Origin of the sequence: Paenibacillus glycanilyticus NBRC 16618, assembly GCF_004000805.1 — a bacterium.
GTDB classification, from domain to species: Bacteria; Bacillota; Bacilli; order Paenibacillales; family Paenibacillaceae; genus Pristimantibacillus; species Pristimantibacillus glycanilyticus.
On record NZ_BILY01000003.1, the window covers coordinates 1 to 57,671 of the forward strand.

A 57,671-nucleotide genomic window follows, 5' to 3' on the forward strand; every position below is an offset into this window, starting at 1 on the left:
GCAACAACGCTTCGTATCTTACCACGTTGCTATTTTTCGTGTCAAGCTTTTCTTTTATCATTTTGTATTTCTACTAAGTTGAAAATAGTTAGCTTTTCTTCCAAGCCGTTTGTCTCTCGCGGCCGGAGTTATAATATAGCATGAATAGATTTTAGATTTCAACAGGTAATAATTTACTTCTAAATGAAATGCTTTTGCGCAAGCATAGCAACCCGTATTCGTATTTTTGCTCAACTTTTGATATAAATGTGTACGACATTCAAAAAAAACAGCAGCCCGTCATTACAAGCTGCTTCAAGTTAGATCCTTTAAGTTTAAGTTTCTAAAGGGATCATTCACCCTTTTCGATTTTTGATTTCTCGTCGGCTATCTATAATAACCTGTACGTGAAGCTTCCCGCTTCATCAGTTCTCTATAACTCGCTGATCCCACGCTTCCCTCCCCTTCACTTCTTGAATAAACTCGATTTCTTCGCCATCGAACCCAATTACATAAGCGAAGTACATGTAGACCGGCTCTGGCTTCGCTTCCATAATATCCGCAAACGTAGGAGGCAGTTTAGGCTGCCCTCCTGCGGCAATCGCCCGATCGTAACTCTCGCGAATGTCATCCGTCCACAATGCAACGTGAAGCCAGCGGCCGCATGACGGCGTATCCTCAGCCTCTCCCTCGGACACCTCGATGCAAGAACCGTCGCCCATGTCCATCATATAGACGCGCTTATCTTTCCCCCATGTATGCTTTACAGTGAAGCCAAGACCCTCCTCGTAAAATTTGACGGTCTGCTCGAAGTGACAGGAGGTCATTCCAACATGATGAAGGCTGGGATGTTTACGTTTCATATAAAAGCCACCCTTTCGCAATTAAGTCGCTTCTCTTAACTGACCTATTAGGCTCTTCAAATCTTGCCCCGCAACGGCGAGCTTGCTCCCTCTCGTACGTGATTCATTCTCAATCGCCAGCCACTCGCAGCCTCCCGCTTTGCATCTCTGCAGAATTAACGGCCAGTCATTAAGATCGCCATCGGCTGCGATAGCAGCTTCGGTACCTTGTTTAGAATCAAGTGGCTTACAGTGCACAACCCGAAGCCTGCCGGCTGTTTCAGTAAGCGCGATAACGGGATCGCCAGCCCCTTCCAGACAATTGCCGGTGTCGAGCTCTAAGAACACCGAAGGCTTCGTATGCTCGATAAGAATATTCCATGGAGTTATGCCGTCAAAGCTGTCATGGAACTCATGCGCATGCGTATGATAGCCAAGCCGCATCCCTTCCATTTCTAATCGGTCCGCAAGCTCATTCATTTGCTCCGCGTAACGAAGCCAAGTCGCCGCATGGTTGTCTTCCGGCATATGCCCTACGTTCCATGGGCCTCCGAGACATGGGATAATGATGTTCGGATTGCCGAGCTCTGCATGATAGCGAATCGTATTCTCCAGTGTATCAAGCTGCAGCAGCCTCCACTCCACATGCCAACCGCATAACTCCAGTCCATGCTTTGCGAGGAGTTCCTTAACCACGGAAGCAGGCCATAAAGTCTCTCCATACATTTCGATACCTTCGTAGCCCATCTCACGAACTGCGCCAAGCGTAGCATCCAGATCCCGCTTCATCTCCTCGTAGACCGTATACATCGCCAGTGCAAACTTCATTTCCATCTCCTCCATCCTTTTCCGTCATCATCGGCTATCCCTATAAACGGTGGATAATGGCTGATGCGGCGTCCGCGTCGAGCAGTACTTCACAATTCGGATGAAGCTGAACAATGGATGCCGGCATATCCGAATTAACAGGCCCGAACAGCGCCTGCTCAATAATGTCAGCCTTATGCTTTCCTTTTGCGACAAGTACGAGATGACGGGTATGCATAATGTTTTTAATACCAAGCGTCAATCCGCCCAGCGGATGCTCTGGGCCGACGCCCGTTTCTTTGCGGACGCGCGCTTCGAAGATCGGGTCCATCGGCGATACCCAGGTCGTGCTCTCGAACGGGGTTCCCGGCTGATTAATGCCAACATGGCCATTGAAGCCGATGCCGAGCATTTGCAGGTCGACGCCCCCGCGAGAAGCAAGAGCGTCCTCGAACAAACGGCATTCCCGTTCAAAATCGTCAGACATCGTAGGCGGCATAATGAAGTTTTCCTCTGGAATGCCAAGATTTTTAACAAGCTGCTCATAGATCATCGAATAACAGCTGCCTGAATAACTCCGATCGAGGTTAGTCAACTCGTCGACGTTGAATATAGTGACGCGTGATACATCAAACGGATACTTCTCGTATAGCTCCGATACGACGGCATGCATGCCTCCTGTCGTCTGCCCTGTGGATAAACCAATTACCGCTTCAGGTTTCTTCAGCATCTGCGTTACAATTCGCCAAGCGGCGGCGATATCGAACGCTCTTTCGTCCTTCTCAACCGTAATTTTCATGCTTATCTCTCCAATTGTTTATTGTTATAAGATCTTCTACATCGATCTCCAATCAAAAATCGTACACGTCTTCGTATAAGTCTTGTTTACAAGTGACTGATAAGCATCGTCACAGCGCGCTGGATCGACCAGCTCATAAATGCCGTCCACCTTTAGAGCGCCGTTTTTGATCCACTCCATACCGACCGCAAAATTGCCATAGTTGCTGCCAGGCATAAATTCAGACGAATGCCGCGGAATGCTCCATTCCCAGCCGGAAGTCATTGTAATAAATCCGTAAAACACTTTCAGAAATATGTCATGCGCCCATGTATCGGTACCCCTGTACCAAGGAACGCCAATCAGCGACAGTTCCCCTCCCTTGCGAAGCACGTCCAGTGCGTCAAGCGCTGCTTGCTCCGCACCGGAGCATTCCATGGCCAGACCGAACCTGCCTGCTGCTTGGCAATCCTTAATTGAAGCGTACACATGGAGCAACCCGCACTCGCGTGCGATCTGCCTCCTTTTCTCGCCAGGATCGACAGCATATACGGTATAACCGCAATGCTTCATCATCTGTGCGCACATCAGCCCAACGATGCCAAGCCCCGTCACCAACACGGGTTCAACCGGTTTGATCTGTGTCTTCAGCATAGCCGTCATCGACACGGCCGGGATGCGACATAGTACGGCCTCCTCGGGCAGCATACCCTCCAGCACTGGAACAATGTCATCCTCGGAGACAAAATTGTATAAACGATGCGGAGCGCTCGCAAATACGATATCTCCGGGTTTCGCGTGCTTCACCTTGCTTCCCGTGTCAATCACTTGCATGACTACGGCATAACCAATCTCCATCGGGTAGCGACTGCCGCCGAAATAATCCATATACCCTCCGCGCTCGGAGCCCGATGAGATCAGCGACACTAACGTTTTACCGAAAATTTCTTTTTCGTCCAAAGACCGTTCCTGAAAAGTCTCCTGAACTAAAGCAGCCTTTCCTTGCTTCACGAACTGTACGCTGGCATTCTCGTAAACGTTCAAGCTGCAGTCTCCTCCATTTCAAGCGAAGTGTCAGTTCCCAGCTCCGTTGCTCATACTATATATAGGGCTGTCCCCTCGTCATCACGAGGGGCAGCCTTTTTACTAGTTCGTTGTTGCCCAGTTTGAAGCATTTTTGAGCAGTTGAATCATCTGCGGATTGCCAAGCGCTTCCTCGGTATGGCCTGGAGTAAGTCCAACAACCTTCCCTTTCCCAAAGGAATGCGCCCACCCTCCTGCCGCCGTAACCGCCTCCGATGTACTGAGCATCAGCATATCGGTGCGCCCAATATTAACCTGGCAGTAATAATGCTCATCCATTACCGTAAACGGTTCAACGCCATCCAATATAGGATGAGCCACATTACGGATCGGCACATTTTCCACCGGAACATGATTATGGGAATGGCCGATGAACCGCCCGGAGTTTAGAGTCTTATAGAATGGACTGTCTTCTTCAATTAGCACAAGACCAGCGTGCACGAACAAGATACCCATGCCATCTTTCACGCGCGAAATGACCCGCTCTTGCTCATCAAAGGTAATATCCCCTTCACCGTCCGGTCGACCTACCGTAAACATAACTAGTAGATCAACCGAATCGCTAGATTCGATTACATCGCGCAGACGATTACTCAACACGACATTCCAAACCTCGCGATCAAACACTTTTTCCATTTGAGGATCGATCAATTCCTTGGGATGGTACATGTCATCGCGTATGATGCATACCGTTTTATTCACTGCCGCTTCCCCTCTCACACTGATTGTTGAATATCCGTTACGCTTTGTTCAGCTTCTTCAGGTTTTCCTCATATTTCGTCTGCATGTAAGTTCGTACCTTGTCATACCCCAGATTGTCACGGTCTTTAAGAAACTTATTGTAGAGCTGGTCAAAGTCCTCATCGCTTTTCGACATAAGCAGCTTCGGCAGCGTTTTGCCCCATAGCTGCTGGATTTTGGTCCAGATCACGCCTTCCGGTGAAGTACCGCCCGGCGTCAGCTGCGTAAACTCAGAGAAGTTATACGTCTTTCCTTTCGTCCACTGGCCAGTAGACAAATAAGGCTCTTGCGTAGGCGGCGCCCATCCCAGCCACATGTTCGTGTCCATCATCATCCAATACGTATATTCCGCGCCGTATTTGGCCCCGTCCGTCGCCGTCAGATAACTTTCGAGAAACTGGTCCTTGCCGTCGATCGTATCGTAGGTAACGCCTTTTTCGCCCAGACAGAAATCCTTTTGTCCCTCTTCACTGATCATATAGCTCATAAACTCGATAGCGCGTTTTTTGTCTTTTACATTTTTTGAAATGAGCGTAATCGTCCAGCCGGAGATGCCTGGACCGGATAATGTCGGCTGATCGAGATTGGCGTTAGCCGGACCATCGATCGGGATGTAGATTTTGTCCGGATCCGTTTTGTAGACGGCGGCATTCTGTACGCCTACGTCCGCGATCTGGTACAGCATGGCGAAGTAACGGCCTTGCACTTCCTTCTCATCCATTTGCGGTCGTTTGTCGATAAAGATGTCCTTGGAGAGTAAGCCCATTTCATTAGCCTTGCGGAATACCTTCAGCCATTTGAGATACTCCGGATCGGTCGAACGGTCGTACAGCTTGCCGTCCTTCTGCTGCGGAATCGCCAGGAAGTTCTGCAGGAAATCTTCCAGCGAATAGTTGCCGTTGTCTCCAAATTCATGGAAAGCAAGCGGGATGAGCGGCTGGCCGTTTACTTCCGGGAATTTCTCCTTCGCCGCCTTCAAGGCGTTCAGGAACCCTTCCGGCGTTCTCATCTCGGGCTTGCCGAGCGCTTCGTACATATCTTTACGGACCAGGAATGTTTGGTTCGATGTATACTGCTCGCCGTATTTCTTGTAATCGTTAGGAGAAGACGATGAGTTCGGATAACCGTAAAAATTGCCGTCTTCTTGGGTAAACCATGAGATTTTGTCCGGATCGGCAACGGTGTACAAGTACGGATCATATTCATCCGCCAGCTTATTTAATGGAAGCACAAGTCCGCTGTCGATCAGCTTCTGTACGTTCGGATCGCCAACGTCAAGCGTAATGAAATCCGGAAGATTACCGGAAGCGATCATCGTATTCATTTTTTCATTCTCATTGCCGGCCGGGACAATCAGATTCAGATCGACACCTGTTTTCTTCGTAATGTACTTCGACGTATTATCTTCGCCCCACTTGCTTGTAAACCATGAGAAATTAACATACCAGTCGAACTTGATTGGCTTCGTGTCCGTTTTCCAGCCAGGTGCGTTTGGATCGAGCTTTGTTGTCTCCACCGCAGCCGGCGGCTCCGTCCCCTTATTCGCTGTCGCAGGCTTATTGTCGTTTGCGGACGAACAAGCTGCCGTTGTGCCGAGCAGGCCGACCAGCGTCACTACCGTTAATGCCTTACGCATTTTCCTCAAAATGATTACCCCTCTCGTATTTGTTCTTATATGGTCTTTGTTGTGAAAACCAAAGCTTGTGAATGCTCCAATCAACCTTTAATGGAACCAATCATAAAGCCTTTAACGAAATACTTTTGCAAAAACGGGTAAACGATGACGATCGGCAGCGTAGCAACGACCATCGTGGCGAGTTTTACGGACTGCGACGTCACTTTGCGGACAACATTGTCCGGCACCATCGAAGCGATTTGGTTCGAGCCGGATAAGGCGACGATACGGTAGAGGAAAGTTTGAATCGGCTGAAGGTCCGGATTATTCGTAAAGATGACAGCCGTGAAATAATCATTCCATTGGTACACGCCGTGGAACAGCGAGATCGTAGCAATGACGGGCATCGAGCATGGAATAATAATGCGGTAAAAGATTTTAAAGTCATTCGCCCCGTCGATTCTCGCCGCTTCCTCCAGCCCTTCGGGCAATTCCCGGAAAAACGCAAGGAAAATAATCAGATCGAAAAAGCTGAACATTGCCGGGAAGATATATACCCAAAAGCTGTCGAGCAGCCCCAGGTCGCGGATCAGCAAATAATAAGGAATCAGCCCGCCGCTGAAGAAGAGTGTCACGGTGCCGATATACATATAGAGCGTTCTGCCCACCAGCTCCTTGCGGGAGAAGGCATAAGCGACCATCGCCGTGAAAAACACATGGAGCGCGGTGCCGACTACCGTCTTTGCAACGGTAATGCCCATGGCCGTCATCAGGCCTTTGTTCTGGAAGACGGTATTGTAATTGTCGAGGCTGAATACCCTCGGAAGCCAGTAGATGCCGCCGCGCATCGCGTCCTGGCCCTCGTTGAACGAGTTTACGATAACGTACCAAATCGGATAAATCGTGAGAAAGCAAATGACCAGCATGAGCGCTATATTGCCCCAGTCAAATAGCTTTTCTGCGGTTGTTCGGTTTTTCAGCATCGGATCATCCCTTTACCGGTTATAAAAGTGAAGTATCGTTTAGCTTTTTCGTCACATAGTTCGCGGACAAGAGGAGAAGGAAGGCGATGATCGATTTGAACAAGCCAACCGCCGTGGAGTAGGAGTAACGCCCTTCCGATATCCCCACTTGATAGACGTAGGTGTCGATGACATTGCTTGCGCTTTCGTTTAGCTGGTTTTTTAGAATAAAGACCTGATCGAAGTTCGAGGACAGAATGCCGCTTACGGCTAGAATAAATAAAATGGCAATGGTGCCTTTAATCATCGGGAGAGTTATGAGAAACATCTTCTGGAAACGGCTCGCGCCATCCATCGTGGCCGCTTCGTACAAATCCGGCGATACGCTGGCGATAGCTGCCAAATAAATGATGGCGTTCCAGCCCAGCTCCTTCCAAATGTCAGAGCTGACGATGATCGTCCAGAAGTAACCGGGCTCGGCCAGGTAGCTGATCGGTTCTTTGATGATATGCAAGGCCATCAGTAAGTCGTTGATAATGCCGACATCCGACAGCCAAGTAGTCAAGATGCCGCCCAGGATGACCCAGGATAAGAAATGCGGCAGGTAGGAGATGGTTTGCACGATTTTTTTATAACGCAGCGAGCGTAATTCGTTAACAAATAAAGCGAATAGAATCGGAATCGGAAATCCGATTAGAAGCTTGAGCGCGCTCATCGCCAGCGTGTTCTTAAGCACGTAGGGCAAGCTGTCATCTGTCAGGAATTCCTTAAACTGGGCTAATCCGACCCATGGCGATTTGCTGATCGACCGGGTAATGTCGTATTCCTTGAAAGCTATGATCAGACCGTACAACGGAACATAGCTGAAAATAATCATCCAGGCAATTCCGACGAGTGCCATCGCCTGCAAATATCTTTGCGCCATGAATTTCCGCGCAAGCATGTATACTTTGCTTTTCTTATTGCGCTGCTTCTCTAGCTTGACTGACGTTGTTGCGTGAGCATCCATGCGCACCCCTCCAACAGTTGTCATCTATTAATGTTTAATGTTCGAAAGTCGTCTGCAACGTAACTGGCAGCTTGCCCCCCGCCTGAATCTCTCCGGTCAACACTTTGGCCAGCGATCTGATCGTCAGCGGTTTATTCTCGTAGCATGCGATATATCCTCGAACCTCCGGAAACACGTTCAGGTCATACGGCATACGTAGCGACACGACCGTTAACTGCACGCCTTCTCTAGCTGCCAGGGACGTCACTATACGCTGCTGTCCTTCCGAGAAAACAGCATTGTAGGTGCCGACGATGATCTGTCGATAGCCTTGGCTGTCCGACAGCACTTTAGAGATCTCCCCTTCATCCGGGTTAACGGCGATAATCTGCTCTATACTTGCTTCGAGCCATCCGCCGAGCAATCTGCCAAGCGTCGTTTCTTCTCCTGGCGGTTCTGCCGTTTCCGAGACGGGACGCATATTCGGCCATATAATGTAGGTTGCTTCTTCTTTGTTAAGCGGGATCTGATTATTGTTTCGTACAATCGTAATGCTTCTTTCGCTGATACTTTGTGCCGCAGCCCGGTGCTCCTGGGCTCCCACCAATTGACGAATCAATCCCGGAGAAGAAGGCTGTTGCGTGAATAAGCCGCGTTTTTCCTTCAGATTCAGCAGTCGGACAACCGATTCGTTGATGCGGGATTCACTAATCCTGCCTTCTCTTACCGCCTTAATGACCGCCTTGAGTCCTTCAACCTGCAAATGGATCTGATGGCTGATGAGCACGAGATCAGCTCCCGCTTCAATAGCCATGACCGCACCTTCTCCGACGCCAACCCCTTGCGAGACAGCGTTCATCTCCAGGCAATCCGTCGTAATAACGCCTTCAAAGCCCAGCTCCCCGCGAAGAAGTCCTGTCAGAATCGGATGCGATAAGGTCGCTGGGATAGGCCGGGACTCATAAGCCGGGAAGATCACATGCGCCGTCATGATGGCGTCAACGCCTGACGCGATCGCCCGTTTAAATGGCACAAGCTCCACCTCATGCAGCCGTTTCCGGTCGTGAGCAACCAATGGCAGCTCATGATGCGAATCGGTACTTGTATCGCCATGTCCAGGAAAATGCTTGACCGTAGCTGTGATGCCGGCGGTCTGATATCCCTTTACCGCTGCAGACCCCATCCTTCCGACCAGCTCCGGATTTTCGCCATAAGAACGTACGCCAATAACCGGGTTGAGCGGATTGTTATTCACGTCGATACAAGGAGCGAAATTCATATTCAGCCCCATCGCTCGAAGCTCCGTTCCAGAGAAAAGGGCTGCGTTGTACACTGCCGCTTCGTCTCCCGCTGCGCCAAGCGCCATATTGCCGGGCATAAGCGTGATTCCCTGCTCAATGCCTGACACCATCCCCCCTTCTTGATCGAGCGAGATGAGCAGCGGAATAGCAGATTCTCTTTGAAGACTAGCCGTTAATTCCGATGCCTGTTCGGGAGACAGAAGATTGCGCCGGAAGAAATTCACGCCGCCAATATGGTAATCGCGAAGGAGCTGGAGAATCGACTCGTTAGGCTCAGTGCCGTCAAAGCCGCACATAAACAATTGCCCGATCTTTTGCTCCAGACTCATACTCTTTAACCATTCATTAATCATTTCTGATTAGCCCTCCCATCGAAACGCTTTGTTTTTGAAATCCATTTCATAGAGGTCCGCAACAATCGACAGCCATTTGCCTGCATTACCCGTCCATACTTCCTTGTAAGTAGCATTGTTGAATTGCGGCCAATACGGCTCATCTTCATTGCCGAAGGTTTGAACGCCAACCGGAATCTCTCCCGTCATTTCTCCGCCCAGAACGGCATACTGCTGCGCATAACGGTAGCCCTCGCCGTACATAAGCGACTGGCCAAACGGATTTTTGCCGACGATCCAATGCAGCTGGCCTTCCGCGATATCCAAGAGCTTACGGTCATTAAGGTAAAGTCCCGCGATGGAAGCCGCTTTGCCGGCGGACATGATGATCGCATTGTTGCCTTTGAACGAGAACCATACGGGAAAGCGTTTTAAATAATAGCTGTCATTCAGCTTCACGCCATTCTTCAGCTGTTCGATGTAATCTTCTTTGGCACGATGGTCGGTCAACAGATGCTGGTAGCCAAAGCTTCGCTCATCAAGATGCTCTTCCGTGTGATATACCCCGCTTGCCAGCATCGGATAAGGCAAGGTGTACACCGCCAGCGACTTAACATATTCCCCGTACGATCGGATAGCTTCCAGCCATTTTTCCGCATCAGGATGCGAGAGTTGGGTCTTGTGAACGGCTGCGAGCGCCATTAGGTACAAATGCTCCCGTGCCTGATGATTGAAATGCTGCACAACCCGCTTATCCGGGTGACGATAGAAAAAACCCGCAAGTATTGTGCCGTCGTCAAGCCGGATCCCCTCTTGTTCCTGGCATTTGAGAACGTATGCAATAAATTCCGCTGCTTTGTCCGCATATCGTGTATTTCCCGTTGCTTCATATAACATAGATGCGGCCCACGAGGCTGTCGCCATATACAGGCTTTCCGAGGTCTGATACGTGTGCTCCCAGAAGATCGGCTTCTCGTCGAAGCCATGCTGTTCGAATTGCTCCAGCGCATATTGAAAATCTTCCTGGGCGATACGGAGCAAATGCGCCGATATGCTTGGCTGCTCCATGAGCTGGCTGTGCATATACGCTTCCATTCCTGCGCAGTAGAAGTTCTCGTAGGCTTGCTTGTGGACGCGAGCCTCAGCATCATCCATGTTGCCGATTCTTCCATCCGTCCAGCGGGTTATGCCGGCGCTGGTCGCTCTGTACCCGTCGCCGAAACGCGTCTTCAGCATAAAGTCTAATCCCCACTCGCCCTCCTCCAGCAGCCTGAGATACAGATCTTCGTTACGCAGCTTGACCTTCTCCGCCATTTCAAACAAAGCGAATGTCACCTCAGCCGTCTGGATCAGCTGCTGCGATACATCGCCTGCGTCATGCCAGCCGCCATTAAAGGAAATGACGGTATCCTCATGCTTAGCAATGACATCGGCATGGCAGCTGCCGTGAATGCCGGGAACAGGATAACCGCATCTTTCGCAAAAAATAAAGTTCAGCGATTTCCAGATCGAGTCGTGCCACACCTCTTCCGCTTCCCCAATCGTAAAAGCGCCCGAGACGCTGTCACCGGATTGAAGATAATAGCGGCCTTGAGTATTGAAGGCTGAAAAATCCATAACGTCGAAAGAACCCAAACTGCTGTTCAACTTCTCCGTCGCGCCGCTGTATACGACTCCTCCGGTATTGACATCCCTTAGCTGGTAAGCGTTCTCAGGGAGCTGAACGGCGAGCGCCGTCTTGCTGCCCGAGCGATGATAGCCGCTGTGAGAATAGATGAATTCACCCGGTTTCGGCAGCCAGCCTTTGGATACTTCGTGCCCCGTCACACTCTCCAGCTTCACCAGCCTTATTTGAAGAGACATCCGGTCGCCGGTCACCCGTTCCTTGCCGTTCAGGAAATAGCTGATCGACAGCTCCGTAATCGCATCTCTTGGCAGCGCCTCTATATTGAGATGAACCGTATTCCATTCGCCATTGTTCAGATTCACGCCGTGAACCCCTTCGCGGTGGTAAATATCCGGAATCGGAATAACTCCCTCGTTGCGGAATGAGATCATAACATAAGCATTCGGAACACCTGGAAAATCAGGCAACAACTCCACTGTGATTCGATTGTATTGGTCCCAGTTCTCGCCTTGGAAGCTTGCAGCCATCCATGCTGTGCCGAAATTGACATAATCCCCGTCAGCAGGTGCGCCTTCCGGCCAATGGGGCATACGCGTCGGCGAGCTGAGAACAGCTAAACCTCCTGGCGTACAGCCTAGCTCTCCGACTCCGCGGTGCTTCCATTCCAGCATACCGGTGAATAACTGGCCAGCTTCGTATAGCAAACGTTCCTCAAGCACCGATTGGCGACTCTGCTCTTCCTCTAGAGAGTGCTCCTTACGCAATGGCAGCGGACGATGAATATAGCCGGATTGTTTGACATCCTTCATAAACGACTCCATCATTGCACCTCATCTCTTTTACCGAATGTCTCCCAAGCCTCCAGCCCTACCAAGGCTGCTCCAATAAGCGAGGCATCCGGTGTATTTTGCTTAGTCGTAACAATCCCATTCGTTACAAACCGCATAGTTCGGGGATTCAAATGTTGTTTAACCCTGTTCCATAAATAAGCGCTGCCTGCCAGCCCTCCGCCAACGACGATTGTGTCCGGATCGCTGACGCGAACGAGATTCATGATAAGGGAAGAAAGTGCTTTCGCAGCTGCCTCACTGACGTCGAATCCCAGCTTATCGCCTGCTTCCGCAGCCTGTAGAATCTCCTGCGCAGTTACGCGCTCGCCTTCCTTGATCTTGATCGAGGTTCCCGGATACCGTTGGTGCAGCGCCATTACCCGCTCATGCATGCCAAGCCCGGAGGCTATCCGCTCTACGCAGCCCAATCTTCCGCATCCGCATAACACATCCGAATCCGAAGCCACAACCGTATGTCCGATCTCTCCTGCGTTGAAGTGGGAACCTTTGACATACCTCCCGTTTGCGACAAAGCCTGCGGCTATTCCGGTACCGACATTAAGGTAAATAAAATGATCGGACTCTGTCCCCCAACCAAACCTCTGTTCAGATCGCGTGGCGCAGGCGACATCATTGTCCACGCCGCAAGGCAGCCGGAACCGAGATTCCATGATTGCTTTGACATCCGTCAATTGCGATTTTCCCGGTTCAATTTCATGCCAGATGCCCCGCTTCTGATCCACTCGTCCAACAACAGCGATTCCGATGCCAAGCTGACGCTTCGCCACGAAAGGGACGGTGTGTATGTAGTCCTCAACAGCTTGAATGATTTGTTCCATAGCGGCCTCTTGAGATGTCGTGTCGCTTGGATAAAGCTTTGAACGGAGAATGTTTCCTTCGGGTGTTATCTCTCCCAATAACATTTTCGTTCCGCCAAGATCTACTGCAAGAATGGAAGATGGAATCTCTCTGTCCAAAGCTAACAACCCCTGACTTTGTATTTGGTAACGTTACCAAATTTGAACGTCACAATTTCTTTACACAGCCAATGTAACAGACTGGTAAATGACATGTCAACACGAATTTTTCCATAAATTTTCAAGATTTTTCGAGTTTTAGCTGTCAAAACGATTATTAATATATGTCAGCACAATAAATGAAAATTTTTATGGTAACGATACCAAATTTGTTCTTGCTAAATGAAAACGACTGGGTTAGAATCTATCCAAATGCCGGTTGCAAAAGGATGTGCCCCTTTGAAAAGTAAGATTACCATTACCGAAATTGCCGATAAATGCGGCGTTTCCGTATCCACCGTATCACGCGTGCTTAACAACAGCCCTTCCGTTTCGCCGAAGAAGCGCGCGCTGATTCAACAAATTATCGATGAATACAATTACACTCCCAGTGTTTTTGCAAGAGGCATGGTCAATCATAAGACGAAAAATATCGGCGTTATCCTCCCGGATATCACTAACCCTTACTTCGCCTCTTTGTTCTTGCAAATCGAAAGCTTCGCGTTAAAAAATATGTACGCAACGATTCTATTCAATACGATGTTTGCCCGCAACCCCGATAAATATGATACGCCTCTCAGTGAAGAAGACTATTTTAAGATTATTCTGGAGAAACAAGTAGACGGCGTCCTTATTCTAGGCGGTCAAATCGATAAGGATGACGTACCGGAGAACTTCATCCATGCCTTGAATCAGCTTCACAAGTCAGTGCCTGTCGTAATCGTCGGCTCCCGAATTGACGGATGCGAGTGTTTGTTCGTAGAACGCAATTCAAGGCAGGGCGTGACTTCAATCGTGAATCATTTTATCGCGCTCGGGCATGAGCGGATCGGATTTGTCGGAGGCGAGCCGGGAATACGCATTACGTCCTCCCGCATCGAAGCTTTCAAACAAACCATGAAAGCTTATCATCATGATGTGAACGACTCATACATCGTAACATCGGATTATTATGCGCCTGACGGTTATTCGGCGATGAACCAACTGCTGGATCAGAATAGCGGCAAGTTGCCGACCGCTATAATAGCGATTAATGATATGGTTGCGCTTGGCGCAATCCGCGCCATGAAGGACCGTGGCCTGGATTGTCCTTCCGATATCGCTATTGCCAGCTGCGACCAATTCCCTCACAGTGATTACAGCATCCCGCGCCTGACGTCCATGGACCTGCATAACGAGTATCTCGGCCGCATGGCGGTTATGCAGCTGATTAGCGCGATCAACGGCTCGGAAGAAGCAATCAGTATTCATCACATGCCAGAGCTAATTATTAGGGAGTCGTGCGGGGCTTCACGGCGGTAATGACCGCATGCTGAGGAAGCTCTGCCTCCCCCAACGGCACGGCAGCGAAAAATGGGTAAATCGTAACGCGTCTAACCGGCGACGCATCGCTGTCCTATTGCACGTTGAACAGAACAAAGGAGCATGGCGAGATCGCCATGCTCCTTCACCCTTATCGTTATCGATCAAGATTCTGCGAAGATATATTCCACTTCGTCGCGAGCCTGATACAATTGCCAATACCTCTCCGCGATATCGTCCGGATCGTAGAAGGTCCCCTTGGATACATAACCGCCGATAGTGACGGTTCCTACATATACGTTATGGGGCTTTAACTCCTGTGCTAATGAATAGGCAAGCGAACGGACACCTGCCTTGCCGATGGACAATGAGGAGTAATCTGCGTTCGGATAGAGAGCCAAACCTCCTCCCGTAATTAGAATCGCCCCATCCTTCCGCTTAACGAAATCCGGTATAACTTGTTTGACGCTCGTGAGGGCGCCCACGACATTCACTTTGAAATCCTCGATCAATTGTTCCTCCTCCAAAGCGGACACCGTCGCTCTTGAGATGACAGCCGCATTGTAGAGCAGGACATCCGGCGTGCCGTATTGCTCGCGAATGACCCCGAAAGCTTGGGCGACCGACTCCGATTTTGAAGCATCCGCCGAGACGGTAAATACTTCGATAGATTGGTCTCTGAGCTCTCTGGCCAGTGCATCGAGCGAAGTTTGATTACGTGCAACGAGAACGATCTTGAACGAATTAGCACCGAATTTACGTGCGACGGCTGCGCTAACACCCGGACCAGCACCTATAATCACTAGAAGGGATTTGCTCAAATAAAACACTCCTCTGCGTTTAAGTTTTACGATTCTAACTCTTAACTGGCAAAACGGGATAGGCGAAACGGAGAGATATCCCAAGAGGTTCTCCCGTTCAGAGCCAAGTCTGCCAAGACCTCGCCGATCGCGCTGGCGAACTTGAACCCGTGACCCGAGAAACCTCCGGCAATGACAACGTTCTTGTAGAGCGGATGGTGGTCGATGATAAAGTCTTCGTCCGGCGTCAATTCGTACTTGCATACCGCGCCTCGAAGCAGCTTGCCTGTCGCGCCCGGCAAATAAGACTCCAAAGCTTGCCGAAGATCCTCTTCGTCTTCCCGATAGGCTCCGAACGGAGCGAGCGTTTTGCCCGGCTCCCACGGAACGCCGCCATCGTGGCGCCCGATCTTAACGCCTGCGCCGTCTATGCTCGGGAACCCGTAGAAGCCGCCGTTCTTGGTGCCGATCGTAAATCCAGGAAAGACGCTGCTGTCGAATGTCGAGTCGACCGTTTCGAACCATCCGACGACTTTGCGAACGGAACGAATCGGAAGGAACAGGAACGGCTGAAGCATCTTGAACCAGGCGCCCGCGCTTAGGATCACTCGTTCGGCCTGATAGCTCCCTCCTTTCGTATGTACTGTCACGCTTCCGTCCTTTTCCGTCCGAAGTCCCGTGACGAAGGTGTTTGCGATGAATTGAGCGCCGGCACGTAACGCCTCTTGTTTGTAGGCCGCAACGGCTTTTTCGCTGTATAAGTATCCTGCGTACGGTTCATACATTCCGCGGAAGTTATCCGATACCTTCACGTTAGGCCATCGCTTTCGGATTTGCTCCCCGGTCAGCCATTCCACCGTCACTCCTTGGGTTTCGGCATCGTTCTGACGCTCCCGAAAATCATAGACATCCGTATCCGCTATGTTCAACACGCCCGCTCTCTCAAGCAGCTTCAGCCCGGTAGCTTCCTCCAGCTGCAGCCATTTCTCGTCGGCTCGGATAGCAAGGCTGATGTAAGCGGAGCCTCCGCTGTACGCATGCCGAATGAGCCTCGGCTCTCCATGATGGCTCCCTTCCCCATGCGGCGGGTCGAAAGCATCGATCAGCAGCGTTTCAGCTCCTCGACGGGCCAGCTCGTATCCCGCGCTTATTCCCATCGAACCGGCGCCTACCACGATAACGTCATATTTTTTAAAATTTGGACTCATACAGTTGCCCCTCCTTCACTTCATCCCGCTTAAAGCGATGCCTTGAATGATTCGTTTCTGAAAAATCAAGAAAATCGTAATCAATGGAAGCACAGAGACGGTAGCGGCGGTCATGATCAGAATCCAGCCACTGTTGTCTTTAAGCTCACTAGAGAAATAGACCATTCCTACCGGGAGCGTGTATTTGTTCTCCGTCTGCAGCACGATGAACGGCCAGATAAATTGGTTCCAGCCCGAGATGAAGCTTAGGATCGCCAGCGTCGCTAGTGCTGGCTTCATCAACGGAAGCGCTATGGAGGAGAACACCCTCCACTCGTTCAATCCGTCGATGCGCGCCGCGTCGAGAAGTTCCGAAGGCAGCGACTCCATAAACTGGCGCATCAGGAAGATCCCAAACGCGGAGATGAGGCCAGGCAGCAGCAATCCGGCGTAAGTATCCGACAAGCCTAGCTTCGACGCGAGCAAGTACCAGGGTATGATGAGCATCTCGGTAGGGACCATCAGCGTGCTGATAATAAAAACGAAAATGACGCTCCTCCCGGGAAAAACGAATTTAGCAAGCACATATCCCACCATCGTATCGAAGACCAGCACCGACACCGTCGATACGACAGCGACGCCCGCCGTGTTCGCGAACCACAGGCCAAAAGGCGCTTTGACGAACAAATCTCCGAAGTTGCTCCAAGTGGCTGGCGACGGGATCAGGCTTAGATCAAATAAGTCTTTGGGCTCCTTGAACGAGGAGGCTGCCATCCACAGGAACGGGAACAGCGTTACGGCAACTCCCGCAAACAGAAGCAGATAACGAAGTAGCAACCAAGCTCCGTTCGCGTAAGAGCGGTTAAACTGCCTTTCAACGGGTGATCGAACTTGTTTCGTGTTCGGATTCATATAGAGTTAGAGTCCTCCTCTCAGTAGTCAAGCTTGCGATCTAATATCTTGAGCTGCAAAAGCGTGAACGCAAGAATGATGACGAACAGAACGACTGTCGCTGCCGAAGCGCTCCCCATGTCGAAACTCTTGAACGCTAGTTTGTAGATATGATAAACGAGCGTTCGAGTCGAGTTAAGCGGGCCTCCATCCTGGGTCATGCTGACGATATGCGCGAACGACTGCAGATAGGAGATGCCGGCGATGACGGCCGAGAACAGAATAATGGGATTAAGCAGCGGCACCGTGATATATCGGAACCTGTGCCAGGCGTTAGCACCGTCTATGTGAGCGGCTTCGTGATACATCTTCGGAATGCCTTCCAAGCCGGTCAAGAAGATTAACATCTGGAAGCCGACGCTCTGCCAGATCATAGACAAGGCGATGACATATGGCGCTTGGTCTGGGGATTGGAGGAACGGCTGCGCGGGAAGGCCCAGGCTTAGCAGCTGGCCGTTAATCCATCCGTTCGGCATGAGAAGCCAGCGGAATATCCAGCTAACCGCAACAATGCTCGTGATATACGGGATGAAGTAAACCGTCCGGAAGAAGCCGCGCAGCCGCTTCACGTTCTGCAGCAGCAGCGCTACGAACAGCCCGGCAGCCAGCTGTCCGGGAATGCCCACAACAACATATAAGAACGTATTCTTGAGCGATTTGCGAAACGCCTCGTCTTCTAACAGGCTCGTATAATTGGCCCATCCGATGTAGGGCTTCTCAGGAGAGAGAACATCCCACTCGCGGAAGCTGATGTTGAAAGAATACAAGATAGGATACAACCGGGTCAGCAGAAAATAAAGCACCGGTATGCCCAGCATCAGATAGATGAATAGGTAGCGCTGAGCACGATAGTTCAATCGCAGCGACAAGGGCTTACTCCCTTCGGCCGCACGTCGTTGTGTCGTGTTCGTGATCACTCGGTCATCCCTCCTCCTTCATAGGCAAGCAGGCGCCGGATTACCCCCGGCGCCCCTCTCTTCTTACTTCTTGTCAACCTTGGCCCAATAGTCGTCATAGAGCTTCTGCGTCTTGGCGACGAGATCTTTGAACGCCTTCTCGGCGGGTACGTTGTTGAGAAGAACTTCGTTCGCCGCGTCGACGAACAACGTCCTTTCTCCCGTCTCGTCGATGAAAAAGTGTGCCTTGCTGTTGTCGAGCTGTCGGATGAACGGACCAAGCTTCTCATCATTCAGGTATTTGTCCTGCGTGGCGACCTCCTTCTGAGCCGGAAGCTCGCCAACCTTATCCACCCATTGTTCTTGGACTTCTTTGCTCGTCAGAAACTTCAGAAACTTGATCGAGGCGTCAAGCTTCGCGCCGGTAACCCCGGCCGAAATCGCGTTTGCCCAATACGAGGAAGGCGCAGACTTGTTCTTATAGGACGGCAACGGTGCAATTCCGTAATTTAGGTCCGGAGCGTCCGTTGCCAAGGAGCCGAGACGGAATGATCCGTCGATGTTGATAGCGGCGTGCCCCGTCTTGAAGGCCGTAACATCGTCGGTGAAGACGCCGGTCGTTCCGACCTTGTGCTTGACCGCGAAATCGATTAGGTACTGGAACGCCTCCAGACCTGCCGGCGTGTCCGCCCACAGAATCTTGCGACGGTCTTCGCTGAGGTCCTGGCCTCCGGCTTGAGGAAGCAGCCCGTCGCGGTACCAGTGGTGAAGCTGCGCTCCCGGCTCCCAAGCCAATCCTTCGACGACGAATTGCCCGTTGGAATCCTTCTCCGTCAGCTTTAAGCTGTCCTCGACCAGTTCCTCCCACGTAGCCGGGGGCTCTGCGATATTCGCCTTCGCGAACAGATCCTTGTTGTAGAACACGGCAAGCGTGCGAACGGCGGTCGGGATCGCCCAGTAAGAACCGTCGATCTTCGCGGCATCCACGAACGGGTAATACTTGCTCTCAATTTCCGCCGCCGGGAAGTCGGATTCGGGCAGCGGCTGCAGGAAGCCGGAGGAGACATACTTCGGCAGCCAGCCATAGTACAGATTGATGACGTCAGGTCCTTTGCCCGCCGGAACAAGCGTCGCGACCTTCTCGTTATATTGATCGTACGGGAAGTTCGTTTGCTTGACGGTAATGCCCGGGTTCTGCTCTTCGAATTGTTTGATCAACTCGTCGATGAGCGCGACTTTGGACGGGTATTCATACTGCCAATATTCGATTGTCACCTTCTCCTGCGAATCGCCGGAGGCAGTAGTCGTTTCGGTTGGAGAAGCCGAGGCCACAGACGGAGAGGATGAAGATGAGGATGATCCGGCATTATCGGAGTTATTCCCTCCGCAGGCGGTCAGAAGCAAGGAAACGACTGCGAGCAGGGATAACGGCTTGGCGATGTTATGGATACGGTTCATAAACGGGTCAACTCCTTGGTTTCGTTTAGGGGGACGGACGGCTCCAATCGAAGCAGCTTTCTCGCATTGTTGCCGAAGATTGCTTCGATCTCCGGATCGGAGAAGCGAAGGTCTCGCGCAACGCGGGTTTGATCCTGCAGATAGCGGTAATTGTAACCTCTTGGGAAACCCATCGAATCGGAGCCGTAGATAATACGCTCCGGTCCGATTAACTCGTAGGTCTTTCGGAACAACGTCTCGAGCGTCAACTCGTATGGCATCCAACGGACCCATTGATTCGAACCGGAAGTGTCGACGTAGACGTTCGGACAGCTCCAGCACAGATGGAGCAGCTCCTGAAAGTAGCCGCAGCCGAAGTGTGGAATGATAAACGGAATGTCGGGATACCGGCGGGCGACATTGAAAATGGCGAGCGGACTGATGTTCGGATGAGAAACGATCCCACCCGCGTGTCCGAGAAGGCCGAAGTGAATAAGGATAGGCAAACCGCGATCGGCGAGCAGCTTCCACACCGGTATTAGCGAATCGTCATCGAACGAGATCGGCGTGAGCGGACCGAATAGCTTGTAGCCTCGAAGACCAAGCTTATCTACGGCGCGTTTCAGTTCTGCAGCGGCATCGGGACGCTCAATCGGGTGCGAAGCGAATCCAGTGAAGAGATCCGGATAAGCGGTGATCTGTTGCGCCAGTTCATCGTTCGTCCAAGCAGTCAGAAAGTTAAGTCCCCCGATTCCGTAGCGGTCGAGTTCATCCTTCCATCGCTCGACGAGCGGGCGGCTCGCGCTTTCGGGATCGGCTTCCTCTGTCCTTAGGTCCCAGGTCAGTCGCATCCGTTCGGAACGCTCGCTGCCATACCGGGTAATTCGGTCATGCTTCTCGAATATTTTCGGGTAGTTGTAAGGCAAGTGCCCGTGAATATCGAATACTTGAAATCCGGTTCTAAACACCGTTCCTTCCTCCTTTAGCCGATAGATCAGCGACATTCCCCAGGGGATGATACGGGCGGCGGTGCCGCTCGGTCAGCATCTGATCCAGTATCTTGAGCTTAGAGTCGATGAAGTCTCTTGTCCGTTCAGCCCACTCTTCCGCTTGTTTGCGTGCGGCGGTTTGTACCGCAAGCGCTCTCCTCAGTTCTCCGGGACTCGGTCCACCGGGAACCGAACGAATCCGGACGAAATGCTCCGGATCGAGAGCCTGCCGCAGATCTTCAGAAGTCAATGACATCGGCCTTCCGGTGATGCTCCTGGCGGCTTCGTCAAGTCCAGCTACCGTAAGCTCCTTCACGGATAGGCCGGCGGAAACCGCCGTATGTACGAATTCAGCTACGATGGCATGCGCCGTGCGGAACCCCAGTCCTTCCTTGCGCACCAGCGTATCAGCGAGCTCAGTAACTGTCGCATAACTCATCTCCGCCCTTTGACGCAAAACTTCCCTATCGACTTCAAGCGTCTCGATGATACGAGCCAGAAGCCGGTAAGCCGAGTCTAACGTACGCAAACTCCGCCAGGCGTAAGGCTGGAGATCGTCCTCGGTATCTACGATGTCTCCGAACGGCGTGTTATGAACCATGCTCAGCACAGTGTTCGCATCTCCGACGCAGCTCGACAGTAGCGACCGAAGATGCTCAACCGACACCGGATTTCGTTTCTGCGGCATGATGGAGCTAATCTGGACATAAGGCGCGGCCACCCTGACGGCTGCAAATTCTTGAGTTCCCCAGAGCAGAAGCTCCTGAACAAAGCGTCCAAGGTTCACGGCGGCTATTGACACGGATGAAGCGATCTCGAGGACGTAATCCGTCCCGCTAACCGCATCGTACGCATTCGCGATCGTCTCGTCGAAGCCAAGAAGCTCTGCGGTCCGCTCCCGGCTGATCGCAAAGCCTGTCGTCGTGAGCGCTGCAGCGCCCAAGCTGCTTCGGTTGCAGTTGGCATAGGCGGCCCGCAGACGACGGACATCCCGGGATAACGAATCCGATACCGCTGCGATATAATGCCCGACGGTTGTCGGCTGCGCTTGCTGCGTATGCGTATAGCCGATCATTAACGTCTCTGCATGTTCTTCCGCGAAATCAATGAGCCGCTCCTGCAGCTCAAGCCCGGAGGCGATGAGGGTCAGCAGCTTAGCCCTTAGGACAATGCGATAGATCGCGATTCCCATGTCATTGCGGCTGCGGGCGAGATGCAAATGACCTGTCGTCTCTCCGCCTAAATGCTCGAGTTCATGTTCCACTTCGAAGAATAAATCTTCAAACTCGCCGGTATAATGGCCGTTCTCCAGTTTCTTCAGATCGAGATTCTGTAGTGCCTGGGCAATGACCGCAGCGTCCTCTTCGGCGACTAGCCCCTGCTCTTCGAGCATAATGAGGTGCGCCTTGCTGACCGCGATCATCGGTCCTAACAATTCCTTCTTGGCCTGTTCGTACGCTGGTTCGAGAACCACCTCCGCGTAAGTTCTGCCAGGGAAGGTGTCTCCCTCCTCCCGTTGTCTTTGTCGCGCATCCGGCATTAGCTTCACTCCAATCTGCATGATCCTGTCTTCCAAACAAAAAAGAGACCTTCTTCCCGCAAGGGATGAGGTCTCCAGTTATCTGGTAGAGTATAAATCCGACAATTCCAATTGTCATTATTTAATTTATCACATCGTAGCACTGAGTCTCTCAAGGTGTCAATCGCTAGCCTTATCAAAAATTCCTATTATAGAATTTGGAATATTTATATAACCTTCTATTCCCGGAGGCGGACATTACCACTGCAAACCCCAATGTTCTCTTCGTAAGTAAAAATAAATCAACTGATCTCTTAATTCTCTTTCTCTTTTGAAATTTAGCTTTTGTAGTAAGTTTATTGATCTATCGTTTTCTTGCTCAACAGTAGCATCAATGATGTCTAAGTTCATCTGTATGAAACCAAAGTCGATTACAGGCATTAAAGCTTCATTCATAATCCCCTTTCCCCAATGTTCCCTTGCTAAATCAAATCCGATCTCCGCTTTAGATTCTTCTCCTTGGAACCAGCAATGAAAACCACAGGTCCCTAAAAATTCAGCTCCACTCTTGCTATAAATCCCCCAGCGGCAACCCGTATCATCTATGTGAAATCTTATGATTTCTGTAGCTTCTTCTCTATTTTTACATGGTGTTATATCCATAAATTTTGTAACGTCTTCATCTGAAAAATGCTTAAAGACGGAATCAGTGTCTTCTAAAGTCAGAATTTTGAGTTTCAATTTTTCTGTCTCAAGATCAGGAAATATAAAGTTTGGATTAGTCAATTCTTATGTCCTCCTTTATTAATCTGCCGCGTATTCCTTCTGCCTCCATGGCGGTTTCCATCTGCAGTTCCGTAATGCTCATCAGTTTTTTGCTCTCTGGCGAGTCAGGATTCTGTGCATGCTTCTTAAGCATCTTTGACACCTCCCACACCGAGCGTAACGAAAACGCAGCAAGATAGCCAAAACGGACTCGCTCTTCATCCCCCTGCCATCCTGCTTTTCTTAGCCCGCTTATATAAGAAGAAATAAATAAATCTCGATACTCCTTAAACCGATCAACCGGTACCTGGCCCCGACTCAGGCCTAAACCCAAGAACCGTCCTAGATCTTCACCAGCCCCTGAAATACTTGCGAATTGCCAATCTATCAAAGTTAGTTTTCCTTCCCGCTGGCGTGCATCATGAAGCAGGATGTTCTGTTCATAAAAATCCTGATGGGAAAATGTTTTCGGAAGCTGCTCGAGTGCAGCCAGCCAATCCCTGATCCATGGTTCAAATTGATGATATTGGTCCAATATGGAAGCCACTCTTTTATCCGAGAGCAATATCTCTCTGGTATCTGGATCAGGCTCATAGCGGTATTTTTCGCATTCATGCAACCACGAACGCATCCAATGCCGATTTAACCATTCGAATTCCGGAAGCGGCTTTCCAAGCAGATACTCGGCTTGAATCTCGCCAAGCTTTTCCGTTACATAGCCATAATCCTCCCGCTTCCATGGTCGCACTTCCTGTCCTACATCTTCCATCCACAGCCAAATGTATCCGTTATCTTTATTATCAATGGCATAACACTTGGGGGTTAATAGATTCGATGGGACATGCTCAAGTAAATTTGAACCATATACTAAGCTTTCTCGCCGCCAATAGTTATAATGTGCAGGGTCATTCCGTTTTGGATCAGGAATAACGATTTTTAAAATAAAGGACCATGAGCGGCGTTCACCACCATTGTTTTTGCTTGTTCCCGTTATGCGATATACTCCGTCCGTTACGAAGTTTTTGTTTTCCTGACCAATCGATTTGCAGGTCCATTCTGTAATAACGCCAAACTCAAATCCGATACAGGCCTTAGACAGTTGAAGAAGCCGTTCCTTATCCAATTCTCCAGCTATATTTTGCACACTCATTCGAATTCTCCTATCCTATACAATCGTTTTCTTAAAGTAATAATGATTGCTTCCGATAGGCGCTTCTTCAAACACGGCAACCTGAACATAACCATGCCGGAGATAAAATAAAGGAGCTTGAAAACTGAACGTGTTTAGCTTAATAAACGTGCAGCTCTTCTCTCTAGCAATCTGTTCGATCTGATTCAACAGTTGCGCCCCGTATCCCTTGCCTCTCTGATTATCGTCAATCCACAGGATTTCGACTTCAATCCAATTCCAGCAAAGGGTGGACAACATCCCTCCAACAATGCTGCCGTTCTCGTCCTTCAACGTTAAGTTGATCTCTTCATAGCGCGAACTTAAATATTCCGGAACGTGTTTTGCGTTAAACTCGATTAGTTTGTTTCTAATGTAGGTGCTTTCTTCTTCATTTCCAAAAGAAATTGTAGTATCGAACATGGTCGTTTCCCCTCATCCCATAAGTCATCCAATCAGAATGTACGTTCGTCAAAGGTTAGGCAATATCCTTTTTATGTTAAAGAAAAAAATAACCCCACTCAACTTTTGAATGGGGTTACACACTAATTAAAGCAATGATTTCTTAATTTCCGTCTCATACTCTTCCTGCTTGAAAATAAACGGCGGAATCTTCTCTAAATATAGCCCAGCAGCCATCCTCCCGCCAGCCCCGCAAGGACAACCAGCCAAGGCGGCAGCTTCCAGTAGACAAGCATTCCGAACAGCAATAAGGCAAGCACAAAATCCTGCGGCTCCTGCACGGCCGTAATCCATAACGGATTGTAGAGCGCTGCAAGCAAGATGCCTACTACGGCCGCATTAATGCCTACCAGTGCGCCTTGCACCTTCGCATTGTGCCGAAGGATACTCCAGAACGGCAGTGCTCCTGCCATAAGCAGAAAAGCAGGCAGAAAAATCGCTACCGTTGCCACTAACGCTCCCTTTACGCCGCTTATCATCGCACCGAGGTATGCCGCTATTGTGAACAGCGGTCCGGGAACCGCTTGCGTTGCACCGTATCCGGCCAGGAAATCTGCTTTGCTCATCCACCCCGTCGGTACCACTTCCCTCTCCAGCAACGGCAGTACCACATGACCGCCGCCAAAGACGAGCGAACCCGAGCGATAGAAGCTCTCGAACAAGGAGAGCAATCCCTCTCCTCCAACGAGCTGCCTTATAATCGGCAAACCTATGAGCATACCTAGAAAAAGCCCCAGGCAGAGCATTCCTGCCCTTCTGCCGATGGGCACCGATACTGTAGCGCTAGCTTCCGTTCCTTGGGCTTGTCTATACAATAGATAACCGATTCCACCGGCCGCCAGGAGGATAAGAATCTGGCTTATGGCAGACTGCCATAATAAAGTGATAGTCGCAGCCAAAATAGCCAGAGTTGCCCGGTTACGATCCGGAGCAAGCTTTTGCCCCATGCTTAATACCGCTTGGGCAACGATTGCAACCGCTACAATTTTGAGCCCGTGAATCCAGCCGGAATTTCCGATATCGAAACCTTGCATAAGCAAAGCAAACAAGATAAGAAGGATAACCGAAGGCATCGTAAACCCGATCCACGCAGCTACTCCTCCAAGCCATCCTGCCCGCAAGATGCCTATCCCAATCCCAACCTGGCTGCTCGCAGGACCGGGAAGGAACTGCGCTAAGGCAACAAGATCGGCATAACTGCGCTCATCCATCCAGCGCCGGCGCTTTACGTATTCATTGTGAAAATATCCAAGATGCGCGGTAGGACCGCCAAATGAAGTGCATCCAAGCTTAAAAGAAACGACCAGTACTTCTAATAAAGGCTTCAAGTCGATTGTTCCTCTCCGGGTTTTTCATTTATTATATAAGTATAATGGCAAGCCGTTAATCTCATTTACAATTTTTTAACGTAAAAACTATAAATAGAAAGCGGGGATTCCCGGAATGGAACCAAAATGGTTAGAGTGGGCTAAACAAATGCAAGCTATAGCGCAAACCGGATTAACATACGCAAAAGACGTTTATGATATTGAGCGTTATGAAGCATTGCGTCAGATGAGCATTGAAATATTGGCTGAATACACATCCATCAGCTATGAGCAGATCGCCCTTGCTTTCGCAAGCGACAAGGGGTATACCACGCCAAAAACCGATATCCGTGCGGTCGTGTTCCGGGATAACAAGATTCTATTAGTCCAGGAAAAAATAGACGGCGGTTGGTCTATGCCCGGTGGCTGGAGCGACATTGGTTATTCCCCTAAGGAAATCGCCGTAAAAGAAACGCAAGAAGAAGCCGGTTTCGATACCGCTGCCATTCGACTGCTCGCCGTACTCGACAAGAAATTTCATAACCATCCGCCAAGTCCCTATCATGTCTATAAAATGTTTATTTTGTGCGAGATCATTGGGGGCGAAGCTGCGGCAGGCGTGGAAACCAGCGATGTCGGTTTCTTCGGCATTGACGAGCTGCCTGAGCTCTCTATCGAACGGAATACGCTTGAACAGGTCCAACTAATGTTCGAGTATCTCCACAACCCGAATAAAGAAGTTATCGTCGATTAACCGTTACTCTACCCATGAAATGAAAAACACGCCGATCCCTGGGATCGGCGTGTTTCCTATTATGGATTACTGTTGAGTCGTTTTTTTCCAGTCTGCCGCAAATTTGTCCATGCCTTGATCCGTCAACGGATGCTTCGAGATTTGCTCGATTACCGAGAACGGAACCGTTGCAATATGTGCGCCAGCCATTGCTACGCGGGTAACATGGTCAGGGTGACGGACAGATGCCGCGATAATTTGCGCATCCAGGTTATGAACGCGGAACAGTTCAGCCACTTTTGCAACCAGTTGAACGCCATCTTCGGAGATATCGTCCAGGCGGCCAAGGAAAGGCGATACGTAAGTCGCGCCTGCGCGTGCGGCAAGAAGCGCTTGGTTAACCGTGAAGATCAAGGTTACGTTTGTTTTAACCCCTTTTTTCGTCAGGTAACGGCAAGCTTCAAGACCAGCCAAAGTCATAGGCAGCTTGATTGTAATATTTTTATCGTAGTTGTTAATTTTGATGAGTTCGTCAGCTTGCGCAATCATCTCTTCCGCTGTCAGGGCATCCGGCGTTACTTCGGCAGATACCGATTCAACCTCAGGCACTTCGCGCAAAATTTCAGCAATACGGTCTTCGAACTTAACACCTTCTTTGGCAACTAGCGACGGGTTTGTCGTTACGCCGGACAATACGCCAATTTTGTAGGCTTTCTTAATATCTTCCAAGTTTGCTGTATCGATGAATAATTTCATTATTAACAACCTCCGAATAATATTATTAGTTAAATTCCTTAGCTAATTTTACTACGTTTTTCGTGCTGAATCCAAAGTATTCCATAACAGCAGTTCCAGCGCCGGAAGCGCCAAACGTATCGATGGACATTATTTTGCCCTCTTTGCCGGCATAACGGTCCCACCCAAGCGAGATGCCTGCTTCAATCGTAATCCGTTTCGTTACCGCATCGGGAAGTACGCTTTGCTTATACGCCTCGGACTGGCGGTCGAACAGCTCACGGCTAGGCATAGCCACAACGCGAACCGAAATATTCTCTTGCTCGAGCTCTTTCTTCGCGTCAACGGCAAGGGATACCTCGGAGCCTGTACCAATCAGGATGACATCAGGCTGACTGTTTGTCTCCGTCAGGACGTAGGCGCCTTTTGCCACGTCTTCCACATTAGCTTTTGTTTCTTCGTAGATCGGCAGGTTCTGTCTGCTCAGGATCAGGGCTACCGGACCATCCTGCTGCTGCAACGCGTAAGCCCATGCGCTAGCCGTCTCGTTCGCATCGGAAGGACGGATAACCGTCAGACCAGGGATTGTGCGGAGTGCCGCTAGCTGCTCGACAGGCTCATGAGTTGGACCATCTTCCCCAACCGCGATGGAGTCATGCGTGAACACGTAAGTGACAGGCAGCTTCTGCAGCGCGGCAAGGCGAATGGACGGACGCAGATAATCGCTGAAGACAAAGAACGTACTAACGAAAGGCTTTACTCCGCCATGAAGCGCCATACCGTTGCCTGCCGCACCCATTGCATGCTCGCGTACGCCGAAGTAAACGTTGCGTCCAGCGTAGGAGTCAACCGCAAACTTGCCTTCACCACGGATATCCGTCATCGTCGAATGGGACAGGTCGGCGCTGCCGCCAAAGATCGAAGGGACGATTTTCACAAAATGATTAATCGCTTCGCCGCTCGCCACGCGAGTCGAGATGGATTTCGAGGTGTCGAAAGTCAGAATGTCAGCCGCATCGAGTTTAAAGGTGCCATTCAGTACTTGACCAAACTCGCTGCCTTGCTCCGGATATTGAGCCGTGTACGAAGCAACCAGCTCGTTCCAAGCCGCTTCTTTCGCAGCACCTTGCCCTTTCAATTCGGCAAAATGAGCTTTTACTTCCTCCGGTACCGTAAACTCCTCTTCATACTTCCAGCCGTAAACCGCTTTTGTAGCCACCGCTTCTTCTTTGCCAAGCGGATTGCCGTGTACTTTATTAGTACCCGCAGCTTTACTGCCGTAACCAATGATCGTACGAACCTCGATGATTGTTGGTTGGGAATCGTTTTGCTTCGCTTTTTCAAGCGCTTCGGAAATAGCAGCAAGATCATTGCCATCCTCTATGCGCAAGTATTCCCAACCAGCAGATTCCGCTCTCTTGCGAACATTTTCCCCAAATGACAGATTAAGCTCGCCGTCGAGGGAAATATCATTCGAATCGTACAGTACGACTAGTTTGCCCAGCTTCATGTGTCCTGCCATCGACATCGCCTCGTAGGAAATACCTTCCATCAAGCAGCCGTCTCCAACAAGAGCATACGTATAATGATCAACAACCGGGAAGCCTTCCTGATTGTATTTCGCAGCCAGATGCGCTTCGGCCATCGCCATGCCAACCGCGTTCGCGATCCCTTGACCAAGAGGCCCCGTTGTCGCGTCAACGCCGTCCGTATGACCAAATTCAGGATGTCCAGGCGTCTTGCTGTTCAGCTTGCGGAATTGCTTCAAATCCTCGATGGAGACTTGGTATCCCGTCAAATGCAAAAGACTGTACAGCAAGGCGGAGCCATGACCAGCCGATAAAACAAAGCGGTCGCGGTTGAACCATTTGGCATTCGCAGGGTTATGGGACAAATGCTTGCCCCACAGCGCGTATGCCATCGGAGCCGCCCCCATCGGCAGCCCCGGATGACCGGAATTCGCGGCGTTGATTGCATCGATCGACAAAGTACGGATCGTATCGATGGATAATTGATCAATGTCCAGTTTGGTAAGCATACTCTTCATCCTTCCGTTTCGTTTCTGTATTTTCCTTCGAATCAAACCACCAATGGAAGCCGTCTTCGGCTAGCAAAGCGTCAGCTTCCGCCGGTCCATTGGAGCCCGCTTCATAAGATGCGAGCGGAACCAGATTCTCCTGGAATGCATCCAGAATCGGCTGCACCCAAGCCCAGGCAAGCTCCACCTCATCCCAATGCGCGAAGAAGGTCGGATTTCCGACAAGCGCATCGAAGATCAGGTTCTCGTAAGCCTCGGGAATATCCTTGCTGCTCTCATGCAGCTGGATCTGAACCGGCTTCAGTTCGCCGTTCTCCTTCGTATTGAGCTGAAGCATAATGCCTTCGTTAGGGTTGATCTCAATCAGAAGAAGATTAGGCGCTCCGCCAAGCGCAACCGTTGATGCTTGATGCAACGCTTCCTTGAACTCCACCACAATGCGGGTTGATTTCTCGCTTAGCCTTTTACCGGTCCGGATATAGAACGGTACTCCGCGCCAGAAATAATCATCCACTTGCAGCTTCGCCGCAATGTAAGTGTCGTTCATGGAGCCGGCGCCAATGCCGGGCTCGGAGCGGTAGCCTTTTACCGGATTGCCTCCGATCGAACCGGAAGTATATTGTCCGCGAATGACATTCGCGCTTACCTCCGATTTCGACAAAGGAATCAGGGCTTCCATAACCTGTTTCTTGTGCTTCCTTACATCCCCCGGCGAGCTGTTATGCGGCAGATGAATCGCGAGCATCATCAGCATTTGAAGCATATGGTTCTGGAACATGTCTCTAACAGCGCCTACATGATCGTAATACCCCGCGCGTTCTTCGACACCAACCGTTTCGCTTGCCGTGATTTGTACATTTGCTATATATCGGTTGCTCCACAGAGCTTGGATGATCGGGTTAGCGGATTCCAGAACTTCAAGGTTCTGAACCATTGGTTTGCCCAGATAGTGATCAATCCGGAAAATTTCTTCTTCGGCAAAAGATTTGCCGAGCTGCTCGTTCAGATCGCGGGCCGACTGCAGATCATGGCCGAACGGCTTTTCGATGACCAGGCGTTTCCAGCCTGCAGCCGAGCCAAGACCGCTCTCCGCAATATTCGAAGCGATGGTCGTGAAGTACTCCGGACCTACCGATAAATAGAACATCCGGTTGGGCGGAAGCTGAAGCGCACGTTCACGCTCCTCGATAATGCCAAGCAATTTCTTATAATCATCCGTACGGCCGATATCGAGCACCGTATAGCGGAATTTGCGAATGAAGGATTGCATTAAAGCCTGATCTTGAATCTCGCGTCTTGAGAACTGGCGGAGAGACTGTTCGATATTCGATTGGAAGAACTCGTCGGTCCAATCCCGTCTCCCTAAACCAATAAGGGAAAAGGCCTCCGGAAGCTTTCCGTCAACGAATAAATTGTATAGGGCAGGATATATTTTTCTTTTGGCTAAATCGCCGGTAGCACCAAATAAAACAAACGTTACTGGTTCCATGGTTGCTCTCCCTCCAACAGAACTTTTGAAAAGCTTCTGTTTTATTTTTCTGTAATTCCACTATAATACGATTAGGAGCCATACAAGTAATTAATATATTTTACAGGAGCTATCGACCACGTCTATGACTAATAACTATGAACTATACAAAGTGTTTTATTGGGCTGCCAAAACGGGCAGTTTGACCCAGGCTGCAAAAGTACTCTACCTTACTCAGCCAAGCGTTAGCCATGCGATCAAGCAACTCGAGGAAAGCTTTGGTCTGACGCTGTTTTTCCGCAATTCTAAGGGAGTTGCCCTAACCCAGGAAGGCACGATTTTGTACTCCTATATCGAGCAGTCCCAGATCTTGATCAACATGGCCGAAGAGAAAATGATTGCGCTTAAAAATTTGGACAACGGCGAGCTGCGAATTGGCGGCAGCGATTCCTTGTTTAAACATTATCTGCTCCCTTACCTGGAGGATTTCATCAAGAAATATCCCGGCATCAAGCTGCATTTGAACCACGGCACGACGCCGGAAGTGATTACTTTTCTGAAAGAGGGCAAAATAGATCTTGGAGTTGTCCGCATGCCCATCGTGGATCCCCAGCTTGAAGTCAAGGAAAGCTTTCAGCTTCAGGACTGCTTTGTGGCCGGGGCGGTTTATAACGATCTGAAAAACAGGGTCTTATCCCTAAACACCCTGCTTCAGTATCCCATCATTCTATTCTCCCGCAACAGCCGGGCTCGTATGACGATCACGGAGATTTTCCAGAGCTACGGTTACACGATCAAGCCGGAAATTGAGGTCGGCAGCGTCGATCTGCTGATCGAGTTCGCGCGCAGAGGTCTCGGGATCTCTTATGTTACCCGCGAGTTTGTCGCGAAGGAGCTTGCGGAAGGCTCCTTGTTCGAGATCCAGCTCGACATTCCGCTTCCTCCATCCCACATCGGAATGATGAACATGCGGAATATGCCGCTGTCCAGCGCAGCCAAGCGGTTTATCGAACAGATAAAATAATAAGAAAGAGCCAAGAACGATGGTTCTTGGCTCTTTGTATCCGCCTTGTATTAACTCAGCTTTTTCCCCATACATACGCTTTCTTCGCTGCCGACATAAGGCCCATAGTTGGCAACCTGGACATAGCCTAATTTCTTGTACAACGAAATCGCTTCCGGCTGTCCCGTCCCCGTCTCGAGGAGCGCATCCCGCTTCCCTTCCTCGGATGCCCATAGCTCCAGCTCTTTCACGATTCGCTGAGCGATTCCTCTGCCCCTTGCTTCCTCCTTGACAAACATGCGCTTGATCTCAACGGTATGCTCGTCTCCGGCCTCCCTGTAACAGCCGCAGCCAACCGGTACGTCATTCAGGTAAGCCACGACGGCATTTGCATCCAGCTTGACTTGATTATGCTCATCAAAAAACTGCTGCGTGTCCGGGTATCGACTCCAAAGATCCTTATCGAGCAACTTAATCAACTCGCGGAAATCAGCATGGTCAGCAGCGACTCTTATGAATTGAATCATTGTCATTTTCCTCTCCTGGCTAAAACTTATAAATTCTATTGTAATATACAAAAACCAAGAAAAGCACCAGGCTCTTCTTGGCTTCAACCATTTCATTTTAAGCTAAATGCTCAACCTTAACACCGTCAGGCAATACATGCATCACCTGTTTGCGGACAGACTCGTCGTTCAGCTCCCGGCCGAAAATAACAATCGTCCCCCGGTCATCGCGGGCGCGGATTAGGCGGCCAATGCCCTGCCTTAGCCGCAGGAGCATGTACGGCATGTCTACATCAGCAAACGGATTCGCGGAATCGCTGCGCCTCGCTTCAAAGACTGGATCATTAGGAGGGAACGGCAGCGACCACAGGATCACCTGCGACAAGGATGGGCCCGGTATGTCCAGTCCTTCCCACAAAGTGACCGCGCAGAGCACGCTTGTCTCGTCATTCTGGAATTCGGCAATGAGATGGCTGATTTCAGCCGAACCCTCGAATAAGAACCGGTAGCTGTCCGTAAGGCCAATGTTATCCGCTTCCTTCCGGAAAAGTTCCAGCTCCTCCGTGGAAGGGAACAGGAATAACGTACGTCCGCCTTTTTGCTCCAAGAGCTTCACGGCAGCTTTCATCTTATCCGTCCAGCTCAGCTCGGTCTCCGATCCGCCAGGCATATGCACCTGCATCTGTTCCTCATATTCGTATGGGGAAGGTACCGAGAAGGATAACGCCTGCTCAATCCCCAAGCTTTCTTTGATATAATCAAATGCTCCTCCGACGGACAAGGTTGCCGAAGAGAAGACGATAGGCATTTTCTTCGAGAACACCTGCTCCTTAAGCACTTCCTTGACCCATCTTGGCATGATTACTAGAGTAAGACCGTCCTTATCCTCCGAAGCCCAACTGATCGGCTTCTCTTCGCGCTTGAACAGAGACAAGGCAAATTGAATCATTTCGATATGCTCTTCCACAATTTTGAGCTGGTAATCATCGATCGTAAACAAGCCGCTTTCGAACACAAGCTCTTCCTCAATGGAAGCTAGCATGTCCTGCAGACGGTTCACCTCGCGGACCAGCTCCGGGCTCCAGAGCACTTCCTTCCGGCTGGAAGCCGGTACAGCCTTGCTGTTGCGAGCGATAAGCGCGAATAAATGATCGCTTTGAACAATCGCATCCTCTACCGCGAGCGCGAGCGTTTCCCGAATCTCATCCTGAAGAAGACGCGTAATAATGCTCTCGAATACCGCATGGTTCAGCTTGTACGTTAACGCCTTCTGAGCCGCGGTCTCGAGAAGATGTCCTTCGTCAAAGACGACCGAGCTATGCTCGGGCAGGAGCGGAAGCTGACCTTCGCGCTTGCGTGCCTCGTAAGTCCATACATGTTCCATGTAGAAGTCATGCGAGCATATGATCAGATCGGCAGCTTTCCGGTAGTGATCGCGGGATAAGGTCTGACCGCAGCGATGTCTCCGGTCGCAAACCAGACAATCCTGGAACACATCCCAGCCCAGCTTGGACCATTGTCCGTCGTTTAATGACGGGTAGTCTTTGCGGTTACCGTAGGGATGAAAGCTTTGCATCGTCTCCGGCTTATGGACAAATGAAGGCAACTCTCGGAAAATCTCATCGAAAACCTCCGCGTCCTCATCAAAAGCCGCTCTCGCATCGTCGAGTTTATTCAAACAAATATATTGATCGGGCGATTTCCCGAGTCTGGCATCAATCGTAAACTCCAGGTATTGGGCTAGCTTGGCGATATCCCCTTCCGGCTTTACTAACTGCTCGATCAGGGATTCGTCGGCGCATGCGATGATAGCCGGCTTTCTGGTGTAACGGGCGTAGCTAATGGCATAGAGCAGATAAGCAAGGGTTTTCCCCGTACCGACTCCCGCTTCCGCAAATATCGTCTGCTTCTCGGCATAAGCCCTTTCAAGCTGAAAGGCCATATAGATCTGCTCATCGCGAACCTCAAAGCCCGCTTCCGGCAGCTGTTCATAAAAGACATCCGCAATCCAGTCGCTTGCCTGCTGAATGAATGGCAGCTTGGGATCAAACTCAAATGGATAATGATTGCTCACTTATATTCCTTCCTCCACAAAGCACAAACGGCTGCGTTCCCTAACGCAGCCGTTTGGCTATTCCCCCGTAAATTAAGTACTAAAAGTCAATTTCCGACTTTGGCTTGCGCGGCTTCGGCTTTGCTTTCTTCTGAAGAGCCGGCAAGTGCTTCATGCTTCGTCCCATCGGTCCCTTGCACATTGGACACAATTGTTCTTCGGCAGCCATTTCATCCCGAATCCATGCTTTGCAATCTGGATTTTTGCATTTCAAAATTTTGGTCGGTATTAGTTTTGGTTTCGTGATGTCTTCGCTTGTAGCCACTTTTTTTTGCATCCTTTCCTTAACGCGTAAAAACAAACTTCGATTAATATATCACTTCCATAGCTCCTAAGTCAAAGGGGCTAGGCCGTTTTTTCAAAAGAAAAAATTCACCCCTGGATGGGGTGAATTTTTCATCAATATTCAGGCAAATTTACGCTTGTTTTCCTACTTCAATTTCAATGGAAATCTTCACTTCGTCGCCAATCAATACGCCGCCTGTTTCCAGTGCCGCATTATAGGTCAATCCGTAATCGCTGCGCTTAATGGAGCCTTTGCCGCTGAAGCCGGCCTTCTCATTGCCCCACGGGTCTTTACCCGCTCCTTCAAAGGTAACGGAGAAGGTTTCCGAACGAGTGACGCCATGAAGGCTAACATCACCTGTCACTTCATATTCATCATCATCGGTCTTCACGATGTTGGTAGATTTAAACGTCAATTCAGGGAACTGGGCAATATCGAAAAAGTCGCCGGTACGCAAATGATTGTCACGATCCGCGTTGCGTGTATCAATGCTGCTCAGGTCAACCGCGAAGCTGATAGCCGCCGTCGTCAGATCTGCAGGATCGGCATCGATCTCTGCCTCGAATTTGTGGAAGGTGCCTTTAACCTTTGCGATCATCATGTGCTTAATGGTGAAATCTACGCTGCTGTGCGTGAAGTCTACTGCCCATTTCGAATTTGCCATGAATGTTCCCTCCGAGTCATCATTATTAACTTACTAATTTTTATTAAATTAATAAAATATACCTAATAACGATGTTATCGGAAAAATAACCCATTGTCAATGCTTTCCTATCCTTCCAAGCGAATTGCCGACACCAAGGACCATACTCCGAATACAAGCAATACAATGCCGGATAGAACGTTAATCCATCGCATAGCCTTCGCGCTCAGAGCCGTCCTGATTATTCCTACCAGACCGGCGAGCAGAAGCCACCACAAGACGGAGCCAAGGAAGATTCCTAGCACTAGCAGGAGCGAGTCCCCTGTTGTTGCTTGCGCGGAATGCTGGATGCCGGCAAAGATAGCCGCAAACGATAAGATCGTCATCGGGTTGGTTAAAGTCAGAAGGAATGTTGTCAAATAAGCTCTCGCCAGTCCGTTATTTAATTGAAGCTCTTTCCCGCTGTTCGGCAAAGCCCGGACCGATTGATAACCTAAGTAACATAGAAACAATCCCCCAATTAATTGGATCCACATGCGCTGGTCAACCAGTAAATTCGTTAATGCCGTAAATCCAACGGCCGCAATGAGCCCGTATACGGCATCCGCGGAAGCCGCTCCCAGCCCGGATAAAACGCCATACCAACGGCCCTGGTTGATCGTTCTTTTCATGCATAACACGCCAATCGGCCCCACCGGTGCTGCAATTGACAATCCTACAAGGACCCCGCTCCACATACTCATGATGACTGTTCCTCTCTTGTTTTACAGGGTTATCTTCATTAGAATTCCTGCAATCTCAATGTCTTCCTCATTCTTTAACGCTTTTAAGTCGTATGGTTTAAACCCGAATTGATTGTACATAAGCAGAGCTTTTGTGTTCGTGCTATGGCAGATCAAATTCAATTCCCGTAGTCCAAGTTCCTCTTTAGCCCGATTCAGCATCGTTTGGATTAAGAACCTGGCCGCCCCAATACGGCGGAATTGCGAGCTGATGATCACATTGCCGAGCCATCCGCTGTTGCCTTCGTCTATATCGTATAAATTGGAGTACCCGGCCGGCTCGCCGTTATATTCAATTACCGTTGGCACTCTTCTGGTTAACGACACCTCGTATAGCTGTTCCGGATCGATCGGAAACGTTCCTTTCGGAAACATATAAAAGGCTTCCGAGGCATTGGCAGGAAAAGCGGCAATTCTCTTAAAATCTTCTTGCGTGCTGTCGCGAAACGTAAGCAAGACAATACCCCCTTTAATAATCCCAAAGCATTCCTATTATAGCATTGTTTTTTCTGGCCGGATAAATAAAGAAGCAAGGGCATACGTATGCCCTTGCTTCTTTATTTCGGTACCCCTTTTTAAAACGGAGTTGCAATTCTTTCAATACTGTCTTGCAAATAAGTAATCTTTGACGCAGTTATTTAATCTGCTCATTTATTGCTTTCAGCGACAGGTTGCTTGTAATTAAATGCACGCATAGCCACAACAACAGCCATTTCACGGGTTACGTTAGCATGAGGGTCAAACTTGCCGTTTGCCCCTTGCATTAAGCTGCTTTGAACAACTGTACTTATATCTCCTTGCGCCCAAACAGATGCATTCTGGAGATCTTTAATATCAGTAGCCGATTGTGAATTTTTAATCCCCAGCGCACGTACGATTGTTACCGCCATCTCTTCCCGAGTAATACTTTCGTTTGGATAAAAATGCTGCTGATAACCATTCATATAACCAGCCGTCGCAATCGCATTAACATATGGCGCATACCAACTTTTTGCGTTCACGTCAGTAAATCCAGTCGCGGGAGTTGTTATTGGCAGCCCAATAACGGATACGAGCATTTTGGCAAACTCAGCTCTTGTAACGGAGTCCTTCGGATGGAACTTGCTGCCGCTGCCCTGAACAAAACCATGCTTTATCGCATCGGTAATAGATTGGAGTGCCCAAGTAGAGATAGAGTCCGCATCACTAAACAGCTTCTTCAAATCAACGGTTTGATCTGTCCCACTGCCGGAGTTTCCTTCTTCTTCGCCACCGTTACCGATTGGATTGGAACCATTGTCTCCATTCCCTAGGTTTTCTCCTTCAAGATCAAGACCGAGATTGGTTGTATAGCGCCATTGGATGACATCCCCATCCTTTAGTACGTACTGACTGGCACCATAACCCGGGTATATACCATTTACGTTATACTTCCACCCACTTCCATCGCCGTGATCAAACTCACCGTCACCGGCAATTGACTTCACATAAACACTGTTATAGTCAGCGTAGAATTCATAATCATAAGCGATATGTTGGCTATCTAGTGTTCTTTTAAACAGTGACCAAACAGTATCACCATCACGCAGTTCAAGACTAGTAACCGGTACGACATACCCTTTATTAATCGTAAGCTTATCTACGGAAAAGGTTACATGCTTCGTCGGCTGCGGATTTGTTCCTCCACCGGGCGTACTGCCGCTGTTACTTTGAAGCGTATAAACGACATAGTCCGTAAAATGCTTGGTTTTTACAATCAGATCATTCCCGCTATAAAACGCATACTCACTCTTTCCGCTGGCCGTACCTGCTGCATCGCTGGCAAATATGTCAATGGCATGAGAGACTCCATTTTCAATATAAGCAGCATCCTTGCCTTTCAAGCCTGCAAATGTCAGAGTAATGAATTGGTCAAAGGTTACTCTTCCAATTCCACCGCCAAATGTAACGGCTTGATTGATCCCTTCCAATGTTTTACCAGCTGCAATAACTTCCTTAATCTTGTTGCTTAACGAAGAGTCCGAGGTATCTTGCGTTGTTATTAATTCGATTAAAGGAGAATCTGCGCTTACAATCTGAGCCCCTTTAGGAATAACAATAGATACATTCCCTTTAACGGCCTCGATTTTAGGTAAGTTTTGACCAGTTGCAAGATTTGTATAGATCTTGGATTGACTGGATTCAGGGATTTCAATTTTAATTTCTTTATCCGCATTGACATTTGTCAAAGGAATCAGATAATCCTTATTGTCAATCGGAACCACGATTCTAGGCTGGTCTCCAGCAGGTACGGACAGTTCATTGGATGTGAATCCGGACTGAACCTCAAATGATTTTGTCGTATGAACAACTGTAGGCGCACTGTTGGCTGTATAACCGGATACCGAAACGGTATAGCTACCTGCCTGCAAGTGGCCAAATGCTGCCTTTCCGGCCGAATCTGTCTTCTTGGTGGCAATTAGTTGTCCCTTTGCACTATATATGGAAACATCAACACCACCAGCAGCGACAGGTACAAGGCCAAACGTGCTATAATCCATCTCCGTTTTGTTAACAAGAACCGTAAACGGAACATCTTCGTATAGCGTATTCCCTTTTTGAGGTGTAACGGTTACCGAATCAATCGGCATCGTCATCCAGTTATTGTAATAGAAGATGACTTCATCCGACGGTGAAAGAACAAGTTGATCCATCGATCCATTTGAGGAAGTAAACCATTTGTTGCCCCGATGAATCGCGAAATCCCAAAATCCATTATCGTCTGTTCCGAAATAACCGGATTGGATGCTTTGAATCGTTAGACCAAGTACGCCCCAAGACATCGTTTTCTCTACATCAAGATCATTTGCAGCAGCAAATACTTCAAGTGCACCAAGCGGTGTCGAAGCTTTCGCACTTCCTGCAGCGATACGATTTTCTGGACCTTCAATTGTTATTGAAACGTCTGAGGAAGGTACAGCCTCATAACCAGGCAAAGGATTCGTAAAATCGTATAAACGTTCATGGTTACCTTCTTTAAATAGCTTGTAGGCATCCAGTGCCTGAAGAGCTTGTTCTGTCGCCATACCATTAGACGTCAGCTCAACCGTATGGGAGAAGGTTCCGTCCGGCAGTCGGAATTGTAGCAGTTTGTCGAGCAGATTAACGCCGTTTTTAGTAAAATCTGCACCTGTCGGGTCTATATGGTTAGAAGTTAAAGCAATGATTGTCTGCGCAACACTTTCGCTGTTATCAACGCCCCAAGACAAATACCCGCCATTCTCCTGCTGGTTCTCGGACAGCCAGGTAATAGCTTTATCAAAAGCACTTGCGTCAATGACAGCTTGATTATTGTGATAAGGCGCAAGTGCCGTCAGCACCATTGCGGTCATATCAGGATCGCTGGAACCGCCGCTTAATGAGAATCCTCCGTCTTCGTTTTGCTTGGATAGAACCTGCTGAATTAACTTCTCTCTCGTCCATTCACTGTCAGCAGAAATGGAATAATTTCCGGAATCAAGAGCAATAAGGGCAAATATTGGACCATTCAGTCCTTGTGCCGTCATCCCCGTATGATTCGTAAGTTTATCAAGCAGATTAATTCCCGCTGCATCCGATACATCTTGACCTGCAACTGTTAGTCCCAGAATTGTCCGTTCCAGATCCGTTACAAGATCGAAATTCCCTTGGCTATACTTGACGTTATTAATTAAATGCTGAACGTAAGTTTCAGGAAGTTTTTGATTCGCTCGGGCAAGTCCGATAGCGCTCCAGTCCGTACCTACCCTGGTGGCGCTGTTCTTGAAATACTCAGAAGCTGAATTAATATATTTATCAAGATCGTCTAGAGATGGCCCGTTACCTTCAGGCTGTTCAGGAGTTTTCGGATCCGCAAGCTTGATGCGTTTCCAAACGCTATCCCCAGTAATGAGATCTCCAAGAGCTATGATAGCTTGATACGAAGCTAAATTATTAACTGTACCTTGTTTAAGTTGATATACGAAACCGCCGTTTTTTATTTGATAACGGGACAATGCATCAATCGGTGTTTTGCCATCGACTGTCCATTTGGAGCTTGTAATATCTTCTCCAGCAGCGACTAGTCCAGATATGACTGTAGCATCGGTATTACTATTGTCATTCCCCCACCCGGCAACAAAGTTTCCTGTCTGAAACTGCTTCGAGTGGATAAAATTAATAGCCTTTGTCATGGCCGCTTCTACGCCGTCAATTTCTTTGGAGCCGCTAAATGCGATAAGAGCCATACCCGTTGTGTCCAAATCATTGAAAAATGCGCCGCTTGCCGCCTGCATGCTGATTAACTTTTTAACAGCTGCTTCTTTTTTATAAGGAACGGTAGGATTTGTTCCGTTGTAAATCTTGTCTGCATTAGCTGCATTTAAGGCAATAATAGCCCACATTTGCTGATTGCTTAGAGAAGAATACGTCCCATCTTCACCTTGCTTAGTGGTGACTAATTCTTCAATTAGGTTTTGGCCGCTTGGCGTTTGATACGGATTCATTCCGGCACTGATCATGCCAAGAATAAACCCGGCGTAATCGGTTGGCTGCGAAGCCTTTATCTTCCCGGAATAATCAGGGATATTGTAACCATTTACAGAACCCCAACCGCCGAATACAGCTCCAATGTCCCACCATGAAGCCAGGGATTTCTCTTTATAAACATCGTAATAGTACTGTGCCTGATGAAGCATATAAGCTGCACTTACCTTATCCGTAGAAGCAATAACCCTTACATTGAAATTCTTCTCCAGGCTTACTTCGCCTTTTGAGATTGTAGCTGTCAGAGTTACCTGTTTGTTCAGCTCAGGAAACAGCGGACGAGTTACACCCCCGCTAGAGTCGATTGCAGCATCATCGGATGACCACGAAATGCTTGATCCGTTTTGACCTATGGTTGGCAAATTAAGATTCGAAGTGATGTAACTTGTATCACCAAGCGACAACGTTTTGTAATCGTTGTTAACAATCGTTTGATCGTCATTCGAGTCCTCTGCGGCAAATGCTTGATTCAATTGGCCCCAGCCCATGCCTTGCGACGATAACAAAATCGTTAATACCATAAATAGTGCGATTAATGATTTGAATCTTTTTGGATAATTCATACTATTAAACCTTCTTTCTTTTCTTCAAAGTGTAAATATTAATCTATCAAGCCATATTTCACTTTTATCCGGTCCAGCTTTTCCAGCATCGGGTTAGCAAACAACAGCAAAAATATGATGGTTGCAGCGCCATGGATCATGTCAAATGGTACCCCTCTGGCACATGCAACTATGATCATTTCAAGAGTTATTTTGTTCTGCGTCATAAGAACCGACGAGATATTCATAATTGTCCCGTAAATGGCAAACGTCGTAAGACCTCCAAACAGGCAAAGCGCGATTCTGTTTCTGCGGAGCAAGCCTTTTTTGAACAATACACCAGCCAGGAAACCTATTATCCCAAACGAAAACATTTGCCACGGCGTCCATGGTCCTTGTCCAAAATAGTAATTTGATACGAATCCAGTGACCGCCCCAACCAGAAAGCCCGCTTCAGCTCCAAACGCCACGCCGGACAAGATAACGATGGCTACAACCGGCTTGAATTGAGGGATCATAAAGAACGCCACACGTCCCGCTACTCCTATACCGCATAATACCGCTAGAGTTACGAGTTCCTTGGCCTGCGGTTTTCTCCCCTCGTAAATTAACGCAAACGGCAGAAGCGTTTCTAGTATGACTAGCAGCGAAATAAAATAATATTTTCTGTCGTCTAAATAATAGATTCCAAACCAGATCGTTAGCGGAATGAGAAGCAAAATCATCAGCATTGCCGACAAAGTCCGCATTGTGAGCATTCGATGCTCAACCGGCATTTGCTCAGGCGTGACAGATAACTGAGAAACAGCAGGTTTCGTTATTGGCAGCGGATGAATGAATTTTAGTCCTTCTTCATGGCTCATTCTGTCTTCCCTCTCTCCGCCAAAGGCTTGCACAATATCCTCGGCCGTGACTGCCAAAGGGATAAGATCACGAGCCATTCGATTCGCAGAAGTCGTATAGAATCGGTTTCCCGAGAAAAATTCGCGCGGTTTGCCTTCCGATACCATGACCCCATCGAAAAACATGGAACATCGGTCAGCATAGCTTGCGCAAAAATCTATATCGTGACTGACCATAACAATGGTTGTGCCTTGCATCTTTAGTCTCTGCAATATTTCTGCAAGCTTTATCTTATACCCGGCATCTAGTCCTTTTGTAGGTTCGTCCAGAAGCAGAATGGTTGGTTCTAGCAACAGTACTTTGGCTAATGCTGCCCGCTGCTGCTCTCCTCCCGATAAATCATATGGATGTCGACTAAGTAGTCCCTGCAGCTCACATAATTCAGCAGTGGATTGAATTCGCTCCCGAATTATCTCTTTATCCAGTTTACGGCCTGACAATAGATCAAGGAGATCCTTCTCGACGGTTTTGCCAACGAATATAGCTTGCGGGTTTTGAGGGAGTACTCCAAGCAGACCGTTGTACTTTTCAGCATCTGAATACTTGTCGATTGGCTTGCCATGAAGCTTGATTTTCCCGCGGTACGGTTTGCGAATCCCTGCAATTAAGGAGATTGCCGTTGTCTTTCCTGTCCCGTTACCGCCAACAATCGCATGAATCTCACCGGGATAGGATTTTAAGCACAAACCTTTTAAGATGTCATCAGCATCCTTCTCATACTTGAACCATACTTCTTCAAGCTCAATCGAGGGCTTGCCAAGAGAAGTTTCCTTCTCCGATAACAGCTCCTTTGTAAAAGAAAGCCCCTCTGACAGCCTGTGCAGGAAATCTCGTCCCTCCCTTACGGTAACCGGACATTCAAGTGCATTATGAATTCCTGCATAAACTCGCATCGGCGTAGGCATCGCATAAAACATGTCATGTCGCTGCTCGCGTAGCTGCTGACCTACTTCTTTAGGTAGACCCATGGCAGCGATCTCGCCTTTATCCATAACGAACACCCTGTCGGACATCGGCAAAGCCTCTTCCAACCGGTGTTCGGTAAGGATAATGGTGACGCCTAGTTCACGATTGATTTTTCCCAGCGTACTGAGGAATTCCGTTGCCGCGATTGGATCGAGTTGGCTTGTTGGCTCATCAAGCAAGAGCACCTGCGGCTGCATAACCATGACCGACGCAAGATTTAATAGCTGCTTTTGCCCACCGGACAACTCGGTTACCTCCTTATGAAACCATTCCTGGATACCGAAAAAACTGGCTGTTTCAGCTACTCGCCTGCGAATTTCCGAGGAATTGAAGCCTAAACTCTCCAGTCCGAAGGCCAGCTCGTGCCAAACTTTGTCCGTCACAATCTGATTGTCCGGAGACTGAAGGACATACCCGATTTCCGCAATTTGTACGCGACGCTCGACTTCTTCAATTGGCGTACCTCTATATCTAATCTGCCCGCTCCTCTTGCCGTGTGGTGACAACTCCATCTTTAGGTGCCTGAGTAGCGTCGATTTTCCACAGCCGGATTTGCCGCATAATGTAATGAATTCACCTTCACGAATGGAAAAAGTAACTTCTCTGATGGCTAATTGATCTGAACCTGGGTAAGAAAAGGTCAAACGTTCGATTGAGAATACTTCCACCGAATCCCCTCCCGAACATTGATGACTAATGGAATCGAACATAACAATGCGTATGCTAGAAATACGCTTGCGTTATAAACGGATATCTCTGTTCCTCGCATAGAAGGAAAGTAACGAAAATACATGGCATTTGAATAGGAGCCAAATAGGGTATATCCTCCCACAGTAGCGATGGCAAGCAGAGCAGAACGATCACGGCGTTCGAACCTGAACAATGAGAAAGCCGTTCTCCTTTTTAAGCCGTAACCGCGGCTCCTCATGGACGCTGCCGTTTCCACCGCATTTTCCAGCATCCAAGTTGTCATAATGGATAAAATGCGTGTACCGTTACGGATTCTCGCCAGTATACTGCCATTAAAGACATCTCGCCCGATACAACGCTGAGCTGACGATACGACAGCAAGCTGTGTCTTAAATTTGGGGACTAATCTTAAAACCATTGATAGCACTAGCGACAGAGCTGGAATAATCCTGCCGAATAAATAGATGAATTTATCCGAAGTCATAATGGCGTTATAACAGGAAAACCAGCAAATCACCGAAATAAACATCGTGGCCGAAGCAATACCGTAAGTAATGGACTCTAATGTTAAAGGATTACCGCTGGGCAAATAGTCAAGAATCGTGATGCCTTCATGATTAAACGCCGGATTAATCAACGCCGTTACGATCAGTATTGGAATCATATAAAGAAGATTAAATTTGATGGCTCTCTTCCCGTTTAAATAGATCGAGTAAAGAAAGGAAAAAAGGATTGAAATCACAAGGCATACCGGGTGCATAAATACCATCGAACAACCTATGATGAGTGCAAAATAAGCAAAATTAACGATAGGATGAAATTCGGAAAAGGAGTCCTTCATGAAGCATCATTTCCCGCGGCGTTATACGTATCTCCTACATCTCGGCCTAAATCGCAAGTATACACCCACTCTATGACGTCACCTTGTTTCAACTTATAACGGCTGCTTCCGTAGTTCGGAAACCATCCGTCTACTTTGTACATCCATCCTGACAATTCACCGCAATCGAATTCATAAAGATTGTTAATGCCCTCGATGTAAGCGGAATTGTACATAGGTGTATTCTCAAACTCCAGATGAATCTTGTGTTTCTTCATTTCTCTCTGCAATACATTGAATACGGACTCGCCCTCGTAAAAAGTCACTTCCTGCTTCGCGAAAATAATGCCGTCTTTGGGTACCAGTTCAAGCTTCTCCGGGTCAAGCTTATCCAAATTGTCCAGAATCGTCTCAACGCTTACGGAAAGATAGGCGGTCATTTTCTTGTCTGTTACGACAGCATCCTGCGGTTCTTCCGGTAGAGGCTTCCCGGAAGGCACAGGATCGGTCAAATATAGATCCTTGCCAGTCTCGGGATTAACCGACATCGACGGTTCAGGCGATTTAGTAGAAACAGGTTGCAGCGGTTTTTTAGTCGGATTAACGTCTTTTTCCGGTTTAACAGTTTGTTGATCCGAATCTTTAGACTCCGGCGTAGGCGTAAGCGATGGCTCCGGAGTTATTAAAGCGTCCGGCGAGTTCGACGGTTCAGCTTCGGCAGAAGGCTGAACCGTTGCTTCTTGTTGCATGCTACTTTCAGGATTGGCCGTTTCCTCTGCTTTATTATCCGGCGTCGGATCTGCTGAGACGTTAACGGCATCTTCCATAGCAGTACCCGATAGTTTTTCATGATTACCGGGAGATCCGATTCCAAAGTAAGCAATAATCAGAACGGCAACGATAAAGACTGACGCAATAATTTTGTTTTTTGTAAGCTTCATCTTATCGTTCCTTTATAACAGTTTGGAGGCATCAAGCAAGCGATATAGCATCTCTGCAATTTCCGCACGCTTCACAGCGACCGTAGGCTCAATATTAAGGGCCTCCTGCGACAAAATATTTTCGCGGTAATTAAACGCTAACGCATCGCGAGCCCAAGCTGAAGTCTTAGTGTAATCCCCGAATTGCGCCAACTTATCTCTTGTTTCAGCTGCTGTCATCACCGTATCCATTCCAGCTAATTTGGCCGCATTCGCGATCATCACGGCAGCTTCCTGTCTTGTAATTGTGCTGTTAGGGGAAAACCTCGTTGCCGATGTGCCATTCACTATTCCGTAAGTATTGGCCGTCCCGATATAGCCCGAGTACCAGGTACCGCTGAGTACATCCGTGAATTTTGTTGTTGCTTTTGGAGTAAGCCCAAGTCCTTTCGTTACGATTGTCGCAAACTCTGCGCGGGTCATCGTTTGGTTTGGAGCAAATTTATCCGACGTCAATCCATTAATGATTCCCCGTGATGCAAGCGCCTCGATAGCCTTCTTGTTAGGGCTTGCCGAGATATCACTAAACGTTCTTGTGGAAAGCAAAGGCATTTTTATAACGTCTTTATGTTTATTAGGTAGGCCAATCGTATTACTCGAATTCGAAGGCGTCTTCCTAGTTATGTCAGACATTCTGTATAGACTTGTTTTTCCTTCGGAAACCCTCTGCGCATCTACTATTCCATAAAAAGCCTGTTCCGTAGACATGCCGGTCACCCCACCGCCATCCGTTGTGTGCTGAAACCCGTTTCCTTTGCCATAATACGTCAGCAGGTCGTCCACAATCGTATGTCCATTTTTCACAAACCGACTGTCGTTAACGGATATCCCCAGCTCGCAAAGCGCTACCAGCACTTGAACGGAGCTTTCGGAATTTTTGACACCCCAGCTGGAATACCCCCCCGAGCCATCTTGCATTTTGGATAAACGTTCGAGTGCTTTATCGGTAGCAGCTTTTACATTATTTCGATCCTGATACTTGGCTAGTGCTTGCAGTGCCATTCCCGTAAGATCAGCATCTGCACTATCGCCTGTTAAAGCAAAACCGCCATCCTTGAACTGTCTTGCCAGTATGTAGTCAATGTACATCTCTCTTGTCGCTTGCACCTTTGCTGAAATGTTTCTCGGAATCTCGTAGTTTCCGCTGTCCAATGCAATAAGCGCAAAGATCGGTCCATTAATTCCTTGCCAGATCGTCTTTTCAAAATCTCCAAGCGGCGTTAGCAGATTATAGCCGGCTACATTGGTCGGATCCGCGCCGATTGCCGTCAGCGCTAAAATTACTCTGGAATATTCGGTATACTTTTTGTCATGAAGATTGCCTTTCAACTGGGTGACATACTTCTCGACCGTCTCATAATAATCGTCAAAATAGCTTTGCGGCACGTTATACTCCGATCGTGCCAGACCAATAACAGCCCATTCTCCCCCAATAGATCCAACCTCCGGGCGATCCACGGTCTGTTGTAAATAGGCCGCCGTATCCTTAACGACGTTATCTATCTCTAGCGGAGTTGCTGCCGAGACTGGACCGATGCTTAATAAATTGAATACCAGACTAAGAATGAGGACCGCGGCAAGAGAAAACGATTTAAGAGATTTATTGCTCATGTAATCACCACCTGCGATAATATTAATTCCCGTTTCTTTCGACTAAAAAAGACACAGCAAAAAACCCTCCAACTCGTGAAAGTTGAAGGGCTTGGTCAAGTAAACATGTCAAAATAAGCATGCATAATGAACACCCTCCTATCGCTCGTAGAATTGCGGTGTAAAAAAGAATCAGGCAGGTATTCTGGCTCGAGCGTCAATGCCTATGCACCCTTCCCGGTTGCCCAGTGGATATGCGCATAAACTCGTCTCTTACAGCGGCGGGACCGCGTGGGATTCTCACCCAACTTCCCTTTTAACCAATCCAATACCATCGCCTTAACCGGCGGAAGGTATCATTGGCACCTGATACTTATCTCGTATTCAATTTGCTTGCTCATCATAACGAATATTCTTCGTTTTGTCATGCTAAATTTTTCAATTCTATAGGCCTATTCTCTCAGCTGATCTCCGTGAAAGACCCGCAAAATAAACTCCCGGTCGGGTACATCCAGCTTTTCGTAGGAAGCAAGGAATGCCGAATTATCATATTCTGCCTCCTGCAGTTGCACCTCAAAACCCTGTTCGCTCACCGTAACGATCGCGTACCTCGCGGTAGACTTATTGTTACAGCCAAGGGAACCTGGATTCACAAACGTTTGTCTTTTGCTGACGAAATAATGTACCGGATGATGATGTCCGAATCCGATCAATGCGTCTTCGCAACCATTGAACAGCTTTTCCAGATTGGATAGGCTTGGCTCAACGATTGGGCTAAACGGATCTTTGCTAATCGGATCGTTAAACTTGTCAGGCGCAATATGATAATGGGTAAAAAGCATCCTTCTGCCGTACGCTTCGGTCCGGATCATGCGAGGCATTCGTTCCAGCAGCGGGACAAACGACTTGTCCATTCTTTCCGCAATCCACCTATGATGCCGTTCCGAATGGTAATGGCTTTCCGGATAAGCTTCACCCTTGATAATCGCGAGCACGGCTTCATCGTGATTGCCGGACACAAAAGATACATCCTTCCTGGAGAAAAGCGCATGAAGCACTTCATTCGTATCCGGTCCGATACCGATCATGTCCCCCAAGCAATAGATGGAGTCGATCTGTTGCAAAGTGTCGATCTCATGAAGGGCCGCTTTTAACGCAGGCATATTGCCATGGATATCCGTTATTAACGCAAACCTCTTGTTCATGCTCTCCACCCTTCCTGCTCGTTAGGCCGGCTTATTCCTTCGTGATGCTCCGGATCGAACCGTCTGCGGAGCCTACGATAACAAGGCTTGCCATATGGATAAACAATCCGTTGTCCACAACGCCGGGAATCCGGTTCAGGTCATCATGAAGCGCTTCCGGATCCGCAATAGCCCCAAACTCGCAATCCGCAATATAGTTGCCGTTATCAGTCACATACAGCTCATCGCCATTCTTGCGAAGCTTCGGTTCGCAGCCCAGCTTGCGAAGCTTCTTCACCGTCAGCTCGAACGCAAACGGAACAATTTCGACCGGCAGCGGGAATATGCCGAGCTGCTTCACGTCCTTGCTCTCGTCCACGATAATAATCAGCTGCTTGCTTGCAGCCGCTACAATCTTCTCGCGGAGCAGAGCGCCGCCTCCGCCTTTGATTAAGTGCAGGGCAGGATCTACTTCATCCGCCCCGTCAATCGTCAAATCAAGCACGTCGACATCGGCAAACGGCATCATCGGAATGCCAAGTTCTTTCGCCAGCTGCTCGGATTGAACCGAAGTCGCGACCGCTTGGATGGATAACCCTTCTTCTTTCACCCGGCGGCCAATTGCTTGAATCGCCCAATAGGCGGTAGAGCCCGTTCCAAGTCCTACTTTCATCCCGTCTTTAACGAGTTCAACTGCTTTTTCTGCTGCAATACGTTTCGATTCCATGAGATCACCTTATTTATTTAGAATTTGTGCAAAGGATTTAATATTTAGTATAACAAAGCTATGAATGTTAGGAAATATAGGGCAGGTTTATATTCTTTATTAAATAAAAGGCACATTCCTGCTCGATCCGAGCGGGAATGTGCCTTTACGCATTATTTCTTTTCTTTAAATAAACCATGCCGATATCGGGCAAGCTTTGTACACAGCCCTTCTTAACAATCTTATACCGCGAAGATATGATTGCCGATGTGAACGATTTGCTTGCGGGACCAGATCCACTTCGACGTAGCCGTCTTCGGATTAAAATAATACAACGCGCCTTGCGAAGGATCGTTGCCGCCAAGCGCATCAAGCGCGGCTTTGTAAGCAGTAGAGTCCGGCTTCAACTTGTATTGGCCGTCATCCACCGCCGTAAATGCGCCGGATTGTTCGATGACGCCTTTAATGGTTTTCGGGAAGCCGTCAGCATCAAGACGATTTAATACAACCGCCGCAACGGCAACCTGGCCCTTGTAGGACTCTCCGCGCGCTTCCGCATAAACGATACGTGCCAGAAGATCGAGCTCTTCCTGATTTGCAGAGACCTTTTTCAGCTCGGTCCAGGTTTTTTCCTCCGCTACACCATCCGGTTTAAGTCCGTAATCCGCTTGGAATTTACGAACGGCCTCTTCTGTCATTTTGCCGTAAAACGTCGTAATCGCCGTATTATCGAAATAGCCCATCGTCTTCAGACGGAACTGTAAATCCGGCACATCCGGACCGTAGCTGCCATAGCTGAGCGTAGCGGGCGCCGCTGCTTTCGCAGCCTGAAGCGGCATGGCGACCGTCATCATAAATGCTAGAATAATGGAAATACTATATTTATAAATTTGATTATTAATCAACATTAATACTCCTCTCATTTTATTAATATTTGTATAAATCATTAATTGGAATAATTTTGTTATGCAACGGCAGGTTTTTAACGAGTTTAACATACAAAAAAAATTATAGTAACCCAAATACATTAATTACATTTATTTGCTAAGCTAACTTTTTCCTTACGCTTGGATCGTTCCGATTGTCCCCTATCGCTTGAATTGGTACAATATAGGAAGATTCGAAGCGAGGTGAACAGCATTGAATGTGATCAAAATCAAGGATCGGCAGGAGCTCGACCGGCGTGTTCCGATGATGCCCTGGTATGTGGAGAAATTTATCAACTATAAGCTTCCCGACCTCTCTCCCTCTTCATTGCTGGAGTATGTCAGAGATTACGAGACATTTATGGGATGGCTGATTGCGGAAGGATTATCGAGCGCGGAAAAGGTGAAGGATGTCCAGCTTATCGAGCTTGAACGACTGCATATGGACAGCATTGATTCCTTTCGGATGTTCCTTGCCACCAATCCGAACCATAGCAATACCAGAACGACCATTACGCGCAAGCTGTCGTCTCTAAGGTCGCTCTTTCATTACTTAAGCCAGATCGCCGAGGATGAGGAGTTCTATCCGCTGCTGAAGCGGAACGTGATGGCCAAGGTCTCGATCAAGCGGACGCATAAGCCGAAAGACACGGCGGCCAAGCTGGAAGGCAAGCTGCTGCAGGAAGAAGAAATTCACGAATTTCTGGCCTATATTCATGCCGATTACGAGAAGGATGTTGCGGAGAACAAGCAGGCGTTATATTCCTATCAATTGAATCGAACCAGAGACAGCTGTATTATCAGTCTCATTCTTCATTCCGGCCTTCGCGTCTCCGAAATCGTCAATCTCAATACCGATGACATTGACGTGAAAAAGAAGCTCGCCTATGTTTACCGAAAAGGCAAGAATGACGACACGTTCAAGACTCCCGTCTATTTCCGCCAGGAGGCGGTTGATGATTTAACGGCCTATTTGCAAATGAGGGACTCTCATTACAAAGCGCCTAAACGCGAAAAAGCCCTCTTCCTTGCCATTGCTAACGGCAAAAAAGAAGGCTCTCGAATGACCAAACGCGCCATTCAGGAAATGGTAATCAAATATGCGAAGCGATTCGGCAAGCCTTACTTAAGCGTACATAAGCTTCGCCATTCGTTCGCAACCGATTATTACCTGCGTAACGATATTTATATGACCCAGGAGCAGCTTGGGCACGCCTCTCCCGAGACGACCCAAATCTACGCCCATCTTACGGATAAAACGATGGCAGAAGCGATCGACCGGATTAAACAAGCAAGCGAAGCCGCGAATTAAAATTAAGCTTCGACTTGCGTTAACACGGCCTCCTGCATGTTAAGCTGCGTATTCACCAGCTTCGCGTACAGACCGCCATGCTTCATCAATTCATTATGCGAGCCTTGCTCCGCGATTCGTCCGTCCTGGACAACAAGAATAAGATCCGCGTCGCGTACCGTCGAGAGACGGTGCGCGATAATAAAGGCGGTGCGCCCGTTCAGCAAAGTCTCCAGCGCTTCCTGGATATGCTGCTCCGTTTCGGTATCTACGCTTGAGGTGGCCTCATCCAGAATAAGGATCCGCGGATCGGATAGCAGCACCCTTCCGAACGCAAGCAATTGCCGCTGGCCAACCGACAGCTTTGACCCCCGCTCCTCTACTTCGGTATCATAGCCCTCATTCATTGACGCAACGACACGGTCCAGACGTACGCTTTCCGAGGCTTGAATCATTTGCTCCCTCGTTGCCCCGTCATTGCCATACCGCAGGTTCTGTTCGATTGTTCCCGAGAAAATAAACGAATCCTGGAGTACGATTCCCATTTGTCTACGCAGAGATTCCAGCGTAACGTCTTTGACATCCATTCCGTCAATCGTAACCTTGCCGCCGGTTGCATCATAGAACCGCATAAGCAGATTAACGATTGTACTTTTCCCAGCTCCCGTTGGTCCAACCAGCGCAACGCGCTGCCCTGGACGAACCCGGAAACTTACGCCATGAAGAACATCCGGCTTGGATTCTTCATAGCGGAACGATACGTTCTCGAACGCCACTTCGCCTTGGATCGCCGGCATGCGGCGCGCGTCGGCAGCATCGGTTACCTCGGCATCGGTATCCAGAATTTCAAAGATCCGTTCCGCGGAAGCCATCGCCGACAGCACTTGGCTGTACACCTTGGACAATGCGCTGAGCGGTCCCCAGAAGCGCCATAAATAATTGATGAAGGCCATGACGAAACCGATCGTAAGCGCACCGTCCATGACTTGTTTGGCTCCGAACCATACGACGATGCAAGTACCGATCATTCCCACCAGTTCGACCAGCGGATATACGGTTGACTCCAGCATAATGGCGCGCATGAAGGCCTGCTTGTTCCGGAAGTTGATCCCTTCGAACCTTGCGCTGTTCTTATGCTGGCGCGAGAACGCCTGAACAACGCGGATGCCTTGAATCGTTTCGTTCAAATGTCCGTTAATGGCCGACATCGTCTTGCGCGAACGGGTCCATGCGCCTTCGATTCTCGGACGCAGCCGATTTACGATAAGATACAGAAGCGGCATCATAATGAAGGACAGAAGAGCCAGCTTCCAGTCCATCCAGAGCAGAATCGCCACGATTCCGACCAGATGCGTTACTTCCATAACGGTTGTTATCAAACCGCCGTTAATCAATTCGCCAATGGCGTTTGTATCATTCGTAATGCGGGACATAATTTTTCCTGCCGGGCGTCCGTCGAAGAAGCGGAAGGACAGCTTCTGCAGATGATTAAACAGCTGCTGGCGAAGATCGTACAAGATGCGCTGGCCGGTAAAGTTAATGTATTTGGTATGTACCCAGCCGCAGCCCCAGCCGATCAGCTTGATGCCTAGCAAGGTAATACCGAACAGATGAATAGCGGTAAAATCCCCTTTTGTAATGCCATCGTCGATCAAATATCCAAGCAGCAGAGGCTCTGCCAGGCTTAAAATCATATTGACAAGGACAACGCCTATAATGAGGGTAAGCGTCTTGCGATATGGCTTTAAATAGCCAAGAAGCCTCTTCATATAGGCGGGATTAAAGGGTTTCTCTTCAATCTCGCTGTCGTCATCCCATTCCACTTGACTCATGTATTCCCCTCCCGTCCGTTAGCGTCCTGCCGCGAGCTTCTGCCGTTCAAACAGCTGACGGAAGAATCCGTTCCGCTCGCTTAATTGTTTATGGGTCCCCTGCTCGATCAGTCGACCTTGTTCCAATACGAGAATGCGGTCGGCATGCTGAATCGAGGACAAACGCTGCGCAATAATGAATGTTGTTCTGCCTTTCATGACTTCAAGCAGCGCTTCGTGGATGGCCGACTCCGTTGCCGTATCCACGCTGGCTGTTGCTTCGTCGAGGACCAGAATCGGCGGATTCATCAGAATCGCTCTCGCAAGAGCTACCCTTTGTCTCTGGCCGCCGGATAGTCCAACGCCCCGCTCGCCAATCAAGGTATCATACCCGTGAGGCATCGTTGTGATAAAATCATGGATTTGCGCTTTTTGAGCCGCGTTCTCGATTTGCTCCATTGTTGCATCCGGATAGCCGTATGCTATGTTGTCCCGAATAGAAGCCGAGAACAGAAACGTCTCCTGCGGTACGATACCCACGCTGCGGCGCAGACCGTCCAAGTCGTAATCGCGAACATCAATCCCGTCGATCTGTACCGTGCCGGAAGAAACGTCGTAGAACCTGGACAGCAGCGCAATCAGGCTGCTTTTCCCCGAGCCGGTTGCGCCTAATACGGCAATGACTTCACCCTGCTCGACCTCGAAGGAAATGCCGCTCAGAATCGGTTGATCCTTCGATTGATCCTGGTCATTAAAGTAGAAGCTTACATTGCGGAAAGAGACCTGCCCTCGCATGCGATCGGTTTGGACTCCGTTCTCCGGCGTTACAATATCGCTAGGCGTATCGAGAACTTCGAATACGCGCGGAGCCGCCTTGATTGCCTGCTGCATAATATTGATCTGCCAGCCCAGCATGTTGAGCGGCCAGATGATTCCCCACGTATACCATTGGAAAGCCATAAAAGTCCCCAGCGTCATCTCTCCGCGAGCCACGTATACCGCTCCCAGCCAGATCATCAGAACAAAGGTTAATCCGCCAAACAATCCCATCAGCGGGAATGCTTTCGCTTCCAATTTTGCGCGGTCCATATTGGTATCAAAGTTTTGTTTGTTCCGCTCGGCGAACTTTTGCTGCTCGACCGCTTCCGTCGCAAACGATTTCACAACTCGGATGCCCGCTATGTTTTCCTGAAGAGTTGTCGTCAGCCGGCCGGTCTGCTCACGGATACTGGACCAGGCAGGACCAACCTTATTGCTGAACCACCATAAAATAAGCAAGATAATCGGAATCGTAACCGTGCTAATCAAGGTCACCTTCCAATTCATCCATAGCATAAAAATCATCGTTCCCACAAAGGTCAATAAACCGGTCAGCAAGCCCATTGCGCCAAAACCAACAAAGTTTTTGACGGCTTCGATATCGCCGGTCATTCGCGACATCAGCTGTCCGGTCTGTGCCTTGTCGTAGTACGAGAAGGATAACCGCTGCAGCTGTGCGTAAAGCTGCTCTCTAAGCATAAACACAACGTTTTGCCCGACAAGCTCCTGGGAATAGCCCTGCACGAACATCCCGGCGCTCTTTAACGCCTGAACCCCGATCAAGAGCAAGGTTAACCATAAAATAAGCGATACATTTTCCTTTTTGATGCCTTCGTCAAAGATCTCGCGCAATATCCACGGCGCCACGAGGTCGAAGATCGTAGCGAACAGCATAACGACTATGGCTGCTGCCGCCCATTTCGCGCTTGGTCTAACGTACGCTAACACCCGCAATAATACTTTCACTGTCTTGTATGCCTCCCCTCTCGCCTGAAAAAAACAAAAAAAGACCCCAAGCCGCAATTAGGCTCGGGATCCTTGCAAAGATGTAAACGCCATTAAACAGATTGTTACCCGCTTATTGGCGTCGCATCGCGAAGGCGGCCTGTACGGCATGCATGGAAAAAACGAACCAGAACAATCATTGCCTGTTGTTGATTCCGCATACCGGACACCCCTTTCCCTTCGGATTTGTATTTCGTGTAATCTGTTCGTATCGTAACAGACGGACTCTCTCTCTTGCAATAGCTGATTTTGTCGAATCGCCATTAATTTTTTAGGAATCGCCGAACTGACTCGTATCCTTAATGGAAATGCCTTCTTCTACCGCAAACTCGAAATCTTCGATATCGTATACCTGGACAGGCACTCTTGCTTCGAGCAGCTTATCTTGAAATTCGAATTGATCGGACAAGAGCGGAATTTGCAGCTTCGAGCTGGTCAGAAGCAGCTCTGTCTCGATCGGATCGAAGTATTCGCCATAATGCGCATTATCTACGGCATGTACAATCGTGAACTGAATCCTGTCGTTTAAGATTAGCGGAGAGCTTTCCCGCCATGGTACCTGCATGGCGCGTTCGATTTTTTTCCGGTTGAGCGGATCCTCGAAAAAGGTAATGAGCTCGCCAATTTTGCTCTTTACATGCGCGTCATCCTCCGGATCATCCATTACCGGCTCTGCCCCGTCTCTCATATCGTACAATTCAAGAATAGATGAATAAGGCACGACGTAATCAATCGGACGGCTCGGAATTAGGAGATGTCCATACGTTGCCACCATAACCGCTTCTATAACAAATCGCCGTCGCATAGTTGCCCCTCCTTCTCTAACCACGGTTCCACATTATTATACAATAATACCTCCCCTGTACAAGATAGCCATTCGCCAAATTTGCATAAAATCCGCGGGTAGCTGTACAATGAAGGGTAATGTTTACAGACATGATTAATCAGTCATACTCTTTTTTCGTTTAAGGAGGTTCCACTACAAATGATCAAAGAAGAAGCCATTATTATCGGAGCCGGTCCATGCGGCCTTGCCGCTGCCATTGAGCTTGAGAGGATCGGACTTCATCCCGTCATTATCGAAAAAAGCAATATCGCCCATTCCATTTCCATGTATCCTACATACATGCATTTCTTCAGTACGCCGGAACGGCTGGAAATCGGAGAGATCCCGTTTACGACGCCTAATGATAAGCCTTCACGGCTTGAGGCGATCAATTATTACCGGACTGCCGCGCTCCGCAACAACTTGCGCGTGAATGCTTACGAAACGGTTCTCCGGGTTGATCGGCAGGACAACGGGCTGTTCCGTTTAACCAGCGCAGACCGCTACGGGGAAGAAAAACAATATGAAGCCCGTTACGTCGTTGTCGCGACCGGCTATTTCGATCATCCGAATTATCTCGGCATCCCCGGCGAAGAGATGGATAAAGTCACTCACTTCTTTCGCGAAGCTCATCCTTATACCGGCATGGAAGTCGCGATTATCGGCGGCAGCAACTCCGCTATCGACGCAGCGCTCGAGCTGGAACGGGTTGGGGCAAAGGTAACGGTCATTTACCGCGGCGCAGGCTACTCCTCGAGCATTAAACCTTGGGTACGGCCCGGGTTTGAAGCCAAAGTCAATAACGGCATCATTCGCATGTTATTTGAATCACGGGTTGTTGAGATCGATAAACGTCATGTTATCGTTGAATCTCCGGAAGGGCGTCATCCAGTCGCCAATGATTTTGTGCTCGCCCTTACCGGGTTCCATCCCGACCGCGAATTCTTGACGAGCTCCGGTGTACGCATCGAGGAAGAAGGCTTCCCGTACTTTGATGAAACAACAATGGAGACAAACGTACCCGGCCTGTATCTGGCCGGTGTCGTTGCCTCCAAGCATGAAGCGAATGAAATCTTCATAGAATCCGGCCGCTTCCACGGCAACAAGATTGCCGAACATATTGTTTCGCTTCGTTAATTATTTACGCTGCTCGTCCAATTTCTTCTTAAGGGATTGGACGAGTTCTTCTTTTGGCTCCTGCCTGCCATAACGAACCTCGTCATATAGACGGGCAAGCTTATCGGCGTCTGCCTGCGTGGCGGATTTGCTGCTCCAGGCTCCAATATCCGACGTCGTTTCTCTAACCGTGTAGTGAGGCTTATAATCATATCCCCGGCCTACCGCTGCCGCAACGTATCTCCGGTACAGATAACGGATTCTCTCCCCTGCCGTCGACAGCTCTTCCCAGCGTGCTTCCTTCTTCCGGTTAGATTTGCCTAACCGTACGCTCCATTTGGTCCGGTCAACCAGACTCTCAACCTCATCCGTGTAACCAACGGTGCCTTCCCTGCTGTCGGCTGCCCGTTCCCAGATTCTTCCCAAGACCTTGCTTAAGAGCCGATAAAGCTTGCGGCCGATAAAGAACAAGAGAACGGCGACACCGATGATGAGCAGCGCGATCCCAATGTATTTCGCAACCAGCTCCAATCTTTCCAGCCAAGCCGGCGGATCATGCGCCTCTGCGGGAGGCAGTCCGCTTGGAGGCGGCTGCGTATCGGAAGGCGTTTCTTCAATCGGTTCGCCCGAACCGTCCATCCAACCCAATATTTTATTCATTACCGCATGGAAAAACGATTCAATGGAAGACTGCAGCTGGCGGAACAATCCGGCTATAAGCAATAGAACGGCTACAATCGTCAGCATAAACCGGTTTTGCCGTTTGAACACTTTGGTCGTCGAGGATTGAATAGCTCCTCCGGATTGCGTCTCATAGGACAATAATCGTTCATTAACGATGTAAAGCATTAGAATAAGAGCAACAATGCCGCAAAAGGTCAGAAACGTAAAATACGGCTGCAGCTTTTCCTGAAGATGAGCAACTATTGTTAGTATCGTGTACAAAATGATGCTGACAAACATAAGATTATTCGGAAAAATAAC

At 49.0% G+C, this 57,671-nt stretch carries 48 protein-coding genes and 1 riboswitch (1 of these 49 running past the window's edge); of the genes, 5 read left to right on the forward strand and 43 right to left on the reverse strand.

Going from position 1 to position 57,671, the window contains the following annotated elements:
• Positions 1–404: 404 nt before the first annotated feature.
• The 11 genes from PGL01S_RS02635 to PGL01S_RS02685 all read right to left on the reverse strand — a co-directional run bounded on the left by PGL01S_RS02635 (position 405) and on the right by PGL01S_RS02685 (position 12,871).
• Complete coding sequence (locus PGL01S_RS02635; RefSeq protein ID WP_127491107.1) at positions 405–842, reverse strand: VOC family protein; 438 nt, start codon at positions 840–842, stop codon at positions 405–407.
• A gap of 21 nt (positions 843–863) precedes the next feature.
• The gene (locus tag PGL01S_RS02640; protein ID WP_164775352.1) at positions 864–1,649 is read right to left on the reverse strand and encodes a sugar phosphate isomerase/epimerase family protein; all 786 of its coding nucleotides are present in this window, start codon (positions 1,647–1,649) and stop codon (positions 864–866) included.
• A gap of 40 nt (positions 1,650–1,689) precedes the next feature.
• Entirely contained in the window at positions 1,690–2,427 is a 738-nt protein-coding gene (locus tag PGL01S_RS02645; RefSeq protein WP_127491111.1) for a 6-phosphogluconolactonase, read from the reverse strand.
• 36 nt (positions 2,428–2,463) lie between these two features.
• A complete protein-coding gene (locus PGL01S_RS02650) occupies positions 2,464–3,450 on the reverse strand; it encodes a zinc-dependent alcohol dehydrogenase (RefSeq protein ID WP_127491113.1) in 987 nt (328 codons plus the stop codon).
• 102 nt (positions 3,451–3,552) lie between these two features.
• Positions 3,553–4,191, reverse strand: coding sequence for a ThuA domain-containing protein (locus tag PGL01S_RS02655; RefSeq protein WP_127491115.1), 639 nt, complete (start codon positions 4,189–4,191; stop codon positions 3,553–3,555).
• Positions 4,192–4,228: 37 nt separating this feature from the next.
• Positions 4,229–5,866: an extracellular solute-binding protein gene (locus PGL01S_RS02660; protein WP_127491528.1), complete on the reverse strand. Its 1,638-nt coding sequence runs from the start codon at positions 5,864–5,866 to the stop codon at positions 4,229–4,231.
• Positions 5,867–5,946: 80 nt separating this feature from the next.
• The gene (locus PGL01S_RS02665; RefSeq protein WP_127491117.1) at positions 5,947–6,828 is read right to left on the reverse strand and encodes a carbohydrate ABC transporter permease; all 882 of its coding nucleotides are present in this window, start codon (positions 6,826–6,828) and stop codon (positions 5,947–5,949) included.
• Positions 6,829–6,847: 19 nt separating this feature from the next.
• Positions 6,848–7,750, reverse strand: a complete 903-nt coding sequence (locus PGL01S_RS02670) for an ABC transporter permease (RefSeq protein ID WP_244935499.1) — start codon at positions 7,748–7,750, stop codon at positions 6,848–6,850.
• A 100-nt stretch (positions 7,751–7,850) separates the two neighbouring features.
• Positions 7,851–9,449 carry a beta-N-acetylhexosaminidase gene (nagZ, locus tag PGL01S_RS02675; RefSeq protein WP_174806520.1) on the reverse strand — a complete coding sequence of 533 codons (1,599 nt, stop codon included), beginning with the start codon at positions 9,447–9,449 and terminating at the stop codon, positions 7,851–7,853.
• Positions 9,450–9,455: 6 nt separating this feature from the next.
• Positions 9,456–11,879: a glycoside hydrolase family 9 protein gene (locus PGL01S_RS02680; RefSeq protein WP_127491121.1), complete on the reverse strand. Its 2,424-nt coding sequence runs from the start codon at positions 11,877–11,879 to the stop codon at positions 9,456–9,458.
• Positions 11,876–12,871, reverse strand: a complete 996-nt coding sequence (locus PGL01S_RS02685; protein ID WP_307719625.1) for an ROK family protein — start codon at positions 12,869–12,871, stop codon at positions 11,876–11,878. Before PGL01S_RS02685 ends, PGL01S_RS02680 begins: the two co-directional genes overlap by 4 nt.
• A 270-nt stretch (positions 12,872–13,141) precedes the next feature.
• On the opposite strand from PGL01S_RS02685, the gene PGL01S_RS02690 reads away from it, so the two are divergent.
• Positions 13,142–14,203, forward strand: a complete 1,062-nt coding sequence (locus PGL01S_RS02690; RefSeq protein WP_244935488.1) for a LacI family DNA-binding transcriptional regulator — start codon at positions 13,142–13,144, stop codon at positions 14,201–14,203.
• A gap of 164 nt (positions 14,204–14,367) precedes the next feature.
• Here the strand turns inward: PGL01S_RS02690 and PGL01S_RS02695 are convergent, their stop codons facing one another.
• The 11 genes from PGL01S_RS02695 to PGL01S_RS02745 all read right to left on the reverse strand — a co-directional run bounded on the left by PGL01S_RS02695 (position 14,368) and on the right by PGL01S_RS02745 (position 25,705).
• Positions 14,368–15,024 (reverse strand): SDR family NAD(P)-dependent oxidoreductase, encoded by a 657-nt coding sequence (locus PGL01S_RS02695; RefSeq protein ID WP_127491125.1) that lies wholly within the window; start codon positions 15,022–15,024, stop codon positions 14,368–14,370.
• 41 nt (positions 15,025–15,065) lie between these two features.
• Entirely contained in the window at positions 15,066–16,211 is a 1,146-nt protein-coding gene (gene solA, locus PGL01S_RS02700) for an N-methyl-L-tryptophan oxidase (protein WP_127491127.1), read from the reverse strand.
• 15 nt (positions 16,212–16,226) lie between these two features.
• Positions 16,227–17,102 carry a carbohydrate ABC transporter permease gene (locus PGL01S_RS02705; protein WP_127491130.1) on the reverse strand — a complete coding sequence of 292 codons (876 nt, stop codon included), beginning with the start codon at positions 17,100–17,102 and terminating at the stop codon, positions 16,227–16,229.
• A 20-nt stretch (positions 17,103–17,122) separates the two neighbouring features.
• Positions 17,123–18,058 (reverse strand): carbohydrate ABC transporter permease, encoded by a 936-nt coding sequence (locus tag PGL01S_RS02710; RefSeq protein ID WP_244935489.1) that lies wholly within the window; start codon positions 18,056–18,058, stop codon positions 17,123–17,125.
• Positions 18,059–18,121: 63 nt separating this feature from the next.
• Positions 18,122–19,495, reverse strand: coding sequence for a sugar ABC transporter substrate-binding protein (locus PGL01S_RS02715; protein WP_127491132.1), 1,374 nt, complete (start codon positions 19,493–19,495; stop codon positions 18,122–18,124).
• Positions 19,492–20,442: an amidohydrolase family protein gene (locus PGL01S_RS02720; RefSeq protein ID WP_127491134.1), complete on the reverse strand. Its 951-nt coding sequence runs from the start codon at positions 20,440–20,442 to the stop codon at positions 19,492–19,494. The genes PGL01S_RS02715 and PGL01S_RS02720 overlap by 4 nt, the downstream gene beginning before the upstream one ends.
• Positions 20,435–22,024 carry an argininosuccinate lyase gene (gene argH / locus PGL01S_RS02725; protein ID WP_244935490.1) on the reverse strand — a complete coding sequence of 530 codons (1,590 nt, stop codon included), beginning with the start codon at positions 22,022–22,024 and terminating at the stop codon, positions 20,435–20,437. The genes PGL01S_RS02720 and argH overlap by 8 nt, the downstream gene beginning before the upstream one ends.
• Positions 22,025–22,240: 216 nt before the next feature.
• Entirely contained in the window at positions 22,241–22,768 is a 528-nt protein-coding gene (locus PGL01S_RS02730) for a GNAT family N-acetyltransferase (RefSeq protein ID WP_127491137.1), read from the reverse strand.
• Complete coding sequence (locus tag PGL01S_RS02735) at positions 22,761–23,897, reverse strand: aminoglycoside phosphotransferase family protein (RefSeq protein WP_127491139.1); 1,137 nt, start codon at positions 23,895–23,897, stop codon at positions 22,761–22,763. Before PGL01S_RS02735 ends, PGL01S_RS02730 begins: the two co-directional genes overlap by 8 nt.
• A gap of 15 nt (positions 23,898–23,912) precedes the next feature.
• The gene (locus tag PGL01S_RS02740; RefSeq protein ID WP_127491142.1) at positions 23,913–24,338 is read right to left on the reverse strand and encodes a GNAT family N-acetyltransferase; all 426 of its coding nucleotides are present in this window, start codon (positions 24,336–24,338) and stop codon (positions 23,913–23,915) included.
• 194 nt (positions 24,339–24,532) lie between these two features.
• Positions 24,533–25,705, reverse strand: a complete 1,173-nt coding sequence (locus PGL01S_RS02745) for a chromate transporter (protein WP_127491144.1) — start codon at positions 25,703–25,705, stop codon at positions 24,533–24,535.
• Positions 25,706–25,820: 115 nt separating this feature from the next.
• Between PGL01S_RS02745 and PGL01S_RS02750 the strand changes: the two genes are divergently transcribed.
• A complete protein-coding gene (locus tag PGL01S_RS02750) occupies positions 25,821–26,438 on the forward strand; it encodes an NUDIX hydrolase (RefSeq protein ID WP_127491146.1) in 618 nt (205 codons plus the stop codon).
• A gap of 66 nt (positions 26,439–26,504) precedes the next feature.
• Here PGL01S_RS02750 and fsa read toward each other — a convergent pair whose 3' ends face one another.
• From fsa to zwf, 3 genes are read right to left on the reverse strand one after another with little or no spacing between them, the layout of a single operon-like run.
• The gene (fsa, locus tag PGL01S_RS02755) at positions 26,505–27,173 is read right to left on the reverse strand and encodes a fructose-6-phosphate aldolase (RefSeq protein WP_127491148.1); all 669 of its coding nucleotides are present in this window, start codon (positions 27,171–27,173) and stop codon (positions 26,505–26,507) included.
• A gap of 25 nt (positions 27,174–27,198) precedes the next feature.
• Positions 27,199–29,190 carry a transketolase gene (gene tkt, locus PGL01S_RS02760; protein WP_127491150.1) on the reverse strand — a complete coding sequence of 664 codons (1,992 nt, stop codon included), beginning with the start codon at positions 29,188–29,190 and terminating at the stop codon, positions 27,199–27,201.
• Complete coding sequence (zwf, locus tag PGL01S_RS02765; protein WP_127491152.1) at positions 29,168–30,679, reverse strand: glucose-6-phosphate dehydrogenase; 1,512 nt, start codon at positions 30,677–30,679, stop codon at positions 29,168–29,170. Before zwf ends, tkt begins: the two co-directional genes overlap by 23 nt.
• 124 nt (positions 30,680–30,803) lie before the next feature.
• Between zwf and PGL01S_RS02770 the strand changes: the two genes are divergently transcribed.
• The gene (locus PGL01S_RS02770) at positions 30,804–31,682 is read left to right on the forward strand and encodes a LysR family transcriptional regulator (RefSeq protein WP_127491154.1); all 879 of its coding nucleotides are present in this window, start codon (positions 30,804–30,806) and stop codon (positions 31,680–31,682) included.
• 50 nt (positions 31,683–31,732) lie between these two features.
• On the opposite strand, the gene PGL01S_RS02775 is transcribed toward PGL01S_RS02770, so the two are convergent.
• The 14 genes from PGL01S_RS02775 to PGL01S_RS02840 form a co-directional block, all read right to left on the reverse strand.
• On the reverse strand, positions 31,733–32,188 hold the full coding sequence (locus PGL01S_RS02775; RefSeq protein WP_127491157.1) for a GNAT family N-acetyltransferase: 456 nt from the start codon (positions 32,186–32,188) through the stop codon (positions 31,733–31,735).
• Between the two features lie 97 nt (positions 32,189–32,285).
• Complete coding sequence (locus PGL01S_RS02780; RefSeq protein WP_127491159.1) at positions 32,286–34,241, reverse strand: ATP-dependent DNA helicase; 1,956 nt, start codon at positions 34,239–34,241, stop codon at positions 32,286–32,288.
• Between the two features lie 79 nt (positions 34,242–34,320).
• Positions 34,321–34,545, reverse strand: a complete 225-nt coding sequence (locus PGL01S_RS02785) for a cold-inducible protein YdjO-related protein (RefSeq protein WP_127491161.1) — start codon at positions 34,543–34,545, stop codon at positions 34,321–34,323.
• A gap of 151 nt (positions 34,546–34,696) precedes the next feature.
• Complete coding sequence (locus tag PGL01S_RS02790) at positions 34,697–35,230, reverse strand: YceI family protein (RefSeq protein WP_127491163.1); 534 nt, start codon at positions 35,228–35,230, stop codon at positions 34,697–34,699.
• 107 nt (positions 35,231–35,337) lie between these two features.
• Positions 35,338–35,952, reverse strand: a complete 615-nt coding sequence (locus tag PGL01S_RS02795) for a LysE family translocator (RefSeq protein ID WP_127491165.1) — start codon at positions 35,950–35,952, stop codon at positions 35,338–35,340.
• Between the two features lie 21 nt (positions 35,953–35,973).
• Positions 35,974–36,447 carry a GNAT family N-acetyltransferase gene (locus PGL01S_RS02800; protein ID WP_127491167.1) on the reverse strand — a complete coding sequence of 158 codons (474 nt, stop codon included), beginning with the start codon at positions 36,445–36,447 and terminating at the stop codon, positions 35,974–35,976.
• 191 nt (positions 36,448–36,638) lie between these two features.
• Positions 36,639–41,075: an S-layer homology domain-containing protein gene (locus PGL01S_RS02805; RefSeq protein ID WP_127491169.1), complete on the reverse strand. Its 4,437-nt coding sequence runs from the start codon at positions 41,073–41,075 to the stop codon at positions 36,639–36,641.
• A gap of 38 nt (positions 41,076–41,113) precedes the next feature.
• Positions 41,114–43,591 carry an ATP-binding cassette domain-containing protein gene (locus PGL01S_RS02810; protein WP_244935491.1) on the reverse strand — a complete coding sequence of 826 codons (2,478 nt, stop codon included), beginning with the start codon at positions 43,589–43,591 and terminating at the stop codon, positions 41,114–41,116.
• Positions 43,564–44,454, reverse strand: a complete 891-nt coding sequence (locus tag PGL01S_RS02815) for an energy-coupling factor transporter transmembrane component T (protein ID WP_127491173.1) — start codon at positions 44,452–44,454, stop codon at positions 43,564–43,566. Before PGL01S_RS02815 ends, PGL01S_RS02810 begins: the two co-directional genes overlap by 28 nt.
• Entirely contained in the window at positions 44,451–45,374 is a 924-nt protein-coding gene (locus PGL01S_RS02820; protein ID WP_127491175.1) for a DUF4430 domain-containing protein, read from the reverse strand. The genes PGL01S_RS02815 and PGL01S_RS02820 overlap by 4 nt, the downstream gene beginning before the upstream one ends.
• 12 nt (positions 45,375–45,386) lie before the next feature.
• Positions 45,387–47,024 carry an S-layer homology domain-containing protein gene (locus tag PGL01S_RS02825; RefSeq protein ID WP_127491177.1) on the reverse strand — a complete coding sequence of 546 codons (1,638 nt, stop codon included), beginning with the start codon at positions 47,022–47,024 and terminating at the stop codon, positions 45,387–45,389.
• Between the two features lie 157 nt (positions 47,025–47,181).
• Positions 47,182–47,360: riboswitch (cobalamin riboswitch) on the reverse strand.
• A gap of 95 nt (positions 47,361–47,455) precedes the next feature.
• Positions 47,456–48,208, reverse strand: coding sequence for a metallophosphoesterase family protein (locus tag PGL01S_RS02830; RefSeq protein ID WP_127491179.1), 753 nt, complete (start codon positions 48,206–48,208; stop codon positions 47,456–47,458).
• Positions 48,209–48,239: 31 nt separating this feature from the next.
• Entirely contained in the window at positions 48,240–48,914 is a 675-nt protein-coding gene (gene rpiA, locus PGL01S_RS02835) for a ribose-5-phosphate isomerase RpiA (protein ID WP_127491181.1), read from the reverse strand.
• 221 nt (positions 48,915–49,135) lie between these two features.
• Positions 49,136–49,801 carry a cell wall hydrolase gene (locus tag PGL01S_RS02840; RefSeq protein WP_127491183.1) on the reverse strand — a complete coding sequence of 222 codons (666 nt, stop codon included), beginning with the start codon at positions 49,799–49,801 and terminating at the stop codon, positions 49,136–49,138.
• A 232-nt stretch (positions 49,802–50,033) separates the two neighbouring features.
• On the opposite strand from PGL01S_RS02840, the gene xerS reads away from it, so the two are divergent.
• A complete protein-coding gene (gene xerS, locus PGL01S_RS02845) occupies positions 50,034–51,131 on the forward strand; it encodes a tyrosine recombinase XerS (RefSeq protein ID WP_127491185.1) in 1,098 nt (365 codons plus the stop codon).
• Between the two features lie 2 nt (positions 51,132–51,133).
• Here the strand turns inward: xerS and PGL01S_RS02850 are convergent, their stop codons facing one another.
• From PGL01S_RS02850 to PGL01S_RS02860, 3 genes are all read right to left on the reverse strand, one after another.
• Positions 51,134–52,942 (reverse strand): ABC transporter ATP-binding protein, encoded by a 1,809-nt coding sequence (locus PGL01S_RS02850; protein ID WP_127491187.1) that lies wholly within the window; start codon positions 52,940–52,942, stop codon positions 51,134–51,136.
• Positions 52,943–52,960: 18 nt separating this feature from the next.
• Entirely contained in the window at positions 52,961–54,706 is a 1,746-nt protein-coding gene (locus PGL01S_RS02855) for an ABC transporter ATP-binding protein (protein ID WP_127491189.1), read from the reverse strand.
• A gap of 310 nt (positions 54,707–55,016) precedes the next feature.
• The gene (locus PGL01S_RS02860) at positions 55,017–55,550 is read right to left on the reverse strand and encodes a hypothetical protein (protein ID WP_015844274.1); all 534 of its coding nucleotides are present in this window, start codon (positions 55,548–55,550) and stop codon (positions 55,017–55,019) included.
• 180 nt (positions 55,551–55,730) lie between these two features.
• On the opposite strand from PGL01S_RS02860, the gene PGL01S_RS02865 reads away from it, so the two are divergent.
• The gene (locus PGL01S_RS02865) at positions 55,731–56,708 is read left to right on the forward strand and encodes a YpdA family putative bacillithiol disulfide reductase (RefSeq protein ID WP_127491191.1); all 978 of its coding nucleotides are present in this window, start codon (positions 55,731–55,733) and stop codon (positions 56,706–56,708) included.
• On the opposite strand, the gene PGL01S_RS02870 is transcribed toward PGL01S_RS02865, so the two are convergent.
• Positions 56,709–57,671 carry the 3' portion of a DUF4129 domain-containing protein gene (locus tag PGL01S_RS02870; protein ID WP_127491193.1) on the reverse strand. Its footprint extends 369 nt past the window's final position, so 963 of the gene's 1,332 nt are visible here — the last part of the coding sequence; its start codon lies beyond the right edge, outside the window — the gene reads right to left on this strand; the stop codon is at positions 56,709–56,711.

What these genes read in the sequence shown, in the direction of transcription:
- PGL01S_RS02635 (WP_127491107.1), bottom strand. Translation starts at nt 842, where the DNA reads ATGAAACGTAAACATCCCAGCCTTCATCATGTTGGAATGACCTCCTGT.
- PGL01S_RS02640 (WP_164775352.1), bottom strand. Translation starts at nt 1,649, where the DNA reads ATGAAGTTTGCACTGGCGATGTATACGGTCTACGAGGAGATGAAGCGG.
- PGL01S_RS02645 (WP_127491111.1), bottom strand. Translation starts at nt 2,427, where the DNA reads ATGAAAATTACGGTTGAGAAGGACGAAAGAGCGTTCGATATCGCCGCC.
- PGL01S_RS02660 (WP_127491528.1), bottom strand. Translation starts at nt 5,866, where the DNA reads ATGCGTAAGGCATTAACGGTAGTGACGCTGGTCGGCCTGCTCGGCACA.
- PGL01S_RS02665 (WP_127491117.1), bottom strand. Translation starts at nt 6,828, where the DNA reads ATGCTGAAAAACCGAACAACCGCAGAAAAGCTATTTGACTGGGGCAAT.
- PGL01S_RS02670 (WP_244935499.1), bottom strand. Translation starts at nt 7,750, where the DNA reads ATGCTTGCGCGGAAATTCATGGCGCAAAGATATTTGCAGGCGATGGCA.
- nagZ (WP_174806520.1), bottom strand. Translation starts at nt 9,449, where the DNA reads ATGATTAATGAATGGTTAAAGAGTATGAGTCTGGAGCAAAAGATCGGG.
- PGL01S_RS02680 (WP_127491121.1), bottom strand. Translation starts at nt 11,879, where the DNA reads ATGATGGAGTCGTTTATGAAGGATGTCAAACAATCCGGCTATATTCAT.
- solA (WP_127491127.1), bottom strand. Translation starts at nt 16,211, where the DNA reads ATGAGTCCAAATTTTAAAAAATATGACGTTATCGTGGTAGGCGCCGGT.
- PGL01S_RS02705 (WP_127491130.1), bottom strand. Translation starts at nt 17,102, where the DNA reads ATGAATCCGAACACGAAACAAGTTCGATCACCCGTTGAAAGGCAGTTT.
- PGL01S_RS02715 (WP_127491132.1), bottom strand. Translation starts at nt 19,495, where the DNA reads ATGAACCGTATCCATAACATCGCCAAGCCGTTATCCCTGCTCGCAGTC.
- argH (WP_244935490.1), bottom strand. Translation starts at nt 22,024, where the DNA reads ATGCAGATTGGAGTGAAGCTAATGCCGGATGCGCGACAAAGACAACGG.
- PGL01S_RS02735 (WP_127491139.1), bottom strand. Translation starts at nt 23,897, where the DNA reads ATGAGTGTGCAAAATATAGCTGGAGAATTGGATAAGGAACGGCTTCTT.
- PGL01S_RS02740 (WP_127491142.1), bottom strand. Translation starts at nt 24,338, where the DNA reads ATGTTCGATACTACAATTTCTTTTGGAAATGAAGAAGAAAGCACCTAC.
- PGL01S_RS02750 (WP_127491146.1), top strand. Translation starts at nt 25,821, where the DNA reads ATGGAACCAAAATGGTTAGAGTGGGCTAAACAAATGCAAGCTATAGCG.
- fsa (WP_127491148.1), bottom strand. Translation starts at nt 27,173, where the DNA reads ATGAAATTATTCATCGATACAGCAAACTTGGAAGATATTAAGAAAGCC.
- tkt (WP_127491150.1), bottom strand. Translation starts at nt 29,190, where the DNA reads ATGCTTACCAAACTGGACATTGATCAATTATCCATCGATACGATCCGT.
- zwf (WP_127491152.1), bottom strand. Translation starts at nt 30,679, where the DNA reads ATGGAACCAGTAACGTTTGTTTTATTTGGTGCTACCGGCGATTTAGCC.
- PGL01S_RS02770 (WP_127491154.1), top strand. Translation starts at nt 30,804, where the DNA reads ATGACTAATAACTATGAACTATACAAAGTGTTTTATTGGGCTGCCAAA.
- PGL01S_RS02775 (WP_127491157.1), bottom strand. Translation starts at nt 32,188, where the DNA reads ATGATTCAATTCATAAGAGTCGCTGCTGACCATGCTGATTTCCGCGAG.
- PGL01S_RS02790 (WP_127491163.1), bottom strand. Translation starts at nt 35,230, where the DNA reads ATGGCAAATTCGAAATGGGCAGTAGACTTCACGCACAGCAGCGTAGAT.
- PGL01S_RS02795 (WP_127491165.1), bottom strand. Translation starts at nt 35,952, where the DNA reads ATGAGTATGTGGAGCGGGGTCCTTGTAGGATTGTCAATTGCAGCACCG.
- PGL01S_RS02805 (WP_127491169.1), bottom strand. Translation starts at nt 41,075, where the DNA reads ATGAATTATCCAAAAAGATTCAAATCATTAATCGCACTATTTATGGTA.
- PGL01S_RS02815 (WP_127491173.1), bottom strand. Translation starts at nt 44,454, where the DNA reads ATGAAGGACTCCTTTTCCGAATTTCATCCTATCGTTAATTTTGCTTAT.
- PGL01S_RS02820 (WP_127491175.1), bottom strand. Translation starts at nt 45,374, where the DNA reads ATGAAGCTTACAAAAAACAAAATTATTGCGTCAGTCTTTATCGTTGCC.
- PGL01S_RS02825 (WP_127491177.1), bottom strand. Translation starts at nt 47,024, where the DNA reads ATGAGCAATAAATCTCTTAAATCGTTTTCTCTTGCCGCGGTCCTCATT.
- PGL01S_RS02830 (WP_127491179.1), bottom strand. Translation starts at nt 48,208, where the DNA reads ATGAACAAGAGGTTTGCGTTAATAACGGATATCCATGGCAATATGCCT.
- rpiA (WP_127491181.1), bottom strand. Translation starts at nt 48,914, where the DNA reads ATGGAATCGAAACGTATTGCAGCAGAAAAAGCAGTTGAACTCGTTAAA.
- PGL01S_RS02840 (WP_127491183.1), bottom strand. Translation starts at nt 49,801, where the DNA reads ATGTTGATTAATAATCAAATTTATAAATATAGTATTTCCATTATTCTA.
- PGL01S_RS02850 (WP_127491187.1), bottom strand. Translation starts at nt 52,942, where the DNA reads ATGAGTCAAGTGGAATGGGATGACGACAGCGAGATTGAAGAGAAACCC.
- PGL01S_RS02860 (WP_015844274.1), bottom strand. Translation starts at nt 55,550, where the DNA reads ATGCGACGGCGATTTGTTATAGAAGCGGTTATGGTGGCAACGTATGGA.
- PGL01S_RS02865 (WP_127491191.1), top strand. Translation starts at nt 55,731, where the DNA reads ATGATCAAAGAAGAAGCCATTATTATCGGAGCCGGTCCATGCGGCCTT.